The sequence below is a fragment of the Nitrospira sp. genome (genome assembly GCA_016788885.1).
Classification (GTDB): domain Bacteria; phylum Nitrospirota; class Nitrospiria; order Nitrospirales; family Nitrospiraceae; genus Nitrospira_A.
Genome location: JAEURX010000036.1, coordinates 1 through 57,671, shown reverse-complemented (window position 1 = coordinate 57,671; position 57,671 = coordinate 1). Strand labels below are relative to the sequence as shown.

The window sequence follows — 57,671 nt, the reverse complement described above, 5'->3', positions numbered from 1 at the left end:
CCGTTGGGCCGATGACGCGTCGAATAATTCACCGCTCAGGCCATATCGCCGGAGAAACGATTCTCCGGCTTTTCGCAGCAGGAACGGGGCAATGACGGCCGGGACCAGTCCGAGTCTGGTCTCGCTCAGGGCAAAGGTCGTATCCGTCGCGGCTACGACGATATCGCAGGCTGCCAACAGGCCGAGTCCGCCTCCGAAGGCGGAGCCCTGTACTCTGGCAACGACCGGACAAGGACATTCATCGACTGCGTGGAGCATGCGTGTCAGTTGGTGAGCATCTTCCGTTGCCTGGGCTTCGGAGACGGGTGACTCTGCCTGCATCCACTGAATGTCTGCCCCGGCGCAGAAGACGGAGCCGGCCGCTCCCAGCACGATTCCTCTCAGCGCCGGTACCTGTGTCACGGCCTCAAACGCCTGTTGGAGTTCGGTCACCATCGTACGGTCAAACGCATTTCGACGGTGCGGCCGGTTGAGCGTGATCCTGCCGATCATGCCCTGTGATTCAACGATGAGGGTGGTGAATTGATGCATCGCGTGCTCCTCGACCGTGAACCTTCTACATGCGGAACACCGGCGCGCGGCTGTCCTTGCTTGGCACTGTTGCCGCGATGTCGAGACACATCCCGATCACCCTGCGCGTCTCCATGGGATCGAGAATGCCGTCGTCCCACAGGCGCGCGCTGCTGAAATAGGGCGTGCCTTCCTGTTCAAATTGCCGCACGGTTGCCTCGGTGAGCCGCCGCCGTTCGTCATCCGACAACGGCGCGCTGTCCCGTGCTCGTTGTTGCTGCTTGACCGTGACCAGGACTTGGGCGGCCTGTTGTGCGCCCATGACCGAGATCCTGGCATTCGGCCAGGTAAAGAGGAATCGTGGGCCATAGGCCCGGCCGCACATCGCATAATTCCCGGCTCCGTGAGACGCGCCCACGACGAGGGTGAATTTGGGCACGTCGGCCGTCGCCACCGCCTGTACCATCTTGGCTCCATCCTTGATGATCCCTTGCTCTTCATACTCCTTGCCGACCATGAAGCCGGTGATGTTCTGGAGAAACAGCAGGGGAAGACGACGCTGCGAGCAGAGCTGGACAAAATGGGCCCCTTTCAGCGCAGACTCCGGCAGCAACACACCATTGTTGGCGACGATGCCCACCAGATGGCCCATCCAATGGGCGAACCCGCAGACCAGTGTCGACCCATACCGGGCCTTGAATTCATGCCAGCGGCTTCCATCCACGAGACGCGCGATGATCTCGCGAATCTCCCACGTCTGACGGGGATTGCAGGGAATGATGCCGTAGAGGTCGTCGGCCGGATAGAGTGGCTCCTCGACCGGCTCGCGACGTACCTTCGGCGGTCGGCGTCCCAACGTGGCGACGGAGGCGCGACACAGGTCAAGCGCGTCGAGATCGTGTTCCGCCAAATGGTCGCTGACGCCTGAAACGCGGGTGTGAAGATCGGCTCCGCCTAACTCCTCGCTGGTGACGTTCTCGCCGGTCGCCGCCTGGACGAGCGGCGGCCCGGCCAGGTAGATGGTGCCTGTTCCCTTGACGATGATGTTTTCGTCGCACATTGCCGGCACGTATGCGCCGCCGGCTGTGCACATGCCCATGACGACCGCAATTTGGGGGACTCCCGCTGCTGACATGCGGGCCTGATTGAAAAAGATCCGCCCGAACTGCTCCTTGTCGGCAAACACGTCTGCCTGCAACGGGAGAAACACGCCGCCCGAGTCGACCAGATAAATCGCCGGCAGGCGGTTCTCGAGCGCGATCTCTTGCGCCCGCAGATGCTTCTTGATGGTCATGGGGAAGTACGTGCCGCCTTTGACCGTGGCATCGTTGGCGGTGATGACACACCATCGCCCCGAAACGGAACCGATTCCGGTGATGATGCCGGCGGAGGGCACACGGTTGTCGTAGAGGCCGAGAGCGGCGAGTGGGCTCAATTCGATCCAGGGCGAGCCATGATCGAGCAACGCCGTGATCCGTTCACGCGCCGTCAGCTTGCCGCGTTGCTGGTGAAGCGCCACCGCGTCGGCCGGGCCGCCCGCCTGCGACCACGTGAGATGTTTCCGTAGGTCGGCGGCCAGCTGTTCGTAATGCGCACGGTTGCGGGTGAATTCGTCCGAATGACGCATCACGGCGGTGGGCAGCGCATGCATCGTGAGGTGCTCCTTACCGTTCGGCGTGTAGTCCCTTCACAAACTCCACGATGTCGTGCATCGGCGTCGCCGGGCGAAACAGCATCTGGACGCCGGCCGCTTTCAACCGCGGCACATCCTCATCGGGAATGATTCCTCCGCCGAACAGGGTGATGTCGCCGGCTCCCTGTTCACGCAGTAAATGCAGTACCCGGGGGAACAGTGAATTGTGGGCGCCGGAATGGATGCTGAGTCCGATGGCATGGACATCCTCCTGGATGGCGGTGGCCACGACTTGCTCCGGCGTCTGGTGAAGCCCGGTATAAATGATCTCCACCCCGGCATCGCGGAGCGCTCTCGCCACGAGTTTGACGCCCCGGTCATGTCCGTCCAGTCCGATCTTGCCGATCAAAATCCGCAAGGGGGACGCTGCTACTGCCATAGCCGCACCTCCTCCAGCACATACGTGCCTGCCGGCGTTTTTCTGACATGACCGGCCTGCACCAACGGGTCATGTTCGAAGATCAGGAGCCAATGTCCGGCGACGGCCTGCTCCAGCACCCACCGTTTGGTGTCCAGGGTGCGGACCGGGTTGAGGTCATACCCCATGATGTAGGGAAGAGGCAGATGTGAGACGGTGGGAATGAGGTCGCCGAGAAAGAAGGCGGTGTTCCCTTCGGACTCCACTTTCACGCTTTGGTGGTAACGGGTATGCCCGGCCGTGACGATCGCGGTCACGCCTGGAAGGAGTTCCGTGTCTCCACGAATGAATTCCCATTGCCCCGCGTGTGAGACGGGCGTCAGATTCTCATGGCGATAACTGGCCCTCGTCCGTTCATTGGCCTGAGCCGCGTCTTCGTATTCTCCCAGTTGGACACAGTAGGTGGCTTTGGGAAACGCCGGCTTCAGGGATTGCGGGCCGGCGGCGACGGTGTTGCCTCCGGCGTGATCAAAGTGCAGATGCGTATTCACGACCAGATGGATGTCGTCGTGGCTGAGGCCCTGCTGCGCGAGGGATTCGCTGAGCGTCGGCGTGCGTTCGACGGCAAAGATCGAATGAAATTTCGCATCCTCTTTGTCGCCCAGCCCCGTATCCACCAACACATTCTTCCCGTGTGCTTTGATCAACAGGCAGGTTAAGCTGAGGGGAATGCGGTTGTGCTCATCCGCGGGGCAACAGCGTTCCCAGAGCGTTTTGGGGACGACACCGAACATGGCTCCGCCATCGAGTCGAAATCGGCCATCCGTGACAGGATGGATGTGGAATGCTCCCAGTTTCATAACACCACCGGTTCGCGGTAGGTTCCGTACACCTCGCGCAATGCGCTGCAAATCTCGCCCACGGTCGCCTTCGCTTGGACGGCCTCAATGAGGGAGGGGATCACATTTTGATGACAGGCTGCCGCTTCCTGCACTTCTTCCAAGGCCCCGGCCATTCTGAAGGGGTCGCGTGATTTGCGCAGATCCGACAGTCGTGCCACCTGCTCCTGTTCCACCTCCGGGCCGATCCGCAAGATAGGAATCGGGCAGGGTGTCTCCTCTGCATGATCCGTGACGCCGACCAGACCCCGTGCGCCCCGCTCGAGCTGTCCCTGATACCGCTGTGACGCCTCGAGAATCTCACGCTGCGGGAAACCTTGTTCGATGGCCCTGATCATGCCTCCCATTTCGTCGAGCCGGCGAAAATAGTCCTGAGCTCCTTCTTCCAGGCGATTCGTCAGCGACTCGACGAAAAACGATCCGCCCAATGGATCGACGGTATTCACGATCTCGCTCTCAGTCGCGATGATCTGTTGGGTTCTGAGGGCGAGCTTGACCGCCTCTTCCGTCGGGAGGGCCAAGGTTTCATCCATCGAGTTGGTATGGAGCGACTGTGTGCCACCCAGCACGGCCGCCAGAGCCTGGAGGCTAGTCCGCACCACGTTGTTCATCGGCTGTTGCGCGGTGAGAGAACATCCTGCGGTCTGGGCATGACACCGGAGCTGAAGTGAGCGAGGATTCTTGGGATGATAGCGCCGTTCCATTTCACGCGCCCACAATCGTCGAGCCGCACGAAACTTGGCGATCTCCTCAAAGAAGTCATTGTGCACGTTGAAAAAGAAGGAGAGGGTCGGCGCAAACGTGTCGACATCGAGTCCGGCCTGTCTCGCGGACTCCACGTAGGTGAGCCCGTCGTACAGGGTGAAGGCGAGCTCCTGAACCGCCGTCGATCCGGCTTCCCGGATGTGGTACCCACTGATGCTGATCGGATGCCATTTGGGGAGATGCTCGGCACAGTAGGCGATCGTGTCGACGATCAAGGCCATGTGAGGCTCAGGTGGGAACAGCCACTCTTTTTGTGCGATGTACTCTTTCAACATGTCGTTCTGGATGGTGCCGCCGAGCTGCGAAAAGGGCATGCCGCGTTTGCGGGCGACCGCGAGGTACATGGCGAAGAGTACGGCCGCCGGCCCATTGATCGTCATCGAGGTTGTGACCTGATCCAGCGGAATGCCGTCGAAAAGCCGCTCCATGTCGGCCAGAGACGAAATCGCGACGCCGCAACGACCCACTTCGCCTAGGGCCCGTGGATCATCCGAGTCGAGTCCCATCAGTGTCGGCAAGTCGAAGGCGACACTCAGTCCGGTTTGACCATGATGGAGCAGGTAGTGGAAGCGGCGGTTGGTGTCGTCTGCCGAGCCGAAGCCCGCGAATTGCCGCATGGTCCAAAGGCGGCTGCGGTACATGGTCGAATGGATGCCGCGGGTGTAGGGGAATGCGCCCGGGAGGCCGAGATCCCGTTCGGCACTCCAGCCTTTGAGATGGTCGGGTGTGTAGACCGGTTCGATCTCGAGATCGGAGAGAGAGGTACGTCGAGATGTCCGCTCGCTCATGACGCGACCCTCCAGTACAGCGACGGGGAAGTCAGGGGATCTGCATCGCAGGCTGCTCTCCGTATTGATAGAACCCGTGCCCGCTTTTCCTGCCGAGCCAGCCCGCCTCCACATACTTGCGTAACAAAGGGCAAGGACGAAACTTGGGATCACCCAGATCTTGATGCAACACCTCACAGATGGCGAGTACCGTATCCAAGCCGATGCGGTCCGCCAAGGCCAGGGGACCGACGGGATGGTGCGTGCCTTCCACCATGGCGAGATCGATTTCTTCTGCCGTCGCCACGCCGTCTTCCAGCGCGAAGATGGCTTCGTTGATCATGGGGATGAGCACGCGATTGACGATGAAGCCGGGAAAATCTTTGCAGACGACCGGCGTTTTTCCGGCTCGCCGGATCAGTTCTAATGCGAGGTGCGTAGCCTGCTCGGAGGTGCCGATGGCGCGTACGACTTCAACCAGGCGCATGACCGGAACGGGATTCATGAAATGCAGGCCCAGCACGCGATCCGGTCGGCCCGACGCCATGCCTAGACTCGCGATGGAAATCGAAGAGGTGTTGCTGGCCAGCAGGGTCGACGGCTCACAGACCTGACCCAGTTGGGCGAAGAGCGCCCGCTTCATGACCGCATCTTCCGGGATCGCTTCGATGACCACCTGCGCCTCCCGCAAGCGTTGCAGGTGCCGCATGGGGTGAATGATGGCCATGGCTGCACCGGCTTGGTCGCCGCGCAGGGCTCCCTTTTCGACGGCCTTGGTCACACCCTGCCAGAGTTTCCTGGTGGCCTCCTCCAGGACTTCTTCCGCCACGTCCACCAGCAAGACATTCCACCCGGAGGTCGCCAGCACCTGCGCGATGCCGCGCCCCATCTGTCCCGCGCCTACGACACCGATGGTTTTGACGTCGTCGATGGTCATCCCGGTTCCTTCCCGCTGCGGTCCTTCCTCAACGTTCGATGAGAAGCGCCAGCGCTTCGCCACCCCCGATGCACAGCCCGGCCAGCCCGCGGCGGGCATCGCGGGCTTCCATTGCGTACAGGAGCGTGGTCAGAATTCTCGCTCCTGTTGCGCCGATGGGATGGCCCAACGCGACCGCCCCGCCGTTCACGTTCACCTTTTTCGGATCCAAGCCCAATTCCCGATTGATGGCGAGCGAGACGGCGGAAAAAGCCTCGTTGATTTCAAACAGGTCGATGTCTCCGATGGCGCATCCGGTCTGTGACAGCAGGCGGCGGATGGCCTCGATCGGGGCGATGGTGAACCATTCAGGCGCCAGCGCGGTTCCCGCATATCCGACAATCCTAGCCATTGGTGTCAGCCCCAATCGCCGGGCTTCCTCCTCCGCCATCAGGACCAGTGCCGCCGCGCCGTCGTTGCAGGAAGGGGAGTTTCCCACCGTCAAGACCCCGTCGTCCTGAAAGACGGGCTTCAGGTGCCGCAGCCTTGAGAGATCGACCCGGTTCGGCTCCTCATCGTCCGCGACGCTGAGTGGTGCGCCTTTTTTCTGGGGCACCTCGACCGGGACAATCTCTCTGGTGAATGAACCGCCGGTGATCGCTTCACGTGCGCGGCGATAACTTTCGAGGGCAAAGTCGTCCACCTCCTGCCGGGAAAACCGATAGGCGGCCGCACACCGTTCTCCGGCGTTGCCCATGTGAAACTGGTTGTACACATCCCACAGCCCGTCCTTGATGAGACTGTCGGTCAATTCACCATGGCCCAGGCGGTAGCCCTGCCTGGCCTTTTCCAACAGGAACGGGGCGCGGGTCATGTTTTCCATGCCGCCTGCCACGATGATACGTGCTTCTCCCAAGGCGATGGCCCGGCTCGCCATGATGACGCTCTGGAGACTGCTGCCGCAGACCTTATTCACGGTTACGGCTCCGACCTTGTGGGGAAGCCCCGCGCCGATGGCCGCCTGTCGCGCCGGGGCCTGACCCAGCCCGGCGCTGAGCACGCATCCCATCACGACTTCATCGACCTGCTCTCCAGGCAGGTGGATGCGGTTGACCGCTTCGGCAATGGCGAGACTGCCCAACGTAGGCGCGGGCATGGAGCTAAACGCGCCGTTGAAACTACCCATCGGGGTTCGAGCCGCACTGACGATGACAGCCCGTTGTCCGGTGCTCATAGCCGTGTGTCCCAGTGGCTGGTTTCCAGGTGCTGCTTCACGAGACTCATGAATCGATCGGCGATGGCGCCATCGATGATCCGGTGATCGAACGACAGGCTCAGGTAGCACATGGGCCGAATCGCGATGGCGTCGTTAATCACGACGGCACGCTTCTGCACGGCGCCCACGCCGAGAATGGCGCTCTGCGGCTGATTGATGATCGGTGTGCTGAACAGGCTGCCGAATCCGCCGTGATTGGTGATGGTGAACGTCCCGTCCAGTACGTCTTCCGGTGCCAGGCGCTTGCTTCTGGCGCGTTGTGCCAGATCAGCCACTTCCTTCGCGATCTGCGTCAGTCCCTTGCGATCGGCATGACGAATTACCGGCACGAGCAAGCCGTCCTCGATCGCCACCGCGATGCCGATGTGCAGGGCCTTGTTGAGCACGATGCCGTGGTCGCGCCAGCTGGCATTCACCATCGGCAGTGCTCTCAGGGCAGTACTGACGGCGCTGATGACAAACGAGAGGTAGGTCAATGAACGACCGGCGCGGAACTGCTCGATACCGGAGCAATCGGCTTCGAAAAACGTTGCGACGTGAGCCGACGTACGGCGACTGGAGACCATCCGCTCCGCGATGGTTTTTCGCATGTGATTGAACGGGACCAGCTCCTCCTCCGCGTTTGGTAGCGTTGGGGCGGCAGAAGGGGGGGGCGTGGAGGTGCCTCGTTTGGCGACGGCGTCCAGGACGTCTTTTTTGGTGATCCGTCCCCCCTCGCCGCTGCCTGTGACCTCCGACAGTTGGATGTCGTGCTCACGGGCCACCTGTTTCACCGCCGGAGAATAGTGTGGCGCTCCCTCTGCAGCCGAGCTGCGAGCACGTACCCCTATGCCTCCCACCCGACTCATCACGGTTTCCACCGGTTCATGCTCAAGCCTGGCTAACACAGTCCCGACCGGCACGGTCGCTCCTTCCTGCACGAGGACCTCGCGGAGAACGCCGGTGGCGGGAGCGGGAATATCGAGTGCCACCTTTTCGGTTTCGACCTCCAACAGGGGCTGGTCCTTTTCGACCATGCCGCCAGGCGGGATCAGCCATTTGATGACGGTCCCTTCGGCGATGCTTTCCCCCAGTTGAGGCATGACGATATCGGTTGCCACGTGAACCTCAGGCTCTCAGCGTTGGGCGGTCAGCTGATCACGGCTTCGTTTGCAGCTCAATAGGCCGCCAGCTTCCTGGCTCCTGCGACGATGTCGCTCACTTTGGGTAAAAAGAATTCTTCCAATGGCGTACTAAACGGCACCGGCGTGTCGGGCGGGGCGATGCGGAGAATGGGCCCGTCCAGACAGTCGAAGCAGTCTTCCGCCAGGAGCGCGGCGATCTCTGCCCCGATGCCGCCGGTTTTATTGTCCTCATGCAGCAGGATGGCTTTGCTGGTCTTGCGGACCGATTCGTATACTGTCTCCTTGTCGAGCGGGATGAGTGTGCGAAGATCCACGACTTCAAGCTCGAGGCTTTCCTTGCTCAACAGGTCCGCCGCCTCCAACGCCAGATGCACCATCGCCCCATACGTGATGACCGAAATGTCGCGGCCGTTGCGTTTGACCTCGGCTTTCCCGAGCGGCACGACGAATTCCTCCTGCGGCAAGACGGCCTTGATACGCCGATAGAGAAACTTGTGCTCGAAGTATAGGACCGGGTTGGGATCACGAATCGCGGCCTTGAGAAGCCCCTTGGCATCATAGGGGGTGGACGGGGCCACGATCTTGAGCCCTGGCGAATGGAAGAACCAGCCCTCGGGACATTCCGAGTGGAACGGGCCGCCGTGGACCCCGCCGCCGAACGGTGCTCGGATGACCAGAGGCACCGCCGCGCCCCATCGGTAGTGATTCTTTGCGGCGACTTCGGTGATCTGATCGAAGGCGCAGGAAATAAAATCCGCAAACTGCATCTCGACCACCGGACGCAACCCCATCATGGCTGCGCCGATCGCCGCGCCGACGAAGCCTGATTCCGAAAGCGGGGTATCCAGCACCCGCCATTCGCCATATTTTTTCAGGAAGCCGTCCGTCACCTTGAACGCCCCTCCGTAGAGGCCGATGTCTTCCCCCATGAGGAAGACCCGTTCATCCTGGCTCATTTCTTCGTCCAAGGCCTGGGAAATTGCGTCGACGTAGGTGACTTCCTGGGTGGTGGGTATGGTGATCATGCCGACACCTCATCGAGTGACGCAAACACGCCGACAAGGGTCTCGCGCCCTTCCGGAAGCGGACTCTGTTCCGCGAACTCCGCCCCTGCGTCGACGTCTTTCTTGGCGCGTTCGCCCACATCGCGGAAATAGGATTCGTCCGCGTAGCCCAGTGTCATCAGTAACCGTTCTGCCCGGAGAATAGGATCTTTGGCTTTCCATTCCTCCAATAATTCTCGCGGGACATACTTCGCCGCATCATGTTCGGAATGCCCGTGCATGCGCATCGTCTTAAACTCGAGAAACGTCGGGCCCGCGCCGGTCCTGGCCTGAGCGACGGCGCGACGGCAGGCAAGGTAGACAGCGGCGACGTCGTTGCCATCCACAATTTCCCCCGGCATGCCATAGGCTTTCGCTCGTTCGACCACATCCGTGATCGCCATTTGATAGCAGACCGGCGTCGAGTAGGCGTATTGATTGTTCGTGCAGAAATACACGACGGGGAGTTTTCGGACCGCTGCGAAGTTCATGGCCTCATGGAAATCCCCGCGGCTCGTTCCGCCGTCGCCGGTTCCGGCAAAGGCCACGCGCGCCTCTCCCCGGATCTTGAATGCGAGTGCGGCGCCGGCTGCGACCGGCAGGTTGTCGGCCAAGTGGCTGACGAATCCGATCATCCCCCGTTTCAGATCACCCATGTGCACGTTGCCGTCTTTGCCTTTGGTGGGACCGGTCTGTTTGCCGAGATATTGGGCGATGATTTCACCGGGCGTGAACCCGCGAATCAGAAAGGCTCCCATATCGCGATGAAAGGGAGCGATGACATCGTCGGGCTGCAACGCCGAGGCGTAGCCGACCGCGATGGCTTCCATGCCGTGACTGGTGTAGACGCCGCCGACGATACGTCCCTGGCGGTACAGGGCGCTGATCCGGTCTTCCAGGCTTCTCGTCAGCCGGAGATAGAAGTACATGTTCAGGAGGTCGCTGCGAGGGATGTCTTTCGATACGGCGGCCTGGTCCATAGCCCCTCCTTGTGCCCCGGTTGTTCGCGGTCCTGTTTACAGCTCGGGCAGATCCCTCCAGAGGAATAGCGGTTTGTTGTCGCTGCATAGATGACAGGCGGATGGTTCCCACTGGGGCATCTCGAGATCGACGCCGACATAAAACGGGTAGGTGCTGGTCAGTTCGGCTATCAGCGGGAACTGGCCGCTGTCGCGTCTGGCAAAAACCATCATGCCCGCCACCTGTCCGCCGCGATCGGTGACCACGGTTCCCAGTTTATTGACGCACAGGCCTCGTGTCGTCACATCATTCAACGCCAGGAATCGTTCTCCGGTGTCGATCGTGCCTTGGACCAGATCGGTGCCGATTTTGCCCGTCTGTCGATTGAACGGCGTCAGGACCACCCGCAGCGGCAATCGCCCCGCGAGGAGTTCGCTGGTGCGTTGGGCCAATAGCCGAGCATCCGATGACGTGGTGATAATTCCTGTCGGAGGAGTATGCCCGAAGGTCTCCACGATCCACTCCGCCATGTCGGACGCGAGACGCGTGATCAGATCTGGAAATCGAGCCACGGCCTCGAAGCGAAGGTAGACACCCGTATGGTGGCCTGAGACCACCTCGACATGACTGTCGAAATACACGGCGCGCGAACGGCGCAGGAGTTGCTGAATATCCCAGGCAGACAACGTGGGACGGGGGGTGTCGCGAATGAGGTGCGCGAGTGTGGTGTCGATCTCCGGCCCCTCATAGAGCGCTCGATGTCGTTCCACCAGCTCCAGGTTGGCGGCGTCCGGCGATTTGTCGAGGGATGACAGCATGATGGTCACGCGCTCCTCTCATCTGGTGTGGCGATGGTGGTGCGAAGGATGCCGATCGGCTGAATTTCCAATTCCACGACATCTCCCGGTTTGAGGTAGCGATCAAGCTCTAATCCGCAGCCGCCGCCGACGGTACCGGAGCCCAGGAGGTCGCCGGGATACATGGCCTCATCTCGGGAGACATGCTCGATCATCTGCGGGAAGGACCAGTGAATCGAACCGAATCGTCCCCGCGACCAGACCTCTCCATTGATGCGGGCGATCATCTCCAGGGCAGCAAGATCAGGAATGTCGTCAGGCGTCATGATGCAGGGACCGATTGCCGTGGCGAAGTCTTTCCCCTTCGCGGGACCGAGGCGGCAGGCCATTTCCTGAAATTGGATATCCCTCGCGCTGAAGTCATTCATGATGGTGTAGCCGGCAATGTATGCGGGTGCGTCACGTTCAGTGATGTTGATGCCTTGGCGCCCGATGATGCAGGCCAACTCGAGTTCGTAATCCAACTTGTGCGTGTTCAACGGCCAACGAAGTCGGTGGTCCGGTCCGATGATCGTCCGATGGTTCCCCTTGTAGTAGACCGGGGCCTTGTACCATTCAGGCGGAATCGGTTGCCCGCGCCGCTTGGAGGTGGCGGCGATGTGGGCCTCGAACGCGATGAAGTCGCGCAGGGACGAGGGGGTGGGGAGCGGCGCCCTTAGGGAGACGGAGCCGGGATCGTACGCCATCGTTTCACCGGCCGGGCCTGTTGCGGAGGTACCGAGGGCGACCGCGTGATTCAACGCATGCCGCGCCGCCTCCATTGCGGAGGTGCCGCCAGCCAGAAACTCCGACATGGTGGACGGGAGCTGTGCATCCGCCAGCCGGCGCGGCTGCGGTTCTCCTTGGTCGGCCAGCCGGCGGGCATAGGCCATGTTGAGATCAATGATGCAATGCTCCCGGTGTGCGCCGATTCTCGTGAAGGTGCCGACCGGAGTGTGGATGTCGAAGCTCACCAGTTTCATGGCCGACTCCAGCTCATGGCGTAATCTTTGAACTCCGCCGTTTCAAATTCTGCCGTCACCCGAAACGGGTGTCGCGACTCAATCATGACGGCCACTTCACTGGTCTGGTCCTTCGATTTGCTGGCGGCTACCGCCTGAGGATGGGGCCCGTGATGGATACCCTGTGGGTGCACCGTCAACATGCCGGCGCGAATGCCCGCGCGGCTGAAGAACTCTCCCTGGTGGTAGAACAGGACTTCGTCGTAATCCATGTTGCGGTGATAGAACGGGACGCGCAGCGCTTGTGGATCGGTCTCCAAAGGCCGTGGTGCAAAGGTGGAGATCAGAAGCCCCCCGGCGTGAAAGGTGGCGTGGACACTGGGGGGGAGGTGGTACCGGGGGCTGGTGACGGGGCGAAAGTCACGCACGTTCAACTTTGCCGCCCACAGATCACCCTTCCAGCCTTCGACATCCATGGGATAGTAGGGATAGTAGACGCGAGTTTCTTCCCCGGCGCGTCTGATGCGCACTTCCCATTCGCGCTGGAGTGTCGCATCCTCAGGGGAGGGGCCGAGTTCCGGTGCCACGATCACGCCCGGATCAAACAAGGCATGCCGGCCGAGCGGACCCCGTTCCGGAAGGGTGAGCGGAGCCTGAGTTTCAACGATCAGAAAGAGGCCGTCGTCCTGCGCGGGGTCGACATGTACACGATACGTCGTTCCCTTCGGAATGGCGAGGTAATCGCCGGGCTCATACGGCAGCAGGCCGTAGTCGGTTTCAAGCCGTCCTTGTCCCTGGTGTACGAAGATCATTTCGTCACCGTCGGCGTTGCGCACGAAATGCGTCATCGTCGCGTGTCGGCGTGAAATACAGACTCGCGCATCAGGACTTTGGAGAATCATGACCGGCCCCCCATCGGGGATGCGTTGGTCGGGAGTGGGTAATTCCGTGCAGGTACAGGCTCGCGGCCGTAGAGGGCCTTCGATCCGGCTCCACTCGGTCGGAGGCCGACGGTGATAGAGGTGTGAGGAAGGGCCCGAGAATCCCTGGCGACCGTGCTCGTCTTCGTACAGGCCCTCGGGAATGCCGACGTGAGCCTGATTGGGGGCGGTGCCTTGTTTCCGCAGATACATCGCACACCTCCTGACCGGTCAGGTGCGGCTCGATGTCTCAGGATGCATGTTGAAGGGAGGCGGCCTCAGCCGTTTCAAAGGGAAGCGGCAAGGTCTCATAGTCGACGATCGTTCGTGTGATGCCTCTGTGTTGATCCCGCTCGATGTCTCGATACAACGCCTCGACGGTGGCGCGTACGAACGTTTTGGATTCCTCTCGACCGTGCTGCCGTTGGGTCAATTCCAGGAACAGGCCGCATTCGGGGAAGAGGGGATAGGTGAAGCGCTGTCGCAGGGGCCCGAAGCCGTCTCTGCCGTCTTTGATGTCTCCGCTGAATCTGACGCCGTGGGCTTCCCATTCACGGCAGACCGCATCGATGTCGTCCACCTCAAGTGCAATATGCTGGACACCCTCGCCGTATTTCTCGACGAACTCGCAGATCTGGGACTTCTGCTCTTTGTTTCTCCCTTGCATGAGGGCGATCTTCGCCTCGCCTCTCTGGACCACGACCGTGTCCATGGAGGACTTGTCGCTCCCGACATCTTGCGCCGCCCAGATGACATGGAATCCGAGAATCTGTGTGAAGAGAAATCGTGTGGCGGCCAGATTCTTAACGCACAAGGTGACGTGGTCAATGCCGATGGCGTCTTTCATGGCGGGTCCTCCTGCTCGGTGTGCGTGGAACCTCGCGCCGTCTCATCTGTCGTGAGAGTCCTGCATCGATCATGATCCGACTATATAACAAAGTAGTTGCATCATTCAATATAGATTCTGTATTATTTGTACGACGCAATAGAAAGTCTTGGCATGATCGTGAATGGCGGTTGTTCGAAATGCATTTCTCCTTTATCGCATTGCGTCGAATGACTATCAGGGCGAGGTGATATGAAAATCGCATTAATGGAGGAGGCACGATCCTCTGATGGGCGAGGAGGTGCGCCATGCCGTTTTACGACGACGTTCGCGCCGAAGTGCTCCAACACGGAGCGATCCACAATTCATTTCTGACACGCTTTCAGGCCGGCCATATCAGTGACGAAGAGTTTGATGAGTTTGCCATCCAGTTCTACAGCTTCGCGCGGTGTTTCCCGCGCATCCTTGCCGCCCAGCTGGTCAACACTGAAGATGAAGCCGTCGCCGATGAATTGACCCGGGTGCTCTATTCGGAGCTCGGCGACGGACTCGTCAAGAATCGGCACGAGTTGTTGTATCGGCGGTTTTTGCGTTCCATCGGCATGTCCGTTCATGCAGCCATGACGACGCCGATGCGCACCTCCACGCGTGCCTACATTGAAGGCATGGAAGCGTTGTACAGCAGTCGAAACCATACGACGGCACTGGGCGCATCGTTTGGTCTCGAAAACATGGCTATTACGATGTGGGACCAACTCATTCCCGGGCTCTCAATCGTGCAGGCTACCCGGTACCCTCACATGGACATGACCTACTTTACGTTTCACCGACAGCTTGAGGCTGGGCATGAGCAGGCCATGGCGCAAGCCATGGAGGCGATTGACGGTGCAGCATCCGTCTCACCGTCCGGCATGTCGGAGAGTGAGAAAAGTGATTTTCGCTTCGGGATGAACGCGGTGCTCGACTATCTCGAAGGATTTTGGATGGGCCTCGAACGGGTGCCCGCTGGTTCCGCGCAGGCAGGGAGCCACGCAATGCCACAGCGTGGGAGCGAGTTGCGGGGATAATCCCGTCACCGGTCCAGGGGGAGGCGTGTATGCCTCGGTCATGGATCAACCGGTATGATCCCGGCGTGCCTGCCACCTCCGGCTATCCGGAATGGACCGTTCCGGACCTGCTCCGGCGCTCTGCCTCACGCTTCCCCGACTCGCCGGCACTCCATTTCTACGGTACGACCCTCAGCTACCGTGAACTCAATGACCTCACCACTCGCTTTGCCCTGGCGCTACGCGGGCTTGGTGTGCAGGCGGGTGATCGTGTGGCGCTCATGCTGCCGAACATCCCCCAGGCAGTCATTGCGTACTATGGTGCGATGAAGGCCGGTGCCGTTGTCGTGCCCATGAACCCGCTGTATGTCGAGCGCGAAATTCAGACTCAGCTCGCGGACTCGGGTAGTGAGACCATCGTCGCCTTGGATCTTCTGTATCCACGCATCCGCGTCGCTCGCGAGCGAGCAGGCCTGCCCAAGCGGATCATTGTCACCAGCCTGCGAGACTTTTTGCCGACTGCAAAAAAACTGTTGTATCCCTTACAAGCACGGTGGGCGAAGCGCTGGATCGTGGTGGAGAAGATTGCACCGGTGTATGGTTTTCTTGAACTTCTCGATCCTGTGCCTATGGCAACGGAGGCCGAGACGTCGTCCTTGCCCTCTGTGGAACCCACCAGCCTGGCCCAGATTCAGTACACCGGCGGCACGACCGGTATCCCCAAGGGGGTCATGCTCACGCATCGGAACGTGGTGGTCAGCGCCTTGCAAGGCCGCCGCTGGTGTTCGAATTTCCGTGAGGGGCAGGAGGTCTTTCTGGGCGCGGTCCCGCTGTTTCATTGTTACGGGTTGAGCACGTGCCAAAATCTTGCGGTGGCGACCGGTTCTCGAATCGTGTTGCTCCCCCGCTTCCAAGCCGACGAGGTGATGACGGCGATTCAGAAACATGGGGTCAGCATCATGTCCGGTGTGCCGATGATGTTCTCGATGATGACTGAGTGTGCCAAGGCGCGCCGGCACGACCTGCGTTCGATTCGGGTCTGTCTCTGCGGGGCCAGCCCGCTGTCGGCCGATGTGCAGGATGCATTTGAACGGTTGAGCGGGGTCACCATTTCAGAGGGGTATGGGTTGACCGAAGCCGGCCCGACGACTCACTGCAATCCGATTCAGGGTCCGCATCCGCATGGTTCAATGGGGGTGCCGTTTCCAGATACGGACGCACGGATTGTCGATGTAGAGACCGGGCATCGGGATGTGTCGATCGGCGAAGCAGGAGAACTTGTCGTCCGCGGGCCGCAGGTGATGCAGGGCTATTGGAACAACGAGGCGGAGACGCGGGCCGTCTTGCGAGACGGCTGGTTGTATACCGGTGACATCGTGAGGCGGGATGAAGACGGGTTTTTCTTTTTCATGGATCGAAAGAAGGACGTGATCAAGCCGTGGGGAGAGACGGTTTATCCACGAGAGGTGGAAGAGATCCTGTCTCAGCATCCTGCCGTGCAGGAGGCGGTGGTGGTCGGCACTCCGGATCACCATTACGGAGAAGCGGTGAAAGCGTATGTCGTGCCGATCTCTGGCACGTCAGTGACCGAACAGGATCTGATCGACCACTGTCGCACCTCGCTGGCGCGATTCAAGGTGCCGACGGTGATTGAATTTCGGAGCGAATTGCCGCGGACCATTATCGGCAAGGTGTTGCGAAGAGCGCTGCGGGATGGTGCGGAGAGGCCTGTCACGGATGCGCAGCCGACGCGATAAGCAAGGTGACGGCCACAAGGAGGCGCTGTGAAAGAAGTCGTCGTGACGACCGGTGCACGAACCCCCATCGGCAACTTCGGCGGCGCTCTGAAGGATCTGACACCCCACAAGATGGGTGAGTTGGCCGTGCGGGAAGTGATCCTGCGTGCCCAAGTGGATCCGCACCTCATCGACGAGGTCATCATCGGTTCCGTCGGGCATACGAGCGATGCGTATAACGTCGCGCGTGTCATCGCTCTTCTGGCAGGTCTTCCCGTTCGCACGCCCGCGTATTCGGTCCAACGCAATTGTTCGTCAGGCCTCCAACCGTTCGTCAACGCCTACCAAAATATTCAGAGCGAGGATGCGGACGTGCAGATCGTCGGCGGAGTCGAGAGCATGAGTCGCGCCCCGTTTGTTTCGCGGGAGATGCGATGGGGCAAACGTCTCCGCCACGCGGAATTCATCGACAGCATTTGGGAGGGATTGACGGATGCGTTTTGTGGTCAGCTGATGGGGCGGACGGCGGAAACCCTGGCTGAGGAGTTTGGCATCGGTCATGAGGAACAGGATCGGTTTGCCGTGGAGAGCCACCGGCGTGCGTTCAAAGCGATTCGCGAGGGGCGGCTCAAGGAGGAGGTGTTTCCGGTCGTGATCCCGAAATCGGTGGCGGGGCGGGATGTCGCCCCGGTCACGATGACCCAGGATGAAGGGCCGAATGTCGGATTGACCGAACAGCAACTGGCACTCTACCCGCCGCTGTTTAAGGACGGCGGCACCGTCACTGCGGGAAATAGTTGCCCGCTCAATGATGGGGCGGCGGCGGCGATGGTCATGTCCGCCGCGCGTGCGCGTGAGTTGAACTGTCGACCGCTCGGACGCATCAAGAGTTACGCCTTTGTCGGCGTGGATCCCACCCGCATGGGTATCGGTCCGGCGGAGGCGCTGCCGTTGGCTCTCAAACGTGCCGGGGTGAGTCTTGCCGATTTGGCGTTGCTCGAAGTAAACGAAGCATTTGCCGCGCAATACCTCGCGGTGGAGCGTGTGTTGGGGTTAAAGCGGGACCTCGTCAATGTGAACGGCGGGGCGATCGCTCTGGGACATCCGGTCGGTATGACCGGGACACGTCTGGTGATCACCTTGCTCTATGAAATGCGGCGGCGGGGGGCTTCGCTCGGCGCGGTCGCCATGTGTGTCGGCGGCGGACAGGGCGCCGCAATGGTGCTTGAGCAGGTGTGAGAAGGAGGCGGCGCCGGGCTGCCTGGTGAGTCGATGTATATCTACACCGTCGGAGTGCTGGGGGCTGGAACCATGGGCGCGCAGATCGCAGAAGTGGTGAGTTATGCCGGTCTGCCGGTGGTGGTGGCGGATCGACAGGAGGCTCTTGCCGTGCAAGGCGTCGCCGGGGTGCGGAGGATTTACGAGGCTCGTGTGGACAAGGGGAAGATGACGCCTGAACAGCTGGAGGAAAAAATGCTGTTAGTCACCGCCTCCCCGAACCTCGAAGGCCTGAAAGGGGTCGATCTGGTCATCGAGGCTGTGCCTGAAGATCTGGCGCTGAAGCGGCAAGTCTTCCAGGAACTTGACCGCATCTGCGCGCGGAGTGCCATCCTGGCGACCAATACCTCTGCGTTATCCATTTCAGCACTCGGGGCTGGAACCACTCGTCCCGGCAACGTGATCGGATTGCATTTTTTCAATCCGGCCTATGCCATGCCGCTGGTGGAAGTCATTCCCGGGTTGGCGACGGATGCCCACACAGTCGAGGATGTCGTCGGTTTTGCGGAAGGTCTCCGCAAGACGCCGGTCGTCGTGAAGGAATGCGCGGGTTTTCTCGTCAATCGGCTGCTCTCTCCCTATTTGAACGAGGCCGTCTGGTGTCTCCAAGACAGTGGCGTGTCCCTCAACGAGATCGAGCAGGACATGGTCTCGTTCGGGATGCCTGTCGGCCCCTTTGCCCTGTTGGATTCCGTCGGGCTGGATATCGCGCTCGAGGTTGCACGGATTCTTCACCGGTCGTACGGGCCGCGAATGGCTCCGGCGCCGTTGCTGGAGGCGATGGTGAAAGCGGGACGGATGGGAGTCAAAGCCGGACAGGGATTCTATCGGTATGGAAGCGCGGAGACGGGAGGCGTGGATCACGGTCTCGAAGATCTCATGCAGCAAGCTCGGCAGCACAGCGGGGGCTTTCGGCGTCAGTGGACGAGGGCACGGCCGCTGTTGGCTATGGTGAATGAGGCGGTCATTGCGCTGCAGGAAGGTGTGGCCTCGGCGCGTGATATCGATCTCGCGGTGGTGGCGGGCACGGGCTTTCCGAATGAAAAGGGAGGGCCATTGCACCTTGCCGACCAACTTGGCATCGATGAAGTCCTCCGGCAGTTGGACAAGTTCACAGAGAGTGTGGGAATTCGCTTCTGGCCCGCTCCGATGTTGCGAAGACTGGTGGATGCCGGTTTTACCGGGCAACTGGCCGGCAGGGGGTTTTTTCCCTATTGACGGTCGCCACCGCCATGTGGGCGGGCAGTGCGCCGCTCGTTACGTCAATCGTTGAACCGATGAACCAGGTGAGGTTCGTATGACCACAACAACCGGCTCAATGGTCTCTTGCACGGTGGATGGTGCAGTGGCCACGCTCGTGATCAATCGTCCTCCGGCGAATGCGCTCACCCCTGACCTTCTCGCTGAGCTGAGCCTGGCGATTGGCCAGTGCGACGAGGATGAGGCCGTTAAGTCGGTTGTCCTGACCGGGACTGGCCGATTCTTTGTTGCAGGGGCCGACATTCGCGTGTTGGCTGCGGTGGCTTCGTCGCAGGAGGGCGTAACGATTGCGCAACAAGGTCAGGCCATTCTGAATCGCATCGAGACGTTGGATAAACCTGTTATTGCTGCCATCAATGGTGCCTGCCTTGGCGGAGGGCTGGAACTGGCCATGTGTTGCCACATCCGTCTCGCGGCGGAGGGCAGTCGGTTGGGCCAGCCGGAAATCAATCTGGGCATCATGCCGGGTTTCGGCGGCACTCAGCGTCTACCCAGGATCGTCGGGCAATCCAAGGCCATGGAGCTGATCCTGACGGGCGACTCGATTTCCGCGCAGGAGGCCAGGGCGCTCGGGTTGGTCTCTGAGGTCATCGCGCCGGAAGATCTGCTGCGTCAGGCTCAGGGGATGGCACGGAACATCGCAGCGAAGAGTCTGACGGCACTGCGCGGGTCGCTGCGAGCGATTCGTGAGGGGAGGGAGCTGACTCTGCAGGAGGGCCTGGCATTGGAGGCGCGTCTGTTCGGCGGGCTCTGTGAGACAGAGGACAAACGAGAAGGCGTGGCCGCCTTCCTGGAGAAGCGGCAACCACACTTCGTCGATCGATGAACGTCTGTGCAGGCGATGCGGTCGATCCTATGCTGAGGGCGAGATGGCACGGGCATGCGGCAAACGGGCGTTGGCATTGGGCGGAGGAGGCTTCACGGGCTATCTCTTCGAGGTCGGTGCGTTGACCGCGCTGGACGATTTGTTCGAGGACGGGGGCAGTATGAATGACCTTGATCTCTATGTCGGGGTCAGTGCGGGAGCCGCTGCGGCGTCGTTGGTCGCCAATGGTGTGACACCGCGAGAGATTCTGGAGACCAATCTGTCCGGAACCAGGCCCTACTATTTCGACCACCGCAACGTCTTTTCACCCGCTATCGGAGAGGGACTCAAGACCGTCTGGCGCGTCACCCGCCAGATGGTTCCATTACTCAAGCTCTATGTACGTCATTATCGAGAAATGACGCTCATCGATCTGCTCGACAAGGCTCAAGATGCGCTGCCCAGCGGCATTTACACGCTCGAGCCTTTTGCTGCGTACCTGGCGGCGATCTTTCGGACGAGAAAGTTGAGCGACACCTTTGCCGGGCTCTCGAAGGAGCTCTATATTCCAGCGATCGATTTGGAAACCGGCGATGGGGTGATGTTCGGCGATGAAGGTTGGCGGGAGGTGCCGATCTCCCGTGCCGTCACCGCTTCATCTGCCGTGCCCATTTATTTCTGCCCCGTGCGTATCCAGGGGCGTGATTACATTGATGCAGGGATCGGTCGCATGGCCTTCTTCGACATCGCAGTTCGGAAACACGTCGACTTCATGATCATGATCAATCCCATGGCGCGGGCTCCCCAGCGCCGGTCGTCGATGGGGCCGTTGCTCGGCGGGACTGAGAAGCGAATGCGGGAGCGTGGGTTTTTGTCCATCGGGGAACAGGCCTCCAGGATCAACTTCGATGCTCGTTTTTCACAGGCGTTGGAACGTTTCGAGCATGATTACCCGGAGAAGGAAATGTTGGTCATCTCCCCGGTGGAGGAGGATGCCTTGTTGTTCGAGCGGAGTTTTTTGAGTTATCGCGACCGCATCCACCTCCTTCGAGCCGGATACATGTCAGTGGTGACGATGGCGCGGGATCGGTTCGAGGAGCTGTCCGTACAATTTGCTCGCTACGGTCTTGCCGTGTCGCGCGTCAGATTCGAGGAGCGGGCCCGAAGTCGCCTTGCCGGGCTCGACCCGACTGGGGCGGTGACCGTTCCGCGCGCGCCTCAGGCCGCGGCGGCGCCCGCTTGCATCGGAGCAGTCGGCGTGGCCTGGCGCAAGGCGAAGTAGTGGAAGGGAGGGAGTACACCGATGGCGACAAGGGGGCCTCTCTTCAAAGGATCCCTCGCGGCTGCCGAGGCCGCTCGCGATACGCGAGCCTATTCAGGATTCATCGCAGGCCTGTTCGAGGGAAAGGTTCGCCGACAGCTGTTTGCTGAGGCGGTGATTCAGGCAGGCAGCCCTCCTGCCTGTGCGTTTCTGGACAGCCTCAGGCACCTGCTGCTCGATCGGGTGGATCCGGAAGCCATCGACAAAGCGGGCGCCATCGGCGAAGACGTGTTTGTTGCGCTGAAACAGATCGGGGCGTTCGGCATGAAGATCCCTTCTCGCTATGGCGGGCTTGGCCTCTCTCAGTCGGAATACCACAGGGTGGCGACGCTTTTGGGCAGTCACGATGCGGCGACCACCGTCCTTCTGTCGGCTCACAATTCGATCGGGGCGGCAGAACCTGTGAAGTTAGTCGGAAATCCTGAACAACAGGCGCGACTATTGCCGCGTCTGGCGAGCGGGGAGATTTCGGGGTTTGCGCTGACGGAGAAGGACGCCGGATGCGACATCTGGGATCTGCACACCTATGCGATTCCCATTCGTGAAGCGGGGGTGGTGGTCGGGTATCGGCTGACAGGTGACAAGCTCTATACGACGAATGCGCCCCGCGGACATGAGACCTTCCTCGCGTCCCTGCTGGTGGTCATTGCACAAATCGTGGAGGCGCCCGACCAGGTGCATCGTCCCAAGGAAGAGCGGAAGTTCGGGGCGTTCGTCGTCGATACACACTCGAGGGGATGCCGTTGTACGCGGCTCAGTTTTTTGGGCGTGCGCGGTATCTATAACGGGCAGGTGCATCTGCGCGAGGTGTTCGTGCCGGTGGCCGATCGGTTGGGCGCCGAGGGCGACGGTCTACGACGTGCCCTTGAGAGTTTGACTGTAGGGCGGCTTACGCTTCCTGCCGCCTGTTTGGGCAATCTCAAACAATGTTTGTGGTTGGCCCGTGCGCGGGCACAACAACGTGTGCAGTATGACCGTCCGATCGGCGAACACACGGACATTGGAGCCAAGATTGTCCTGATGGCCTCACGGGTCTTGGCCCTGGAGGCCATCGTGAACATCACGGGGATCTGGGCCGATACGAAACACGATGTGCGGCTGGAGTCCGCAGCCGCCAAGATTCTCTCCACAGAATGGCTGCTGGAATCTTTGCTGGACCTGTTCCGGATCTATGGCGGGCGCGCATTTGAGACACCGGATTCGCTCCGTCTCCACGGGGACGTGCCGGTGCCGGTCGAACGGATGATCCGCGATGCGCTGATCAATGTGATCTGGGAAGGCAGCAACGGCATCCTGACTCTCTGGATCGGCCGGGAAGGGTTGGCCAAATATTTTACGCACGGGCAGGCGTTCCTTTCCAATCAGGTTGCCGACATGCTGCGAGCCGCGCCGTTCTTTCTTACGACTGCAGCCAGATCGGTCCATGCTGTGTCTGCCTATGAGAAGAAAGGGGGCGCCGTCGGCACGTTCGATCGGGTGTGGGAAGGCTTTGTGGAGAAAAAAAGTCGGGAACTGGCGCACACGACCTTGTGGGTTGCCATACGGGATCGCCAGGGCTTGGCTCGGAAGCAGCTGCTGATGACGCGTCTGGTGAAAGCCGCCATGCATCTCTTTGCCGTCGAATCGTTGCTGTGGTACAAGTCGCGGGAATCGCTTCGGGGTAAGGCCCATATCGAGAGCTTGGCGACGTACTTCTGCGCAAGAACGAAGGCGGAATTCAACCCCTCGCGCTTGCTTTCGCTTCGGACGTCGGGGTGGGACGACGATACGACGCTGTATCCGGTGGCCAAAGCCATTCTGTCCGGCCAGGTCGGCTGGCTGGAGGAGGGCATCATTCGTTATGGTTCGATCGAGACCCGTCTGGCGGCTGAGACGGACCGGTTGGTCGGGGTCTCCGTCTCAGCGTGAACGGGGGAATCCAGGCCGACGAGTGATCACAGTGGGAGCAACTCGACGCTGCCGGAGGCTGATCACAATGGTGTTGCGAGGGAGCTGATGGAGATTGCCCGGTATTTCGATGCGGTCAAGGAACGCTATGGCCTGAGTAGCGACTACGCTCTCGCAAAAAAACTAGGCATTGCGCAACCCGAAGCCAATCTGATGCGGCGAGGTCTGAAAATTCCCAAGCCGGAACTGTGTATCAAGATGGCCAAGCTGCTGGACAAAAATCCTGTGGAGTTGTTGCTGATCGCGCAAAAGGACAAGGCGCCGAAGCAGGCGAAGGAATACTGGACCCTCGCGTTGACCGCTGTCGACGTGATGCTGCACGTGCCGAAACATCCGCGGTACCTGCCTAAAAAAGTCGAAGCGATAGGGCGGGAATTAAAACAACTGGAGGCACAAACCCTCACGTACGAAGGCGCGGCGGCGAATGCCGAGGCGGTACGGTTGATGGAGACGGCGGAACGCTCAGTCGATGCGATGATGGAGCGATGGAATATCTGGAAAAAGGGCGAAGCTCTGTATCCCAACTACCTGCTGGCGAACCAAGCCGCGGCGAGACGGCATGTCCGTATTCGACGCCTGCTCATCCTGACGCAGGCCCAGATGGAAGATGAGGCGACGGTCGCCGATGCCATCCACGTGATGGACGATCAGCGGCGTGCGGGCATCAAGATTTTCTACGCGTTTCGCGAGGCGTTGGTCCATTCTCCGACATTCCAACGGCTGGAGGAAGACTTCAGGAAGTATGGCGCGGCGGAGGATATGAACAGCGCGATGTTCGATCGCGAAGTGTTGATCTTTTCTCAGACCTACGGCACCGTCCCGTTAGGCATGGTCGGCACGCCGACGCCGATTACGATGATCAATCGCCTGCAGATTTCCTGGAAGCCGGAGATGATCAGGGAGCTCGATCCCGCCCCGTTATTCGACATGACCCGGTTCGTCTTCGACTACCAGGGCCCTGGTCCGTTTCACGAGCAGTTGACCTACTTCAGGAGGTCGATTCGTGAACTGCCCATTCGAGCCGTATAAGATCAAGGTCGTCGAGCCGATCACCCCCACCACTCGCGAAGAGCGGTGTCGGTTGCTCCACGAGACCGGGTACAATCTCTTCCACCTTCCCGCCGACAGCGTGGCGATCGATCTGTTGACCGACAGCGGCACCTCCGCAATGAGCGATGCCCAGTGGGCCGGTCTCATGCTCGGCGACGAATCCTACGCGGGCAGCAAGAGCTTTTATCACTTCGAGTCGGTTGTGCGGTCCCTCTGCGGCTATCGCCATGTGATCCCCACGCATCAGGGGCGGGCAGCGGAGCATGTGCTCTTTGCGGCCGTCGTCAAGCCCGGCATGTGTGTCCCCAACAACATGCACTTCGACACCACGAGGGCGAACATCGAACATCGAAATGCCGAGGCGCTCGATCTGGTGATCAAGGAGGCCTACGATCCCCATTGCGACCTCCCGTTCAAGGGCAACATGGATCTAGACCGGCTGGAATCCACCATCGAACGCGTCGGGCGTGATCGGGTGCCGTTCGTGCTGCTCACGGTCACCAATAACAGCGGCGGCGGGCAGCCTGTCTCGATGGCCAATATTCGTGCGACCCGGCAGTTGCTCAACCGCTACGGCATTCCGCTGTTTTTCGATGCCTGCCGGTTTGCGGAAAATTGTTTCTTCATCAAAGAGCGCGAGCCCGGCTATGCCGATGTGCCGGTGCGGGGGATTGCGCGATCCTTGTTCAGCCTGGGCGACGGATGCCTCATGTCGGCGAAAAAAGATGGCCTGGTTAACATCGGCGGATTCGTCAGTTTGAACGATGAACACTGGGCCAGGGCGATCACCGATCTCCTGATACTGGTCGAGGGCTTTCCTACCTATGGTGGATTGGCGGGACGTGACCTGGAAGCCATGGCGAGAGGACTTGAGGAAGTGCTCGAGGAAGACTATCTGCGCTTTCGGGTCGGTCAGGTGCGATATCTGGCGGAGTTACTGGAATGCGGCGGCGTGCCGATCCTCAAGCCAGTCGGGGGGCATGCCGTGTATCTGAACGCCAGGGAGTTCCTGCCCCATCTCGGCCGACACCAGTTCCCGGCGCAGGCTTTGGCCGTCGCCCTCTATCGCGAGTATGGCATTCGCGGCATTGAGATTGGATCGGTGATGTTCGGGAAGGGCGATCCGGTGACGGGGCAGGCGACCTATCCTGAGCTGGAACTGGTCCGGCTGGCCATCCCGCGCCGCGTCTACACGAATTCGCATTTGAGCTATGTGGCGGAATCGGTTGTTGATCTCTTGCTGCATCGAGACGCCCTCGGAGGGCTGGTCATGACCTATGAAGCGTCTCACCTGCGCCATTTCACGGCGCGTTTTGAAGAGGAATCATCCACAAGGCGTCTCGTCCCGGGTGCTGGTCTTGCGGCGTTGCCCCATTAGTGGACATGCGGATATCCCACCGTTCCTGCTGTGCCAACCTGAGTCAGATTTCCCGTCGGATGAAAAAACTTCCGGGCTGTAGGAGTATTTTGATTCGAGACATGTTATAAGCACCATCACAATTACACTGATTATCAGAAGAGATACGTACGAGCAGCGTAGGATCTTAGTGGGCGGAGCCTCGATCGACTTCATGGCTGCTGGTTGGCCTGGGGCACAGGCTATCGAGTGTATCGTCACATCGCAAAACAACAGCGTTGCGGACACGGGGGTGACCGGTGACCGCCCTGTCATCAAGAAAGAGGGGAGGCCTTGATGGCTCGTGTCAGGGAGAGTAGGCAGAAAGAATCAGTAGGCAACAGCGTGCGCATGGATCCGGGCGGGAGCGCTCACTGTAGGCCCGTGCAGCGCGGAGGCGAACAGCTGGTACGAACGTGGTCCCGGAGGCTTGGTGGGAGTCTCGTGGCCTGTGTGTTCCTGCTTGGGTGGGGCATGCCGGCTCATTCACAGCTCATTCCCTTACCGCCGAAGCCGCCGCAACTTCCGACGGCGCCGCCTCCGGTGCAACCTCCCGCACTCGAGGTGCCGTCGCCACGTCCTCCCGGCACGATGGAGCAAGCCATCACCGGGCCGAAGATTCTGGTGAAGGAAGTTCGGTTGGTTGGGAATACCGCCTTCACCTCTCAGCAGTTGTCTGAGATCACCGCACCGTACACGAATCGCGAGCTCACGGCTGAAGATCTCGAAGGGCTTCGGCTCGCATTGACCCACCACTACATCAATCACGGATATGTCACGTCGGGCGCGGTGATTCCGGAGCAGGACGTCGCGGACGGCACCCTGACGATGCAGATCATCGAGGGCAAACTCACGGAAATACACGTCGACGACACCAAGTGGTTCCGTTCGTCCTATTTCCAGAACCGGATCAATTTGGCAGCGGGACCGCCGTTGAATGTCGGACGGTTGCAGGAACGCTTGCAATTGCTGCAAGCCAACCCTCGAGTCGAACGAATTAATGCCGAGCTCCTGCCCGGTACGAACATTGGTGAAAGCACGCTCAACGTGCGGGTGAAGGAAGCCAATCCCTTAAAGGCCTGGTTGGAATTCAACAACTACCAGTCTCCGGTCGTCGGGGGGGAACAGGGGTTTGTCACTCTCGCTCATCGAAATCTGCTCGGATTCGGGGATACCTTAAGCCTTCAGTATGGTCGATCCTCGGGTGTCAATCCCATGCTGAATTTTAAATATGAGATTCCCGTCAGTCCGCGCGATACCACGGTGTCGTTCCAATACCGGCGTTTTGATTTTGCGGTGAAGGAAGCGCCGTTCGATGTCTTGGATATTAAGAACAAGGCTCAAATCTTGGGCGTCTCGGTGCGGCATCCTGTGTACCGCACCGCTGAGCAGGAACTCGCCGTTTCTTTCACGGGCGAGCATGAGCGTAACGAAAGTCTTTTGGGTGGGGATCCTTTCGAGCTGATCGCCGGATCTCCGAACGGAAAATTCCGAGTCACGGCATTCCGGTTCGGCCAGGAATATTCTCGACGCTCAACGGAGCAGGTGGTGTCAGTCCTGTCCCGCTTTTCCGTAGGCGTCGGTGCGATGGGTGCTACGGCCAATGGTGATCCCAACTTGCCGGATGCTCGCTTCTTTTCGTGGTTGGGCGAGGCGCAATGGATTCGGCAACTTCCCCTATGGCGGACCCAGTTGGTTAGCCGTGGAGTTGTACAACTTTCAAATGACCATCTGTTCCCTCTCGAACAAATTGCCGTTGGTGGTCGTTATAGCGTCCGTGGGTATCGCGAGTTCACCTTGATCCGGGATAACGCCGCCATGGGATCGATCGAGGCCCGGGTGCCGGTCTATACGACGAAGGCCGGGGTCGATTCGGTCTTTTTGGCGCCCTTCTTTGATTTCGGCCATGGCTGGCAAACCAGTGTTCAGACGCCTGGTACCCCTCCCAAAACGCTGGCCAGTGTCGGCATCGGAGCGATCTGGAATTTTTGGCGGGGTAGTCATTTTGAGGTCTACTACGGCAAGCAGTTGAAACGCTATGATACTGATCGAGACAACCTACAGGACCATGGCATTCATCTTCAGTTAGTGGTGGAGGCGTTCTAGGGATGAATGGCCCGGGCCGATTTTTCCCCACGGCTAACCTTGTGGATGTGTTTCACGCCTCGACAGTTGAAGTTGTATACGGATTGAGGTAAGACACAATTCCGTCCTCTCATAATCTTCATGAGGAGAATTGCCATGCGGTGTCACATTGCGAGGTTGTTTATCGTGGCCTGTGCAGTAGTCTGCTCAGCCTTTACTGGGGAGGGCCATGTTGCCCTTGTTTTTGCACAGAGCACTCACATCGTTGCAACCCCTCCGGGCCTCGGAGGTCTTGGCACTTCAGTGGCTACCTCAGGCAATACCACAAGTATTACGGGTGGGACGAGGCCGGGTGGTGGGCCAAATCTTTTTCATAGCTTTAATCAATTCTCGGTGGCCACGGGAGATGTTGCTTCTTTTGTAAACCCTGGCGGAGTGTCGAATGTCATTACTCGAGTAATGGCTGGCGGCTTTCAATCCAATATCTTCGGCACCATTCAGGTGTTGAACGCAAATTTGTTTTTCATCAACCCGAATGGAATCGTGTTCGGCCCAGCCGCTCATTTAAATGTATCGGGAGCTGCTTATTTCAGCACTGCGGCTCAAGTGCGTCTTGCAGGGGGCGGCATTTTCTCTGCCACGACTCCCGCTTTGGACTCGACCCTCTCCGTTGGCTCGCCAGTAACATTTGGCTTCCTGGGGCCCGGGCCCTACAATCCTATCGTGCTTTCTTCTGGCAGTACCCTGCAAGGTAATACGGCGATTGGACTTATGGGCGGTACTATTCAGATTAATGGGAGCAGAATTATTGCGCAGCGGGTCATTGTCGGTAGTACCGCCTCTCCTGGAGAAATTAGTGTCCAGCCTACGGTTGGGGACCCGTTCTCTGGGGCTTCTGGTAACGGAGAAGTACAGGCTTCCGCGGGTACCTTTTTGTTAGCCACCGGTGGTGCCGGCGTCCCTGCATCCGTAGATATTCTCCCTAGCACAATCACCACGCCGGCGGGGGCTCAAGTAAACAGGATTGTAAATCCTTCAACGAATCAGGTCAGTCAACTGACCGTTGTGGGATCTGCAGGGAGTAGCCTACCACCGCTCTCGTTCGTGACGCAGACAATCACAACTCCTAATTTCATCGACCCAGTGGCATTTCTCAATCGTGCAGTCGTTCAAATTGCGCAGCAACCACCCTCATCACCCGCTCCTCTCCTGACCAGCCGTTGCGCCTCTCGGCAGGATGGCCAGTTCAGCAGCTTTGTTCAGGCCCCACGGGATGTCACACCAACACAGCCCGGAGTCGCCATGGCGACTCCGGTCTTGCTCCAGGAGGTTGGGACAGAGGCAGAGATGGGGACTGTCCCAGTGCAAGCAGCGTCGGGTCGTGACAGTGTGATTTCTCAAACGATCGGAACGTGGCAGGGATGCTAGGCAGTGGAGGAGACTATCATGCCTATGAAGAGCAAGAATAAGATTCGCGGCGGCATGGATCGACGACGGATGTCTGCTTGGACGGCAACCCTCCGTAGTGCTCACGCCAGCCTCGGACTGGCGGCTGGTGGCCTGCTGGTCATGGCATCGGTTGCCTCCGTCACGCTAGTGGGTGCCGAGGACCTGCCGTTATTGCGAGGCGGATCGGCAATTTCACCTGCACAGGAGATGAAGCAAGGTGCGGAACTGTTTCAGCAAGGCAGCTATGCCCAAGCAGCGACGCACTGGATTGCTGCTGCGCAGGTGTATGAGGAGCGAGGGCAGTCCAAGGAGCAATGCCAGGCTCTGATCAATCTTTCACACGCGTTGCAACAAGAGGGACAAATGCGGCGGGCGCAGGGAACGCTGCAAGCCGCACTCAAGTTGTCGGAGTCCCTGGGGGATCGTGTGCTGACGGCGACCATTCTTGCGCAACTTGGTACGACATCGCATGCATTAGGAAAAGAGGGGCCGGCGACAGAACATTTGACGAAAGCCCTGACGATTGCGCGGGAGGAGCAAAAGCCGGTGCTGGTGGCCGGAGTATTGAACGATCTTGGCAACGTGCTCACGGCACGTCGCCAGTTTGCCGAAGCGATCGATGTGTACGCCGAGAGTCGAAGCCTTGCCGCAGAGACGAAGCAGCCTGCTCTCGCGACGACGGCTCAGGTGAATGGTGCGATGGCCTTACTCTTGAATCAGCAGATGGATGAAGCACGACGGCATCTGGATCAGGCGTGGTCGGATGTGCAAGCCTTGGGTGACAGCCGGGCCAAAACCGCCGGACTCCTGAATATCGGATTGGGGTATCAAGATCTGCATGCTGCGATGACTGCCAAGCACGCTTCGGCCAAGAAGGCGGATGGGGGCAAAGTACGGGTTACAGACGCATCCCAACCAGGTGGCCTTGGCACTGGGTTATTGCGTCAGGCCGCTGACGCGTTCACTGCTGCCGGTGAGACCGCCGGGCGGACAGGAGACCCTCGGGGGCAATCGTATGCCTGGGGCTATCTCGGTGGCTTGTTTGAAAAGGCACATCGCAACCCAGAGGCACTAGAGTTGTCTCGCAAAGCGGCCTTTGCGGCACAGAAGGTCAATGCGCCGGAATCCTTATATCGTTGGCAATGGCAAAGCGCGAGGTTGTTGAGGGCTGAGGGGAAAGAGGATGAGGCGTTGGCTGCGTATCAGCGGGCGGTAGGCCTGGTGAAACCGATTCGCTTTGAATATTCGGTGGGATATCAGGGACGCCATCATTCTTTCTACGACTCCGTGGCCCCGTTGTTCGTGGAGTATGAGGACGTCTTGTTACGGCGTGCCGCAACTGCCAAGACGCCTGATCAGAGCGAACGGTGGCTCGTTCAGGTCAAAGAGACGATCGAAACGTCTCATGCAGCTGAGTTGCAGGACTATTTTCAGGACGATTGTGTGGGAAAAGTGGTGGCGCAACACAAGGGCGGCGCGTTGCCATCGGGCACCATGGTGGTCTATCCCATTTCGTTCCCGGATCGGCTCGAATTGCTGGTGGAGACCCCTACTGGGTTGAAGCAAATTCAAGTCCCGGTGAGCGGGGAAAAGCTGACCAAAGAGATTCGTACCTTTAGGCGCCTCATTCAGGATTCGCGATCTCAAAATTATATGGCCTCGGCGCAGATGCTGCATGGGTGGCTCGTGGCACCCCTGCAGCAGGATTTTCAGTCGACTGGAATCTCTACGTTGGTTGTGGTCGCAGAAGGGGCGCTTCGGACCATTCCGATGGGAGCGTTGCATGACGGTCGCCAATTTCTTGTGGACACGGTGGCGGTGGCCGTCACTCCCAGCCTGGAAATGACGGATTTAATGTCGTCTCAGCGTCGCAAGGGAAAGCTGTTGTCGGTTGGATTAACCGAATCCGTTGAGGGAGTTCCGGCTCCCCGGCATGCAGAAGCGGAAGTTCAAGCCATCAGAACACTCTACGGTGGAAAGCTGCTGATGAACAAGCAGTTCTCAGCCCCTTCACTCGAGGAAGAAATTAAGGATCAGGGGCTAGGAATTGTGCATGTCGCATCCCAAACGATCGTCGGCGGGGAGGCGAATGAATCGTTCGTGCTCGCCCATGACGGGAAGATTTCAATGGATCGGTTGGCGCAACTCGTCGGTATGCAGCATTATCGGCAGCAGCCCTTGGATCTCTTGACGCTCAGTTCGTGCGAGATCGCTGCAGAGGATGACCGTGCTGCGTTGGGGCTGACGGGCGTGGCGGTAAAAACGGGTGCACGAACGGCTCTCGCGAGTCTTTGGGCAACTGAAGAAACAACCACCACTGAGCTTGTCGAAGAGTTCTATCGGCAGCTCCAGGATCCAACCGTGTCCAAGGCGGTCGCCTTGCAGCGTGCCCAACAGAAGATTCTCGCGCAACGCGGGCATAGCCATCCGAGTTTCTGGTCGGCGTTCCTGCTGATCAATAACTGGATGTGACAATTGATAGGCACTCACTCGTCGAGTGGTGTGAGTGCATGAGAGTTGGGCACGAGGGGGAAAAGGTCGAGGGTGACGGGTCCGTGGGTGGGGAGTCTAGAGTTTTCTTCCGGTCATGATTTCGTAGGCTTCTTCAATCGTATCCACTTCTCGCACCATCACGCTTGATTCCAGTGCCAGGCTGACTCTATTGACGCGGGGCGTGTAGAACTGACCGCGTGGGACCAGCAAGACGTGATATCCCGCTCGCGCCGCCGCTGTCGTTTTTTCTGCCACCTGACTCACTTGTCCGATCCGACCATCAGCTTCCAGCGTTCCCGTGATCGTAATGTCCTGCTTGAGGTGGTCGCCTTTCAGCAACGCAAGAAAGCCGATGGCCAGTGCAGCTTCTGCTGTCGTTCCCTCCCCGCTGAGTGGCCCTGAAAATGTCGCATAGAGGGACACGGTTCCGGTCGGACGGAGTGATGAACCCAGCCGTTCCACGGCAAACTGGAATGCGTGCTGAACGGATTTCATCCCGGTTCCTCTGACCGGCACTTGGCTGCGGCCCCATTTCAACGCCAGCGGATCCGGCTGGTTCCCCTCATCCCATTTCATGACGAATGTCGGGAAGCCCGCCTGATTGTCTGTGTAGGTGGCGACGGAGATGGGAACGACGAGCGTGCGACCGGCAAGAGCCTGATAAGGCAAGAACACAAGACATCCGACCAACGCGAACATCGCGAAGGTCCATCGGTGAGTGAATGTGCCGCTTCTGGAGGATGTGGTGTATGTAGGCATGAGTCAAGTCTAGATCAGGATAGTCGATTGTCAAATCAGCTCCCTCGCGCTCGTGTTATCTGTTCTGATGCGTGCGAGAGTCTCTCGTGATGAGCAGGACAAGCAGCCGGAAACATTGAATTCTTTTTCTGCTCCGGGAATCCCTTACTGAATTGCGTGAAGGGATGAGCTGTCGCAGAGGATGGTGCCTCTTGCCTCGCGTGCATGATAATCTGGAGCGCTATCCGTGGATGTTGTGCAGGAGACGCCTGTATTCAGGATGGTCGTATCGATTCCATCCGTTGGCTTGTGAAGGGGGGGCAGGGAGTGCGGGGAGCGGTCGTGATCACGGGTGCATCATCAGGAATCGGGGCCGCATGCGCGAGGTATCTGGATCAACAGGGATTTACGGTCTGGGCTGGTGTGCGCAGCAAGGCGGATGGAGAGAGATTGGTTCGTGCGGCATCTGCGCGGCTTCGTGTCGTGACGCTGGATGTCACCGATCCGACGTCCGTGGCCGAGGCAGGACGAGCGATTTGCGAAGGCACATCCGAATCCGGCCTGGCCGGGCTTGTGAATAACGCGGGAATTTCAGTCGCTGGGCCGCTGGAACTGTTGCCTCTTGCCGAGGTGCGCACGCAATTCGAGGTCAATGTCATCGGCGCGCTGGCCGTCACTCAAGTGTTGCTTCCGTCGTTGCGACTGGCGCAGGGTCGCATCGTGAACATCAGTTCGATTGCAGGCGTGGCGGCCACGCCGTTTCTTGGAGCCTATTGCGGATCGAAATTTGCGCTGGAGGCGATGAGTGATGCGTTGCGGCTGGAGTTGGCACCGTGGGGTATTGCGGTCTCGCTGGTCGAACCCGGTGCGATTCAGTCGCAAATCTGGCAACGGGCCACGATGTCGGCCACGCGTACGCTCGGTGGAGTTGCGCCGGAGTCACTCGCGCTCTATGCGCAGCCGCTGCGTCGTATGCAGGAGGTGATGGCCGGGGCAGCCGCACGAGCGATTCCTGCAGACGCAGTGGCGCAGGTTGTCGCTCGTGCGTTGACGGCGTCGCGGCCGCGGTCACGATATCTGGTCGGCAAGGACGCGCGGCTCAGAGCCTTCTTGAAACACATATTGCCTGATCGCGTGCAGGATCGGCTCCTGGCGTGGTTCATGGGGATTCCGCACCGCGCATGAGTGCATCATAGTGCACGGGTGAGAAGGAGCTGAGATGCCCGAAGCAGGGTGGATTCGATCGGCTGGTGGAGTGGTCTTGCGACCACAGGAGGTCCTCTTGATCCGGGTGTCTGACATCAAGGGTCGGCCTGTCTGGTCCTTTCCGAAGGGCCGGCTGGATGCCGGAGAAACTCCCGCACAAGCGGCAGTGCGTGAGGTTATGGAAGAGACCGGTTGGTGTTGTCGGATCGAAGCAGATCTTTCGACGACAGAGTATTGGTTTCAACGGGAAGGACGGCGATTCCGTAAGACGGTCGTCTGGTTCAAGATGGTTCCGTTGGAGCGCGGTGGTGTGCCTGACGGGGAAGTTGAGGAAGTGGAATGGGTCGAACGTGAGGAGGCGTTGCGGCGACTGACGTATCCATCCGATGTGCAGCTCCTGTCGCAGGCCCTCGCGCAGAAGGCGTCATCGCGGTCGTGATCTGGTCCCTTGCCGCATTGGCTAGGGGGCACCATCAGCCTCAGATGCCTGTGTCGAGCCGGATTCTGCCCGAGTGCACGGCTTGACAAGGTCCTCTCCCTTCACTAGACTCGCCGCAAGTCTCGTGTCACGCCTCGCGTTGCAAGGCATTGTGCTGCAGGTACGCGCCTTCCCTCTCGACCCGGCATCTCCCGACGCGCGTCACCCAGTAGCGCGTTGATCGCATCATCCCCCATCGTTCACCTGAGGGCTCGCCTGTGTATAGTCTGGCTCGCTTCTCGCTGTTGGAAGTGACTGAATGCTCGGCTGTTTTGCGTCAGCTGGGTGAACAATCGAATTCCCTGCAGCAGGCGGCCTCCCGCGCTGTGGACTACCTTTTCACCCACCTGGGCAACGAAGAGACGGGGGCGCGCGAGTGCGTGCTGGTCCGTTGCTTTAAAACCATCTCCTACAGCCGGCTTGAACCGGCGATGCAGCAACTGGCGCGTGAAAAACTTGGTGGGATTGTCCCCTCCCCCGACATGAAGTGTTTTACATTGGTAGCCTCGGCCGGTGAAGAAGCCACGTGGAATCACGTGGAGCGGTCACACCGGTATCGAGTGATTCCGATGGTCAGCGCAGATTTCGTCAAACAGTTCCCGATGTTTTCCCAGTTGCTGCATCAGTTCGGCGTTTCGACGGCGTTCGATGTCACGCCGGAGGGGGAGTGGCTCGTCGATCTGGAAGAGAAGACGTACAACGTGTTCTATGTCCCCGATGCGGTGGGCAGTCCCTATGTGCCGGTGCAGGAAGGTTTCGTCGTGAAGTACGGCGTCAAATCCGTCTTGTGTTTTGGCGGCATGTTGCCGTCACATGATTTATTCGCGGTCATTTTGTTCTCGAAAATTCCAGTCCCTCGTGAGACGGCCTCTCTCTGCAAATCCCTTGCACTCAGTCTCAAAACCTCCTTGCTGGCATTCGACGAGGCCTCCCCAGGTGAGGCTGGCACGGAGGGGACCGTGATGTCGCCGGCGATGGGGCCATCCGAACGCGCTGCTGGGTTGCGCCATCAGTCGAGACTGGCCGTGGCCGAACAGTTGCTGCACGTCTATGAAGATGCCGTCCGGACGCAGTCGGCTGGAATCGCGGAGGCGGAGCGGGCGTTGCGGGAACGGGCCGAGGCGCTGGAACGGTCGGAACAGGCCCTGAACGAGCAGACCAGAATCGTCAACTCGGTTCTGCGAAGCATGGGGGACGGCGTGGTGGTGACGGATGCCGAAGGGCAACTCCTGGTCGCGAACCCGGCCGTGGAAAGTATTCTCGGGTTCGCGCCAGGCCTGCTCCCTCCGACCGAGTGGGCGGAACGGTATGAATTTTTTCATGGGGACACGGTGACTCCGTTTTCGCGGAATGAATGGCCGTTGGCGCGCGCGATGCGCGGGGAGAAGGTCGATTGGTTGGAGGCCTATTTGCGGGCTTCGCAAGGCGTGCCCGGTCGCTGGATCAGCATCAATGCCAGGCCGATCAGAGACGATGCGGGGGTGTTGCGCGGGACCGTGCTGGTCTTCCATGACATTACGTGGTTGAAGCGCGCTCAGGATGCGCTCTTTGAATCGGAGTATCGGTTTCGTAGTCTGGTGGAAGGTGCACGCGATATTATTTTCACCCTCTCGACCGAGGCGACCATGACCTCCCTGAACCCGGCGTTTGAAACGGTCACGAACTGGTCGCGTTCGCAATGGATCGGCGAACCGCTTGTCGCGTTGCTCCACCCCGACGACGCAGGGTTTTGTCAGGATGTGCTGCAGGCGATCGTCGAGCGTGGAACACCCTTGACCTGCTCGATGCAAATCAGCACGAAGCAGGGTGGGTACGTAACCGGAGAATTCGTGGGCACGCCGCAGATGCGTCAGGGCCGCGTCGTCGGCGTGTTGGGAATTATTCGAGATGTCACCGAGCGTCGCCGAATTGAAGACGCACTTCGCGTCAGTGAAGAGCGATTGCGCTCGATTGTGCAATCGACCACGGACGCCATTGTCTTGGTCAATGCGCTGATGAAGGTGGCATTCTGGAACAAAGGCGCCGAGGCGACCTTCGGATATTCAGCCGAAGAAATCATCGGTCAACCGGTCACGGTGATTATTCCAGAGCGGTATCACGAGGAACTGGAGCGCAACGTGCAGCGCGTTCGATTATTGGAGCGCGTGCACTCGACGAGCAAAACGCTGGAACTCGTCGGCCTCCGGAAAGCGGGAGCGGAGTTTCCCCTGGAGTTGAGCGTGACATCGTGGAAAGGGAAGTCCGACCTGTTTTTCACCATGATCCTGCGCGATATCAGCGAACGACGGTCCGCGGAGGAGCAACTCGACCGGCTTCACTATCACAATCAAGTTGTCTTGAATTCCGCCGGAGAAGGGATCTACGGTGTGGATCGGAGCGGGTGTTTTACCTTTGTTAACCCGGCGGCGGCGAAAATGTTTGGAGTCGAAGCAGAGGACTTGATCGGCCGCTCCATGGACTCGTATGTGTTTCCTCCAGATACCGGTGCGCGTCCGTTGAGGGACTTACGCTGTCCGATTCTGGAAACGGTTACGGCAGGGGAGATTCGAGAGCAGGTGGACGGCATGTTTTGGCGGAAAGACGGCACGAGTTTTCCTGTGGAATATGTCAGTACGCCCATGTGGGAACGCCGGGAGATTGTTGGTGCGGTGGTGGTCTTCAAGGATACGACGGATCGCAAGCGGGCGGAAGCGCAGTTGCAGGATTCCCTGCGGCGGTTGCGGAAACTCTCAGGACGGATGGAGGGCATCCGTGAAGAAGAGCGCGGACGAATCGCGCGCGAGTTGCATGATGAATTAGGCGTGGGCCTGACGTGTCTCAAGATTGATTTGTCACGCCTTGGCGGGTTGTTGGGGGAGCGCCTCATTCCCGGCGATCGCGCCAGAGTCGATGAAAAAATTCGCGGGATGAAGGAGCAGGTCGATAGCACCATCACCTCGGTGCAACGGATTGTGGCCGAATTGCGTCCGGGCGTGTTAGACGATTTGGGGTTGGTCGCGGCGATCGAATGGCAATGCCGGGATTTTCAGCGACGCACGGGCATCGTCTGTCACTGCACGGTCAGTCACGAAGATCTGCGAGTTGATCCTGAACAGGCGACGGCCGTCTTCCGGATTTGTCAGGAGGCGCTGACCAACGTGACCCGGCATGCGCAGGCGACCGAGGTGCAGGTGTGCCTGGAAGACCAGGGAGCGGGGTTAGTCTTGCGGGTGCGTGACAATGGACGAGGAATTCCCCAGGATCGCCTGACCGACGCCAGATCGTTTGGTCTCTTGGGCATGCGGGAGCGCGCCGGGCTTCTCGGTGGAGACGTACAGATCGAAACACAGGAAGGCAACGGGACGACGATCGTCCTGCAATTGCCTCGATAGGGAAGGATGGTGACATGATGGAAGGTACGATGCGAACAGCAGCGACCGTACGAATTTTGGTCGTCGATGATCACCCCTCGTTTCGGCGCGGAGTGAAGGACATTCTTGAAGAAGGATTTGAGGGGGCCAGCATGGCCGAGTGCGGCAATGCTCAAGAAATGCTGGATCACGTACGCGAACAGCCCTACGATCTCGTCGTGATGGACATCAGTATGCCGGGGCGGAGTGGTCCAGAAGTGTTGAAGGAGCTGAAGCAGTTGGCGCCGACGCTCCCGGTTCTGATTCTGAGCATGCACCCCGAAGATCAATATGCGATTCGCATGTTCAAGGCCGGTGCCGCCGGGTATCTTACCAAGGCAAGTGCCCCGGAGGAATTGGTGCATGCGGCGAAAAAGGTCATGGCAGGGGGACAATATGTCAGCGCGTCGGTGGGAGAAGCCCTTGCATTGACGGTCAGAACCGGTGTGGATAAGCTGCCTCACGAGCGCCTGTCGGATCGGGAATATGAGGTGCTCTGCCTGATTGCGTCTGGCCAGACCGTCAGTGATATCGCCGAAAGCATTCATCTCAGCGTCACCACGATCAGCACCTATCGGGCGAGAATTCTGGACAAGATGAGTCTGAAGAACAATGCCGAATTGACCCGCTATGCCCTGCAACATGGCCTGGTCGTGTGACCGTTCGGGAAGTCTACGAATCTGTCGTACCAACCATGACGATGAGCGTTGTAGTTTTGTGACACAGAAATAGGTCCCGCAGCGATAGCCTCCCACTCCGTTCAAGCCTATTCTCACCTCCATGTCGAAGCCCTGGGTCACAGGTGCCTCTACCTTGTTGGCAGTGTACGAGGCAGTGCGTGAACGCCATGTGCATGAACGATCATGCGTGGACCCGCGCACCGGCGACTTTCGCCGGGGATGGCTGGAAATCCTGGCTCAGCTGAGTCCTCTCGAAGCCGCCATGCTACAGGATGTGGCCTGGTGGGGGCCGCAGATGGAGCGTCGATTGACGCAACTCACAGATGTTCGAAATGTTACGTAAATCGATCACAATGTGGGGGGACATATGGTGCAACCGAACGGGAGACCGAACGCACGCGTAGGGAAACGGCCTACGGTCGCAGTCGTGTATGATGATGTGAGCAAAGGGTATCGGTGTGCGGACTGGTTCGCACTCCATGGCTACCAGGCCACCATGACCTCGACGGTTCATCCGTTGGAACAGAATCTGAAGGAACTCCGTCCTGATCTCATCGTCGTCGGCTTCTCCTCGACTCCCGCGCCGCTCCACACCACGGTTCCGCGTCTCAAGACGACCTGCCCGCAGGTGCCCATTATCGCGATCATGGAACCGTCGATTGTCCGATCCGCCGGATCCGCACCGAGATTTGCGACGGCTTTCGGCGCAGACGTGTTCATGTGTGACTCGCTCGATCCACCGGCGACGCTCCCGTAGCGTACCGTCAAGTCACACCGTATTGAACCACCAGATCGAAGGCAGTGCGTAGAGGGCCCCAAGAGCCGGCGTCCTCCGTCCCACCTTCTGAAAGGAGCCGAATCGTGGCGAAACCTACGGTATTTGTCGTGGAGCATGATGAGTTGATTGCGTCTGCCTTGCGAGCCCTGTTGGAGGAGGAGTTTGAGGTATGCCTGTCCGGGTGGAATGCGCAGACCATCCGGCACGTTCATGAGCGGGCACCGATGGTCATTTTGCTGGACCTGGATACGTCGTCGACCTCGCCAAGCGAGGATGGCGTCGTGATGCTGCAACAACTTCGGCAGGCCGGGCATACTGGAAAAATTATCGTGTATACAGCGACAACGGAGCGAAGTCTTGCCGTCCAAGCGATTCAACACGGCGCGTGCGAGATCTTGACCAAGCCGCTCGATTTGACCGTGCTGAAGCCACTCGTGTGTCGTGTGGCCAGAATTGCCGATTTGGAGCAGGACGCGCGTGGCGCGATCACGGGAACCGGGCATGAGGAGTTCAGTGGCATGCTCGGGACCAGTCCCAGCATTCATCGCATCTATGAAGCGATTCGGAAGGTCTCGACGAACGATGCGCCGATTCTCATCACCGGCGAAAGCGGGACGGGAAAAGAGCTGACCGCGCGCGCAATCCATGAGCGGGGGCTTCGTCGTCAGGGACCGTTTGTCCCGATCAATTGCGGGGCGATTCCGGAAAGTCTGCTCGAGTCGGAATTGTTCGGGTATGAGCGGGGTGCATTGACGGGCGCGGTGGGACAGAAGAAGGGCAAGGTCGAATTTGCTCAAGGCGGCACGCTATTTCTCGATGAAGTTGGTGAGTTGCCCAATACCTTGCAAGTCAAATTGCTGCGGTTTCTCCAGGATCATACCTTCGAGCGGGTCGGCGGACACCAGCCGATCGAGATGAACGTGCGCATTATTGCCGCGACGAATGTGAACCTCAAAGAAGCGATCGAGAAGGGCACCTTTCGAGAAGATCTCTATTACCGGCTTGGGGTCGTGCATATCAATCTTCCCCCGTTGCGTGAGCGTGGCGAGGATGTCTCGCTCATTGCCATGTCGTTTCTGCGCCAAGCGGCGGCACGCTATAACAAGCGGATCTACGGCTTTACGCGCGAGGCGCTGGACACGCTGCAGGCCTATTCCTGGCCTGGCAATGTGCGGGAATTATCCAATCGAGTTGGTCGTGCAGTCGTGATGGCGGAGGGGACCCATGTCGCCCCGGCAGACCTGGATTTGCCGCGCCAGGCACCGCGTCAGGATGACGGCTCAATCTCCTTGAAGGTCAACCAGCAACGGATCGAGACGGATTTGATTCTGAAGGCCTTTACGCTGTCGCAGGGCAATTTGAGTCGAGCCGCACAGGAGTTGGGGATCAGTCGCTCCACGCTCTATCGACGGTTGCGTCAATACGGAATGGAACGAAGTCTCGAAGCGCGTCGGTTTCCCAGCTTGTCGACTCGCGCGTCGATGACGGAGCACTGACGGCGTTCGGCGATGGTGAACCATCGGGCGGCGTTGCGATGGGGGCGACGAAACACTGTCCATGCGGTGGTCTCAAGCGTAAATGGGTTGACCACTGCCGCGGTATTTGTTAAGTAGTAGAGACTTCCAGTATCTGCTGACTCGGTCCTTCCGAGGTCTCGTCAGTTCGTTAAGCGTCGGCCCGTCCTGTTACGTAGTCCGCGTGAGCCATCTGTGACACGCACGATGTAGGCGTTGGCCGAAAGATTTGCCCAGTGATGTGCGTGCGAATGCCCCTAGGCACGTACAGTAGTTCCCTCAAGGAGTGTATTGATGTCAGTGCATACACCGTCTCTCTGGACTCGGCGGAGTCTATTTCGTACGGTGGCCGCTGGCGCGGCGTTGGCGGTGGCAAAACTGGCGTTGCCCTCCGGTGCGTGGGCGTCACGACTTCCTGATGGACGTCTCAGTCTGTACAACCTGCATACTGACGAACGGCTGTCGGTGAGGTATCGGGATGAGAATGGTGTGTACGATCAAGAGGCACTCCGCGATCTGAATCACCTTCTGCGGTGTCACCACACGAACGAATCCAGAACAATGGATGTCCAGCTTATCGAGTTCGTGAATTTGGTGCAGCAGCGGATCGGCGGACGACGCGATGTGTATATCGTCTCAGGATACCGTTCTCCCGAATACAATGAACAGCTCATCAAAATGGGCACCCGCGCCGCGCGCCATAGTTACCACGTGTCCGGCCAAGCCATGGATGTACAAATCCCGGGTGTGTCGTTGAGGACCCTGCGCGAGGTTGCGTTACGCCTTGGTTGTGGCGGGGTCGGTTACTATCCGCGCGGCAAGTTCGTGCATCTTGACTCCGGTCCTTTTCGCCACTGGTAGACCCCGTTCTCTTCTCCTCCGTGTCTTGTCACACTCTGCAACGATTCTGAGACCCTGGGGATCTGTCGTCGTGCTCTGTTCTTCTGACTTACCTCAGCAGCCATTCGAGGGCATGGCACTAAATTGTCCTCGCGAGATCCTCACGAGGAATTCGGCGATGCGGTACGCAGTCGGACCGAGGGAACCGATGTTCCTGAGGAAGACAGTGTGGCTGCAAGCGGATGACTGGCGATGAGCAACGAGTGAGGCGTATCGATCTGCGGAATGACGGAGCGAAGTAACGAAGGGGAGGCTGACGAGTGGTTAGCCGACCAGATCCGGATTCATCTTGGCCATGGACTGCACAGAAGTGGCTTTGATTTCATTATAGACGATAGCTCTACCAGCCTGGCGCAGGCGGCTGAAAATTCCTTCTACGACCACGTAGTCGCCTTCCCGCACATCCGCTTTTCCGAGGCCGACTACTTTTACCGTGCCGGCCGTGTCTTGCAGCAAGAAACCAAATGCCGGTTGCCCATCACGATTGGTCGCGAGCTGAAAATTCGTCACGCGCCCGCTGACGGTGACCACTTGATGATCGTAATGGTCTGGATGGGCGAGCAATTCGGTGACTTCGACGAGAGCGGACGCGAAGAGGGGGACGGGTGCCATAGTCACGAGCACGCAGGCCAATGTTCCAGCTAAGAGGCCCAGCATTCCTACTCGTGACCGGAATGCCTGTGGTCGGTGAGGAGCATGCATATGTGATGAATTATACAAAATTGACCTCGAGCTGAGAAGGCGGCCGCAAAATAAATGTCTGGCAATCCCTGGAACCGTCCTCTTGCGCTCCGAGTCGACCAGCCGGAGGGCCGTTGATGGTCGCCCGTCACCGTTGCAGGTCGTTGTGTAACTCCCCGATGAAACTATTCAGCACATGTTGCTGCATTTGTCCCATTTCTTCGGGCGTGGGCTGTGCCGTTTCATCGGTCAGTTCAGGAATATCCTTGGGAACTGGAGCCGTTCGGGCCAGCAGTTCTTCTTCAAGTGCATCAAGGCTAGAGTCAATTTCCGAGAGCACAGCCAGCAGCCGTTGCAGACCGAAGACGGACCGGGTGTTTTCCGAGTGCACGGCATTGGAGCTGGCCCCATGAACAAGCGACAGCCAGAATTTTGCTTCCAGATCTTCCCCCAGAGTGCCCCAGGCGAAGGTCCGGAGTTTTTCCACCAACGCTTCCTCGGTCCGCTCGAGCCCGTCATAGTGGGCGATTGAGCGTTCAACCGGTCGTTCGCTTAAGACGGCCAGCGTTTCTTTCCAGAGGTCAAGCGTGCCGGTTGTCGGGACTGCTTGGGCTGAGGCCTTCTGCAGGTTGGTTTGAATGGCGTGCAGGTATTGATGGAGATGTTTCACCTTTCGGCCGGCGAGGCTTCCCGCCGGGATCCCCCAAATGTGCCCGATCTCATGATCCTGCATGGGAGCGGCATTGATCGATTTCCATTCCCGTTCCGAAACCTCAAGGCGTTTCTTGTACTTTTCGATCAGGCGGAGCTGTGCCTGGATTTCCAGGCCCAGCCTGGCTTCTTGATAGGCTTCAGCGGAAATATCATCTTCGTCCCATCGTCGGTTCAATAAACGGATTGCCGGCTTGGGAACGGCGGCGCGTGCGCCCTGTTTGATGGCATCGAGAGCGTCAGCAGTCAGCTTGTAGCGCGTGCGCAGCAGGTCCGTGGCTACCCGCACCATGCCTTCGGCCAAGGTAATCATGCCCTTCATGGCTTCCATTTGCAGCCAGAGACGTTCCCGCCGCAGCCGTACTCGACGGCGATATTCATCTCTCCGGTTCGTGACGTCCTTCAGTGCGTCTTGTTTGACCATCTGGTGGATCGGTTTCGAGCCGGCCACGCAGCGAGGATCGGGGCGATCGGCCGCGATATGACTAATCTCCTCGGGCGTGATGTCAAAGTGCTGCAAGAGCAACAGTTTGAGCATGATCCTGCCCTGGATCGGGGCTTGTTCAATGGTGGAGGCAATGAGTTCAGGGGTGAGTAAAGCGGACATGGTGTGGCCCCTCGTGCGAGGTAAAAGGTTCGCTCAGGCCGTGCCTTGATGGCTGTTTTCAAGGTAGACCGCGACGTATTCGCGGATTTGCTGGATGCTGCCGCTGACAAATAATTCACGCGGGATTTCGATCCGCACCAGCTTGGCCGGATCTACGCCACGATCAGTGGCATATTCTTCGTCGATATACAGGGTGACAGACCCGTCAGGATGGCGAATTGCATAGACCGCATTGTTTTCGGCCATAGGCGCTGCTCCGTCTGAGGATGTGGACCAACCGGCTACTACTGGTAACACAGGCTCGAGCTGAGTGTCAAAATGTGAACCCTTCGTCTCCATGACCGGCAGTCAGCGTTGAAACATCCGGCGGCGCCAGAGGATGTAACTGGTGAAAGCGATCAAAGCGATCAAGAGCGTGTTCCGGATTCGACCGGGTCCGAAACAGGTGAGGTTGACGAGTGCGTTGGTGGTGCCGTAGGCAGCATACACTAGATACACCAGGAGCGACCATTTCTTGAGGCGCAAAAACCCGTACCCGACCCAGGTATGGAGGAATGGTGAGAGGGCTTTGGTCACGAAGCCCGCCGCACCGTCCAACTTTGTACAGAAAAACGGTAAGAGATACTCGGGGTTTTGAGCGATGATGATGGCGTCGTTTGCGGCACTGATCAAAAAGAGCAGGCCGAGAAATCGGATATCATGCCCTTCCGCCCATGCCTGGCGGCCGGTTCTCATGAAGTCGAAGCCGGACGCGGCCGGTCCGAGTGCGGCGTCGTAACTCTGCAGTGCCCACCAGGGAAGCGCCAACAGCATGAAAAAAAACACTTCCGCGGCTCGACCGGAAACTCGTCCCAGAGCCACACTCAGGATGATGAGCAGAACTGTGATGAGGCCATAAAAAGCGGCGGCTGCAATCCTTCCGCGAAGCAGTTGGCCCAGTCCGGGGAGCATGACTGAGTAAAAGGCGGCGCGGCGATCAGAGGCCGGGTGAGTCTGAGCGTCAACTGACATGGATGTGAGGATGCGGTGGTCCGATGGATTACCGGGCGAAACGCACACGGCCCTCGATCACTGGATCGAAGGCCGTGTATACCGTTCGGGCTGTGAGACGATCTCAGCCACCCAGCGTATCTAGCGTTTCCTTCAGGCTCTTGCGGATGCAGGTGAAGATCGGGGTATCTCGCAAGGTGTACCGGCTACCTTCGGTTTCCCGCAGTGCCATGACCAGGTCCAGGAAGTCTTCCGGCTTGTCGGTCTCGAACGCCACGACCCATTCTTGATCGTCGAGACCAAACGAGTAGGTCGTATTCAATTTCACCGAGGGGAAGCGGTGCCCCACCTCGATGTGTTCATCCATCATGCCCTGACGCGCAGCCTTGGTGAGCAGGAACCATTCGCGGGTCTTCACGAACGGGTAGACGAAAATGTATTTGGCCTTGCCGGGGACCACGGTCAGCCGCTTACTTTCCTGGTTCTCGTGGGTGTGGTTATCGACGTAAATGGAGCGTTTGGTAATCGCCAGGTACGAATAGGGGTTGAGCAGATACTTGCCCAATCCGGACGCCAGGATCTTCGTGCTCATTTCCTGGAACAGTTCAAGTTCGTAGCTGATACGCCAGAGCATCAAATCGCAGTCGCCGCGAATGCCGACCGTCGTGTAGGCAATGACGAGTACTTTGCCCTGGTATTCCTCCACGGCGCGGAGGAATTCCTGCTTTCCGCGTGTGCGCTCATCTTCGGGCAGGCGGCGCCACGCCGGATCAACCTTATAGAATGTGAAATTGACGTACTGGCGGCGGGCCGCTTGTTCGGGGCTGGACATGAGGAACCCTCCAGGCAACTTCTTGATAATGTAAAAGAATAAGAGCTAGCTCTTTAGCATTTCGTCTCCAGGGCTGTCAACAGAGTCCACCGTGCCTTGGGCGAGAATTGACAGGCCGGCATTGATCTGTTACTGCCTGCACAGGATGAGCTGCATTCGGAAATGGGTGGCCGAGTTCCCGTTTCTGTGGAGCCTGCTGATTGCGGCAGGCGTCAGTGCGCCCACGCCGTTGCATGGCATCGAGATCCAGCCGACTCCTGGACAGATTTCTGCCACGGTCGAACGTGGACGAGCCGCCGCCGCTCAGGGCATTGCGCCCGATCAACTCCACGTCTGGTTCGGTTCTGAAAAGGATCTGGCTCCCCGTGGTTTCATCATGACCAAGCTCGGGAGTTTGCTCGTGATGGCCAATCATTTGCGCTTACGGGCCTTGTCCCCAACGGAACAGGACATCGCCCAGGTGATGGCGAACGAGAACCTGCTCGTCAATGTAGTGCTCTATGGGGACCGGATCAATTTCGCCGCTGACAGTTATGTGGTTCTGGAACAGGCCGGCCGGACCGTGAAGCCTTCTACGGTTCGATTTGATGCGAGGGGAGATCGCACGGCGGTGTGGCCCCAACAGCCTGCCTATCGGGCAAAGGTGATTGCGCAATTCCCCTATGCAGAGTTGGACCCGCGCGCGAAGACGACGCTCACCGTGTTTCCATCCGGCGGCGGCCAAGTCAGCTTCGAACTCGATTTCGCCCATATCGAATAATGTGACGATCCCGCCAACGCTCTTCACAAAGGTTGACCTTGCATGACCAAGCCCAAAGCCTGGACGGCTGAAACCATCGCCATCGGCTCCGAGCTGTTGCTTGGCGGCCGGGTGGATACCAATTCTCTGTATATTGCGGATTGCCTCGCCACATGCGGGGTTGAGCTCCGATACAAGACGGTTGTCGGCGATGACTTGCCGGACATGGTGGCCGTCCTGAAAACCGCGGCCCGCCGCGCCAGGGTGGTGATCATTACGGGCGGGTTGGGGCCGACCGTCGATGATCTGACGCGTGAAGCGGTTGCGGAGGCCACCGGCCATCGCTTGGTCCGGCGAAAAGCCGCACTGGACGAGATGACCGCTCGATTGGCTCAGTGGGGCAGGACTCCGACGAAGTCGCAATTCCGACAGGCCATGATTCCGTCCGGAGCGGATATTGTGTCCAATCCGGTCGGCACCGCGCCGGGATTCGTCCTCGTGTGGAACGGGACGTTCTTTGCCGCCCTTCCGGGTGTCCCGCGTGAAATGGAGCCGATGCTTCGAGATGGGGTCGTGCCGCGCCTGCAGGCCTGGATGCCCACGCAGAAGGTGCGACCGGCGACACCGATGATGCGGCGGGTGTTGCATACGGCGGGGGTGCCGGAATCGGTCGTGGATCAACAGCTTGAAGGATTGCTGCCACCAGGCAGTCCGGTCCAGTTGGGAATCTACGCGTCGCCGATGGAAGTGATGGTGTCGCTGACAGGACCGGCCGGTGCGGAGGGAACTGCTGCGCTTGAGCGGTCGTTTGATGAGGCCAAGAGCAGGCTCGGCGATATCGTGTATGGACAAGAAGCGGACACGATGGAATCGGTGGTCGGCGAGTTGCTCACCACGCAGCGGATGACGCTGGCAGCGGCCGAGTCCTGCACTGGAGGATTGATCGGCCATCGCTTGACGCAGGTACCGGGCTCCTCCTCCTATGTGGATCGGGTCGTGGTCTGCTACAGCAATCGCGCGAAGGTGGACTTGTTGGGGGTACCATCGGAACTGATTGATCGTCATGGAGCGGTCAGTGCCGAAGTGGCGGCAGCCATGGCTCGTGGTATCCGTGAGCGCAGCGGCGTGTCTGTCGGACTGAGTGTGACCGGCATTGCCGGGCCGGGCGGGGCCACGGACACGAAGCCCGTGGGGTTGGTGTATGTAGGGCTCGACGGTGGGGCTGGGCAGGTGATGACGAAGGAGTTCCGGTTTCACGGGGGAGATCGCAACGTCATCAAACAACGCTCGTCGCAGGCAGCGCTGGATCTGTTGCGTCGCTGGTTGACCAAGAACAGACTCACATGATCAGAGCCTTTCTCGCCATTGAGATATCACCCGAACTCCGCGCGGCCCTGTCGGTGATCCAGCAGGATCTGAGACGACGGCTCGAGCGAACGGTCGATCGGCGCACGCGGATCAGTTGGGTGCAGCCTGCCTCGATGCATTTGACGTTGAGGTTTCTTGGTGAGACGCCGGAAGCAGTGATCGAGTCGCTCCATGCAACGGTGGCGCAGGTGGTGGCTAGGCATCGAACCATCCAGGTTCCCTTCTCACGACTGGGGACGTTTCCCCGACTTCAGCAGCCGAGAGTGCTGTGGGCAGGGCCGCCTGAGAGTTGGGAGCAGGGGCTTGAGGGAGAACGGTTGCAGGCGTTGTATCGAGACATCGAAGAAGTCTGTAGAGCAGTGAATCTGGCGGCGGAAGTGCGGCCGTTCAGTCCGCATCTGACGTTGGCACGAATCAAGGAAGGGGAGCGGCAGGTTGGGCAGCTTTTGGCGGAGAGCAGGGCGCTGGATCAGTCGTTGGCGAACAGCGGGTTGGCGATCAAGACGGTGATCATGATGCAAAGTCGGTTGCGGCAGGCCGGCTCGGTCTATACGAAGCTGTGGGAGTGTCCACTGAGCTCGATGAGCTAGCCCTACCACCGGAGGTCGCGGCTACCTTCAGGTCAAGCCGGTGGGGTGACGGGCGCCGGTCTTCCTTTACCGTGTGAGGCATTCCTCGGCGACAGGAATGGCTTCCATATCAGTCAACGCGGCCACCTGCATGCGACACATCGCCGAGACGATGCCTTCATACACGGCTGCCGCAGCGACGGACCAGGCGGGGTTGAAGGGCTCGCCCCGAAAGGCTGCCTCGGCGGCTTTCTTTTCGTCATAGGTCAGGTCGCGTGGCGCGCGTACGATGGGCTCCTGGGGGTGAGAGGCAGACTGTCCGGATCGGTCATCCATGTGCTGTTGTGGCATGGGGGCCTCCTGCATCAAGTGTGAGATGATCAACCACTGCAGCGTAGGAGCAATCTTGGTGCCAAACGCATTGTCTCTCACCAAGAATGTCGGTTTGTACGCGCTGCGACTTTAGCCGACCATCCTTGTGCCGAATTGCGTCAGTCTCAGCAGTGTTTTCATAGACTTACGTGTCAGGTCTCGGCTAGGTGTCCACGCGGAAAGACACCAGCCTGGTGATGTCCCCTCTCGTCGTTGCCGTGGCGGCTATGACGGAACGCTGCGGGATTTTTGACGTCAGTGGCGGAGACAGGCATGCGGCGCGGTGATTTTTCTCCACGTGTCTCGCACGATTCACAACGGAACAGGACCTGGGTCTGTTGTCTCTCGAGATTGGTAGCGGACCCTTGCGGGCTAGGCTTCTTCCGTCTAAGTCCGGTATACTCCAATGTTCTGTCTGCTTTTCTGGTCTGAGTCTGGTCCGGTTGGCGCCTAGTCAACTCATGGTCGGCTGGTGCGTTGTCTCGACGACATGTGAGACCAGCCCACTTCACGAGTCATGTTGCGAGGAGGAGTGTCGAATGAGTGAAAAAGACGAGAAGAAGCGCGCGTTGGACCTGGCCCTGGCTCAGATTGAAAAACAATACGGCAAGGGCGCGGTGATGAAGTTGGGAACCGAGGGTCGACCGGCGGACGTGCCGGCGATTTCGAGCGGTTCCCTGGGATTGGATATTGCGCTCGGCGTGGGCGGATTCCCGCGCGGACGGGTTGTCGAAATTTTTGGTCCGGAGTCGTCCGGGAAAACAACCCTCACCTTGCATGCGATCGCCGAGGCGCAGAAGGCCGGCGGGGTCGCCGCCTTCATCGATGCCGAACATGCGCTGGATTTAACCTATGCCAAGAAGTTGGGTGTGCATACCGACGACTTGCTCGTGTCTCAACCGGATACCGGCGAGCAGGCCCTCGAAATTGCGGAAACCCTCGTGCGCAGCGGGGCGATCGATGTCATCGTCGTCGACTCCGTAGCGGCGTTGGTACCCAGGGCTGAAATCGAAGGCGAGATGGGTGATGCCCACATGGGCTTGCAGGCGCGGTTGATGTCGCAGGCGTTGCGCAAATTGACGGCGGCGATCGCGAAGTCCCAGACGACCCTGATCTTCATCAATCAAATCCGCATGAAAATCGGCGTGATGTTCGGCAATCCGGAAACCACAACGGGCGGCAACGCGTTGAAGTTCTATTCGTCTGTGCGGCTGGATATTCGCCGTATCGAGTCGATCAAGGATGGACAGGATGTCACCGGGAGCCGTGTGCGGGTGAAGGTGGTCAAGAATAAAATGGCCCCGCCGTTCCGGCAGGCGGAATTCGACATCATGTTTTCCGAGGGGATTTCCAAGTCGGGCGAGATCGTCGATATGGGAGTGGAGAAGCGCGTGGTGGAAAAGGCCGGCGCCTGGTACTCCTATAAAGGGGAACGGTTGGGACAGGGGCGCGAAGCCGTGCGCGATTTTCTGAAGACCAACCCAGCCATTGCCAAGGAAATCGAAGGAAAAGTGCGCGAACTCGCCGGGCTGCCACTGCGGGGGGCCGACAAGAAGGTTGATGCCAAGGACGAGAAGCCTGAGCGAAAGATTGAGAGCCGCCAGGACGACAAGCGCGGCCAGAGTGCGAGAGCGACGACATAGGGATCGGTATGCCGGCCGGCCGCGGTGAACGACGACATGGGGAGTCGCAGCCGGATTTCCTGACCATGGCGATCCGGTATCTTGCCCGTGCCGAAAGGACCGCATCGCAGGTTGATCAATACCTTGAGGGAAAAGGGGCAGGCCCGGCGCAGAGGCGCGAGGTTGTACGCGAGCTGGAGCGCCGTGGCTATCTCAATGACCAGGCCTTTGCCACGCGCTGGGCAGAAGCCAGGCTCTTGCGACGTCCGATGGGGCGTGAGCGGTTGAAGTTGGAACTCCTCGGTCGAGGCTTCGAAGAACCGGTGGCGGAGCGGGCCTTACAGAGTGCCTTCCGGTCGATTTCCGAGCAGGAATTGGCCTGCCGGGCGCTGGAAGGGCGTGCGGCGAGTACACGCCCTCTACAATGGGTGAGATTGTTGCGGCAACGTGGGTTTGATGACGACACCATTCAGCAAGTCACGCAAGTCGACTGGGAGACGGGGTTAGACGAGTTATGAGCCAACCTGTAAATGATCTGCGGCGGGCCTTCATCCAGTATTTTGAACAGCAGGGCCATCGGGCGGTGCCGAGCGCGCCCTTGATTCCCCAGGCCGACCCGACGCTACTGTTTACCAACGCCGGGATGAATCAATTCAAGCGGGTGTTTCTGGGTGAAGAAACGCGCGCCTATCAGCGAGCCGTGAGCGTGCAGAAGTGTCTGCGTGCCGGTGGAAAGCACAACGACCTCGAAAATGTCGGCTACACCAGACGCCATCACACCTTCTTCGAAATGCTGGGGAACTTTTCCTTCGGCGATTACTTCAAGGAGGAGGCCATCCGATTCGGCTGGGAGTTCCTCACGTCGGTGGTCGGACTTTCGAAAGACCGGATGTGGATCACGATCTTCCGCGAAGACGATGAAGCCGATCGTTTGTGGCGGAAGATCGGCGTCTCCCCGAGCCGCATCGTGCGTTGTGGCGAGAAGGACAACTTCTGGCAGATGGCCGACACGGGCCCCTGCGGGCCTTGCTCGGAACTGCACTTCGACCAGGGACCATCGGTCCCCGGCGACGACACGCCGAACGGTGAAGGGGACCGGGTCATTGAGATCTGGAACCTGGTGTTCATGCAGTTCAACCGCGACAGCGCAGGCACGCTCAATCCGCTCCCGAAGCCGAGCATCGATACCGGCATGGGACTCGAACGTCTCACGGCGGTGGCCCAGGGCCGGCTCAGCAATTACGACAGCGATTTGTTCACACCATTGTTGGCGGCGATCGGACGTCGCGCCGGGGCTGAATACGGAGCAGCGGAGCAGGCGGATCGTTCCATGCGTGTGATTGCCGATCACCTCCGGGCGATTACCTTCCTGATGGCCGATGGTGTGTTGCCCTCGAATGAAGGGCGGGGTTACGTGCTCCGGCGAATTCTTCGGCGCGCGGCCCGTCACGGTCGGTTGCTGGGCATCACCGAGCCATTCCTGCATGAGCTGACAGCGACGGTCGTGGATCAGATGGGCGAGGCCTATCACGAGTTGCGGCACGCGGCCGGTACGGTGGCAGAAGCCACGCGCGGCGAAGAGGAGCGCTTTATCGCCACACTCGATCAAGGATTACCGATCCTGAACGACATGATCTCGAAGGTGAAAGCGTCGGGGCAGCAGGTGCTGCAGGGGACGGAGATTTTCAAATTGTACGACACGTACGGGTTCCCGATGGACCTCATTGCGGAAGCCTGCCGTGAGCAAGGGATCACCCTCGACGAAACCGGCTTTGAAGCCGCCATCGAAGAGCAGCGGACACGCGCCAGAAAAACGGGAGGCTTCGAGCATGAAACGGCGAGGCCGGTCCTCAGCGACGTGGCGACTCGTGTCGGAACCACAGCCTTTGTCGGGTATGAACGGTTGGATTCCGAAGGCGTGGTGCAGGCGCTTCTTCAGGGTGATCGCCTGATCAAGGAAGCCCGAGAGGGCGATGAAATCGAACTCGTGCTCGATGTCACGCCATTTTATGCGGAAGGCGGCGGGCAGGCCGGCGATCAGGGCGTGTTGACCGGTACCGATGGTCGCGTGGAGATTCGTGAAACCACCAGGCCGGTGCCGACATTGATCGTGCATAAGGGCGTGGTGACGTCGGGTTCCATTCGTGCGGGCGAGCGGTTGCAGCTTTCGGTGAATTCTCGCACGAGGCAGGATGCCGCGCGTAACCATACCGCCACCCATCTAGTGCATGCCGCGTTACGTGATCTGCTGGGGCCGCACGTCAAACAGTACGGCTCGTTGGTAGCGCCGAATCGCCTGCGGTTCGACTTTGCCCACTTCCGGCCCATGTCGTCTCGTGACATCGACGAGATCGAAGCGATCGTCAATGAGCAGGTCCGCCAGGATCAACCGGTGCAAACGGCCGTGATGGGGGTGCAGGATGCCGTGGCCGGCGGAGCGTTGGCCTTTTTCGGCGACAAGTATGGCGACCAGGTACGGGTGGTGCAGATCGACACCTTCAGCAAGGAATTGTGCGGCGGCACCCATTGCCGGCGCACGGGCGAAATCGGATTGTTCCGGATCGTGTCTGAATCCGGAGTGGCGGCGGGAGTGCGCCGGATCGAATGTTTGACCGGCAGCGGAGCGTTGGATTCCTTGAAGCGGCTGGAGGCGGACGTGCGGGAGCTCTCCGATCTCCTGAAAGTCGCTCCGGCTGAAGTCGTGGCCCGCACCCGGAAGTTAAGCGAGCAGTTGAAGGATAAGGAGCGGGAACTGGCGGACGTGAAGCTCAAGATGGCGAGCACGTCGTCGACCCAGGCCCAGGCTCGCGAGATCAACGGCGTGAATGTTCACGCGCAACGCACGGACGGCCTCGACGTGAACGGCATGCGGGCACTTGCCGATCAACTGCGTGACAAACTCCGGAGCGGCGTCGTGGCGCTCGGTGCGGCCAACGACGGTAAGGTGTCGTTGCTCGTGGTGGTGACCAAGGATCTGGTGGGGCGCTTGAAGGCAGGTGAATTGATCAAGGAGATGGCGATCGAAGTCGGCGGCACCGGAGGTGGGCGTCCAGAGATGGCACAGGCCGGCGGAAAAAATCCCGACGGGCTGAATCCGGCGCTGGAAAAAGTTTTTGGGTTGGTCCAAAAGGCCTTGGAAGGGTAGACTGATGAAGGGCCAGCGGATTCTTGCGATCGATCACGGCTCCAAACGGATCGGCTTTGCCTTGAGCGATGAGCTCGGGTGGACCGCCCAGCCGTTGGAGACGTTTTACCGGCGCAATCCCGAGGCCGACATCCGGCATATCCAGGAGTTAGTGCGCGAACACGAGGTCGGCAAGGTGCTCGTCGGCCTGCCGCTCCGGTTGGACGGGGAGAGCGGTCCCGCTGCCAAGGTGGTCGAGGAATTCATCCAGTTGCTCGAACCGGCCTTGTCGGTCCCCGTGGTGACCTGGGACGAACGGATGACGACCTGCGCGGCGGAGGACCTATTGATCGCCGCTGATGTCGGGCGACGGAAGCGGAAAGGCATCGTCGATCGAATCGCCGCCGCCATTCTGCTTCAGAGTTACCTTGCGAGCTTAGAGAAGCCGTCGTCCGGCCAGGAGCAGGCCCTGAACCAATCCGAGGACGACGATCGCTGGTCTTTTGACGAACCACGAGTCGAGAATGCAGAAGAGATTGATTGCAGGACTGGTGCTGGCGGCGATGATACTCCTGACCATCTCGGGGTTTCTCACGCTACGCTGGGCTCAAAGTCCCGTCGTCAGCGGGCTTCCTAAACCTCCCTCGAAAATCGTCGTCATTCCCGACGGCAGTACGTTTCAACAGGTCGCGGCGATTTTAAAAAGCGAGCAACTGATTCGCAGCCGCTGGGCATTTCTCCTGCTCGGCAAAAGCCGGGATGTCGATCGAAAAATTCGCCCGGGTGAATACGAGTTAGACGGGAGTATGGCGTCGCAAGCCATCTTGGAGAAGCTGCGGGCTGGGCGAGTCGTGTTGCATCCGGTCACAATCCCTGAAGGGTACAACCTGGTGCAAATCGCCGAGGTACTGGCGGGACAGCAGGTGACCGATGTCAAGGAATTCTCGAAGCTGGTCCGTGATCGCCCATTCATCACGACGCTTGGAATTGAGGCCGATTCACTGGAAGGGTATTTATTTCCGGAGACCTATTCCTTTCCTCGCCAGGCCAAAGCCCGTGATGTCATCAAAGCGATGGTCGACGGCCTGCATCGGGTGTGGAGCGCCGACCTGCAGGAACAAGCGGTGCGCATGAAGTTGTCTCTGCACCAAGTGTTAACGCTGGCGTCGGTGATTGAGAAGGAAACCGGCTCCAAGGAAGAGCGCGAATTGATCGCGGCGGTGTTTCACAATCGGCTGCGAAAGAAGATCCCCTTACAAAGCGATCCGACGGTCATCTACGGGCTCCCGGCGTTTGACGGCAACATTCACAAACGCGATTTATCCGTCATGAGCCCTTACAACACGTATCGCGTGCAGGGACTGCCGCCGGGACCGATTGCCAGCCCCGGAGCCCATTCGCTCCGTGCGGCCTTGTTCCCGGCGCAGGCGTCCTATCTGTACTTCGTGTCGCGCAACGATGGAACCCATCAGTTCTCCTCCACGCTGGCCGAACACAATCAAGCCGTGGAAAAATATCAGAAGCAGCCGTTCCGTAAGCGCGCGCGAGGCAGCCTTGTCACCCACGGCGCGTGATCTTTCGCATCTGCTTCGGCACGACGCATCGCCTCACTACACCATTCGCACCATCGAGATTCACCATCTGAAAGGAAGAGGGATATGGGACTTGTGTCGTGGAACGAGAATTTGCCTGGCCTGCTGGATCACACCGTGTTGCGGCCGGAGGCGACCAAGGCCGACGTATTGCGGCTTTGTGCCGAGGCGAAGGAGCAAGGGTTTGTCGTGATCTTTGTGCCGCCCTGTTATGTCGATGAGGCAGTCGCGGCTGTCGCCGGCACGGCGGTGCAGGTCGGCATTCCGATCGGATTTCCGCTCGGCGGGCATTCGACCCATGCGAAGGTCACGGAGGCAATCGAGGCGGTGGCGCATGGCGCGCGAGTGCTGGACATGGTCATCAACATCAGCCGCCTGAAATCCGGCGACTATGATTTCGTGCGGCAGGATATGGCGGCGGTCGTGCGAGCCACGCCGGGCGTCAACCATAAGGTCATTCTGGAAACCTGCTTGCTCACCCGCGAAGAGAAACTGACAGCATGTCGTCTGGCCGTCGAGGCGGGCATGGACTATGTGAAGACCTCGACGGGATTCAATCAGGCCGGCGCCACGGTGGAGGATGTGCGGCTGATGAAAGAGGCCGTGGCGGGGAGGGCAAAGGTCAAGGCATCGGGCGGCATTCGAGACTGGAAGTCGACCAGGGCGTTGCTGGAAGCGGGAGCAGATCGCATCGGCACGAGCGCAAGTCTGAAGATCCTGGCCGAATGGCGGGCGGAACAGTCCGGCAATCGATGAGCCGCAGCGCGCTGTGTGCAGTCAAGAAACCGGGCCATGCCGGACGGTGAGATTGGCTTGCTCGTTCCGCCGGATTTGATATAGTGCCTCGATGATGACGCGAATCGTACTGTTAGTGTTGGATGGGTTTGGCATCGGCTCCCTGCCCGATGCTGAATCATATGGCGATGCCGGCTGTAATACGCTGCAGCGGCTGGCCGCGATCTCCAAGGGACTGACTCTCCCAAATCTCGAACAACTCGGCCTCGGTCTCCTGGGCCAGTTTCAAGGCATCCGCCCCATGGCTCAGCCCGAGGGCTGCTACGGCATGTTGGGGTTTACGACGAAGGGCAAACACTCGCTGGCCGGACATTGGGAATTGGCCGGCTATGTGATCGAAGACGGCCCGCGTCCCTCTGAGACCTTTACGAGTGAATTGGCCTCCGGGCTCGAAGCCGCGTTGGGACAAAAGACGCTGGGGAATTGTCGCACGGTTCATCTGGAGCCGATTGCGGAATTCGGCGCCGAGCATCAAAAATCCGGTATGCCCATCGCGTGGATCGATACGGCGGGGACCATCATGCTGGCTGCCCACGAGCAGGTCGTTCCGCCGGAGGAATTGTATCGACTGGCGCGCGAAGCCAGACGGCGGCTCAAGGCGACGATGCCGGTCGTTCGCGTGGTGGCCTGTCCGTTTGTCGGGCAACCGGGGCGGTTTGCCGTCACCGAACGTCGCCGGGATTTTGCCGTGGAACCGGCGGGGCTGACCCTGCTGGATCATTTGAGTCAAGCCAGCCAACTGGTGTTCGGGGTAGGAAAAGTCGGCGATCTCTTCAGCGGGCGCGGCGTCACCAGATCGGTGCCTCTGTTTCAGACCCCTGCCGTCATGGACGAAGTCATCGGCATGTTCAGCAAGGCGCCTCGCGGTTTGATCTACGCAAACCTGCCTATCATGAGCCCCGATCTGCAGGACACCGTGTCGACGCTGCAACACGTCGATCGGCGGTTGCGCGACCTGCAAGAACATCTCAAGGTCGGCGATGTGCTCATCATCACGGGCGATCACGGATTCGACTGTGCCAGGCCGAATCCCGGGCATTCGCGCGAGTACGTGCCCTGCCTGGTGACCGGTCCGCGTCTCGCCCGCGGCGTCAACCTGGGGACGAGAAGCACTGCTGCCGATCTCGCTCAGACGATCGGTGAAGCGTTGGGAGCGGCGAGGTTACCCTGGGGTGACAGCTTCCTGGATGCCCTGCAGTCTCGCTAGTGCGATCTGGCGACTTCTTCCTGCGTAGCGTTACTAGCCTCGGGCCGCACGTCGAATCCGGTCGGTCAGTTCTTCATACACAGTTCGACGGTGGCCGACGGCCATCAGACGGATGACGCGTCTTTTTTGCTCAACGGCATACACGATGCGAAAGCGGCGCACGCGATATTTTCGTAACCCGTTCAGTTCGCGTTGGAGCGGCTCGCAGCATTCGGGATTGGCGGCAATGGCGCGAATGGCTGACTTGATCGATTGTTTAAGATCGGGATGAAGCGTCCGGATCACCGCTGCAATATGCGGGGGAATGCTTGGCGTAAACGGAGTCATGCAGTACGCCGCTTTTTAACGGGCATGAGTGGTTCGCCAAATACGTCTTCAAACGAGAGCCCGTGGTGTTTGGTTTTGTAAAAGGCCCGGCTCTCGGCAATCTGGCTCATGAGTCCGGGATCGCTCAGGACATCCAAGGTTTCTTTGAGCCGGGTATATTCATCGACATTGATCAAGATGGCAGCCGGCCGCCCATTTTTCGTGACGATGACTTCCTCTTCGCGCTCTTGCACGCCAGCCACCAATTCAGGCAAGCGCGTTTTGACCTCCGACAACGACAGGGTTTTTGCCAGGGTAGCCCTCCAGGGTAAAAGACCAGAATTCTAGTCATGAGACTAGCGTATGGAGTGGGGAACGGTCAATGTGCAGATCTGAGATCAGGTCTCGCTTCGACAATGGGAACCATATCAAGAAGACCCTGCTTGCCACTGGCAACTACACCCAATACACGTGTGACCATGACAGACCTGACCTCATCAGAGCTCGGCGCATCAGCAGATTCCCAACGAGTTTAATGCTTTAGAAATGGTGGTACGGTGCTCCTAGGTGGGCAAAAGCTGGTGAAGGATCCTTTGCTGGAGGTGTCGCTGTGGCCTGCTGCCGGTTTCGTTGACACCCTTCTACGCTTCTGTCGCTTGTCGTTCGAACTCCATTGGACTGAGATATCCTAACGTGGAGTGCCGCCGTCGCGGATTATAAAAGCGCTCGATGTAATCAAACACATCGGCCCT

54 protein-coding genes (1 of these 54 running past the window's edge) are annotated in these 57,671 nt (G+C 59.4%); 30 read left to right on the top strand and 24 right to left on the bottom strand.

The window, feature by feature from the left end; all coding sequences use genetic code 11:
* The 14 genes in view from JNL86_09055 to JNL86_08990 are tightly spaced (at most 56 nt apart) and all read right to left on the bottom strand, a layout consistent with a single transcriptional unit that may run on beyond the window.
* On the bottom strand, positions 1-531 hold the 5' portion of the coding sequence (locus JNL86_09055) for an enoyl-CoA hydratase/isomerase family protein (GenBank protein ID MBL8043051.1). 318 nt of this gene lie to the left of the window's left edge; 531 of the gene's 849 nt are visible here — the first part of the coding sequence; its start codon is at positions 529-531; its stop codon lies beyond the left edge, outside the window.
* 25 nt (positions 532-556) lie between these two features.
* Entirely contained in the window at positions 557-2,161 is a 1,605-nt protein-coding gene (locus tag JNL86_09050; GenBank protein ID MBL8043050.1) for a methylcrotonoyl-CoA carboxylase, read from the bottom strand.
* A gap of 13 nt (positions 2,162-2,174) precedes the next feature.
* The gene (locus JNL86_09045) at positions 2,175-2,582 is read right to left on the bottom strand and encodes a cobalamin B12-binding domain-containing protein (GenBank protein ID MBL8043049.1); all 408 of its coding nucleotides are present in this window, start codon (positions 2,580-2,582) and stop codon (positions 2,175-2,177) included.
* Positions 2,573-3,421 carry an MBL fold metallo-hydrolase gene (locus JNL86_09040; GenBank protein ID MBL8043048.1) on the bottom strand — a complete coding sequence of 283 codons (849 nt, stop codon included), beginning with the start codon at positions 3,419-3,421 and terminating at the stop codon, positions 2,573-2,575. The genes JNL86_09045 and JNL86_09040 overlap by 10 nt, the downstream gene beginning before the upstream one ends.
* Entirely contained in the window at positions 3,418-5,013 is a 1,596-nt protein-coding gene (locus JNL86_09035; GenBank protein MBL8043047.1) for a methylmalonyl-CoA mutase family protein, read from the bottom strand. The genes JNL86_09040 and JNL86_09035 overlap by 4 nt, the downstream gene beginning before the upstream one ends.
* Before the next feature lie 31 nt (positions 5,014-5,044).
* On the bottom strand, positions 5,045-5,929 hold the full coding sequence (locus JNL86_09030; GenBank protein MBL8043046.1) for an NAD-binding protein: 885 nt from the start codon (positions 5,927-5,929) through the stop codon (positions 5,045-5,047).
* Positions 5,930-5,957: 28 nt separating this feature from the next.
* Complete coding sequence (locus JNL86_09025) at positions 5,958-7,142, bottom strand: thiolase family protein (protein ID MBL8043045.1); 1,185 nt, start codon at positions 7,140-7,142, stop codon at positions 5,958-5,960.
* Positions 7,139-8,284 (bottom strand): 2-oxo acid dehydrogenase subunit E2, encoded by a 1,146-nt coding sequence (locus tag JNL86_09020; GenBank protein ID MBL8043044.1) that lies wholly within the window; start codon positions 8,282-8,284, stop codon positions 7,139-7,141. Before JNL86_09020 ends, JNL86_09025 begins: the two co-directional genes overlap by 4 nt.
* A 56-nt stretch (positions 8,285-8,340) precedes the next feature.
* On the bottom strand, positions 8,341-9,333 hold the full coding sequence (locus JNL86_09015; protein ID MBL8043043.1) for an alpha-ketoacid dehydrogenase subunit beta: 993 nt from the start codon (positions 9,331-9,333) through the stop codon (positions 8,341-8,343).
* Positions 9,330-10,331, bottom strand: a complete 1,002-nt coding sequence (locus JNL86_09010; GenBank protein ID MBL8043042.1) for a thiamine pyrophosphate-dependent dehydrogenase E1 component subunit alpha — start codon at positions 10,329-10,331, stop codon at positions 9,330-9,332. Before JNL86_09010 ends, JNL86_09015 begins: the two co-directional genes overlap by 4 nt.
* A 36-nt stretch (positions 10,332-10,367) precedes the next feature.
* Positions 10,368-11,129: a hypothetical protein gene (locus JNL86_09005; protein MBL8043041.1), complete on the bottom strand. Its 762-nt coding sequence runs from the start codon at positions 11,127-11,129 to the stop codon at positions 10,368-10,370.
* A 5-nt stretch (positions 11,130-11,134) separates the two neighbouring features.
* Positions 11,135-12,130 (bottom strand): fumarylacetoacetate hydrolase family protein, encoded by a 996-nt coding sequence (locus JNL86_09000; GenBank protein MBL8043040.1) that lies wholly within the window; start codon positions 12,128-12,130, stop codon positions 11,135-11,137.
* Positions 12,127-13,242 (bottom strand): homogentisate 1,2-dioxygenase, encoded by a 1,116-nt coding sequence (locus tag JNL86_08995; protein ID MBL8043039.1) that lies wholly within the window; start codon positions 13,240-13,242, stop codon positions 12,127-12,129. The genes JNL86_09000 and JNL86_08995 overlap by 4 nt, the downstream gene beginning before the upstream one ends.
* Before the next feature lie 37 nt (positions 13,243-13,279).
* On the bottom strand, positions 13,280-13,876 hold the full coding sequence (locus JNL86_08990; protein ID MBL8043038.1) for a VOC family protein: 597 nt from the start codon (positions 13,874-13,876) through the stop codon (positions 13,280-13,282).
* A gap of 287 nt (positions 13,877-14,163) precedes the next feature.
* On the opposite strand from JNL86_08990, the gene JNL86_08985 reads away from it, so the two are divergent.
* The 12 genes from JNL86_08985 to JNL86_08930 all read left to right on the top strand — a co-directional run bounded on the left by JNL86_08985 (position 14,164) and on the right by JNL86_08930 (position 31,700).
* A complete protein-coding gene (locus JNL86_08985; protein MBL8043037.1) occupies positions 14,164-14,922 on the top strand; it encodes an iron-containing redox enzyme family protein in 759 nt (252 codons plus the stop codon).
* A gap of 29 nt (positions 14,923-14,951) precedes the next feature.
* Entirely contained in the window at positions 14,952-16,658 is a 1,707-nt protein-coding gene (locus JNL86_08980) for a long-chain fatty acid--CoA ligase (GenBank protein ID MBL8043036.1), read from the top strand.
* Positions 16,659-16,685: 27 nt separating this feature from the next.
* On the top strand, positions 16,686-17,876 hold the full coding sequence (locus JNL86_08975) for a thiolase family protein (GenBank protein ID MBL8043035.1): 1,191 nt from the start codon (positions 16,686-16,688) through the stop codon (positions 17,874-17,876).
* Positions 17,877-17,909: 33 nt separating this feature from the next.
* On the top strand, positions 17,910-19,133 hold the full coding sequence (locus JNL86_08970; protein MBL8043034.1) for a hypothetical protein: 1,224 nt from the start codon (positions 17,910-17,912) through the stop codon (positions 19,131-19,133).
* A gap of 79 nt (positions 19,134-19,212) precedes the next feature.
* Positions 19,213-20,001: an enoyl-CoA hydratase gene (locus JNL86_08965; protein ID MBL8043033.1), complete on the top strand. Its 789-nt coding sequence runs from the start codon at positions 19,213-19,215 to the stop codon at positions 19,999-20,001.
* A 43-nt stretch (positions 20,002-20,044) separates the two neighbouring features.
* Complete coding sequence (locus tag JNL86_08960) at positions 20,045-21,262, top strand: patatin-like phospholipase family protein (protein ID MBL8043032.1); 1,218 nt, start codon at positions 20,045-20,047, stop codon at positions 21,260-21,262.
* Positions 21,263-21,283: 21 nt separating this feature from the next.
* Positions 21,284-23,209: an acyl-CoA dehydrogenase family protein gene (locus JNL86_08955; GenBank protein ID MBL8043031.1), complete on the top strand. Its 1,926-nt coding sequence runs from the start codon at positions 21,284-21,286 to the stop codon at positions 23,207-23,209.
* 87 nt (positions 23,210-23,296) lie between these two features.
* Positions 23,297-24,277, top strand: a complete 981-nt coding sequence (locus JNL86_08950) for a helix-turn-helix transcriptional regulator (GenBank protein MBL8043030.1) — start codon at positions 23,297-23,299, stop codon at positions 24,275-24,277.
* Positions 24,252-25,676, top strand: a complete 1,425-nt coding sequence (locus tag JNL86_08945) for a tryptophanase (GenBank protein ID MBL8043029.1) — start codon at positions 24,252-24,254, stop codon at positions 25,674-25,676. Before JNL86_08950 ends, JNL86_08945 begins: the two co-directional genes overlap by 26 nt.
* Positions 25,677-26,045: 369 nt before the next feature.
* On the top strand, positions 26,046-27,800 hold the full coding sequence (locus tag JNL86_08940) for a ShlB/FhaC/HecB family hemolysin secretion/activation protein (GenBank protein ID MBL8043028.1): 1,755 nt from the start codon (positions 26,046-26,048) through the stop codon (positions 27,798-27,800).
* Between the two features lie 135 nt (positions 27,801-27,935).
* A complete protein-coding gene (locus tag JNL86_08935) occupies positions 27,936-29,207 on the top strand; it encodes a filamentous hemagglutinin N-terminal domain-containing protein (protein ID MBL8043027.1) in 1,272 nt (423 codons plus the stop codon).
* Positions 29,208-29,231: 24 nt separating this feature from the next.
* Positions 29,232-31,700 (top strand): CHAT domain-containing protein, encoded by a 2,469-nt coding sequence (locus JNL86_08930; GenBank protein ID MBL8043026.1) that lies wholly within the window; start codon positions 29,232-29,234, stop codon positions 31,698-31,700.
* Positions 31,701-31,796: 96 nt separating this feature from the next.
* Here the strand turns inward: JNL86_08930 and JNL86_08925 are convergent, their stop codons facing one another.
* The gene (locus JNL86_08925) at positions 31,797-32,420 is read right to left on the bottom strand and encodes a hypothetical protein (protein ID MBL8043025.1); all 624 of its coding nucleotides are present in this window, start codon (positions 32,418-32,420) and stop codon (positions 31,797-31,799) included.
* Between the two features lie 264 nt (positions 32,421-32,684).
* On the opposite strand from JNL86_08925, the gene JNL86_08920 reads away from it, so the two are divergent.
* The 8 genes from JNL86_08920 to JNL86_08885 all read left to right on the top strand — a co-directional run bounded on the left by JNL86_08920 (position 32,685) and on the right by JNL86_08885 (position 41,365).
* Entirely contained in the window at positions 32,685-33,644 is a 960-nt protein-coding gene (locus JNL86_08920; protein MBL8043024.1) for an SDR family oxidoreductase, read from the top strand.
* A gap of 34 nt (positions 33,645-33,678) precedes the next feature.
* Complete coding sequence (locus JNL86_08915) at positions 33,679-34,104, top strand: NUDIX domain-containing protein (GenBank protein MBL8043023.1); 426 nt, start codon at positions 33,679-33,681, stop codon at positions 34,102-34,104.
* Between the two features lie 257 nt (positions 34,105-34,361).
* Entirely contained in the window at positions 34,362-37,514 is a 3,153-nt protein-coding gene (locus JNL86_08910) for a PAS domain S-box protein (GenBank protein ID MBL8043022.1), read from the top strand.
* A 29-nt stretch (positions 37,515-37,543) separates the two neighbouring features.
* On the top strand, positions 37,544-38,191 hold the full coding sequence (locus tag JNL86_08905; GenBank protein ID MBL8043021.1) for a response regulator transcription factor: 648 nt from the start codon (positions 37,544-37,546) through the stop codon (positions 38,189-38,191).
* A 208-nt stretch (positions 38,192-38,399) separates the two neighbouring features.
* Positions 38,400-38,555: a hypothetical protein gene (locus JNL86_08900; GenBank protein MBL8043020.1), complete on the top strand. Its 156-nt coding sequence runs from the start codon at positions 38,400-38,402 to the stop codon at positions 38,553-38,555.
* Between the two features lie 24 nt (positions 38,556-38,579).
* On the top strand, positions 38,580-38,969 hold the full coding sequence (locus JNL86_08895; protein MBL8043019.1) for a hypothetical protein: 390 nt from the start codon (positions 38,580-38,582) through the stop codon (positions 38,967-38,969).
* Positions 38,970-39,073: 104 nt separating this feature from the next.
* Complete coding sequence (locus tag JNL86_08890; GenBank protein MBL8043018.1) at positions 39,074-40,486, top strand: sigma-54-dependent Fis family transcriptional regulator; 1,413 nt, start codon at positions 39,074-39,076, stop codon at positions 40,484-40,486.
* 312 nt (positions 40,487-40,798) lie between these two features.
* A complete protein-coding gene (locus JNL86_08885) occupies positions 40,799-41,365 on the top strand; it encodes a DUF882 domain-containing protein (GenBank protein ID MBL8043017.1) in 567 nt (188 codons plus the stop codon).
* A 303-nt stretch (positions 41,366-41,668) separates the two neighbouring features.
* On the opposite strand, the gene JNL86_08880 is transcribed toward JNL86_08885, so the two are convergent.
* The 5 genes from JNL86_08880 to JNL86_08860 all read right to left on the bottom strand — a co-directional run bounded on the left by JNL86_08880 (position 41,669) and on the right by JNL86_08860 (position 45,225).
* A complete protein-coding gene (locus JNL86_08880) occupies positions 41,669-42,061 on the bottom strand; it encodes a hypothetical protein (protein MBL8043016.1) in 393 nt (130 codons plus the stop codon).
* Between the two features lie 172 nt (positions 42,062-42,233).
* A complete protein-coding gene (locus JNL86_08875) occupies positions 42,234-43,403 on the bottom strand; it encodes a hypothetical protein (protein MBL8043015.1) in 1,170 nt (389 codons plus the stop codon).
* 33 nt (positions 43,404-43,436) lie between these two features.
* On the bottom strand, positions 43,437-43,649 hold the full coding sequence (locus JNL86_08870) for a hypothetical protein (protein MBL8043014.1): 213 nt from the start codon (positions 43,647-43,649) through the stop codon (positions 43,437-43,439).
* A 102-nt stretch (positions 43,650-43,751) separates the two neighbouring features.
* Positions 43,752-44,414: a hypothetical protein gene (locus tag JNL86_08865; GenBank protein MBL8043013.1), complete on the bottom strand. Its 663-nt coding sequence runs from the start codon at positions 44,412-44,414 to the stop codon at positions 43,752-43,754.
* A 103-nt stretch (positions 44,415-44,517) separates the two neighbouring features.
* Positions 44,518-45,225: a chlorite dismutase family protein gene (locus JNL86_08860; protein MBL8043012.1), complete on the bottom strand. Its 708-nt coding sequence runs from the start codon at positions 45,223-45,225 to the stop codon at positions 44,518-44,520.
* A 145-nt stretch (positions 45,226-45,370) separates the two neighbouring features.
* Between JNL86_08860 and JNL86_08855 the strand changes: the two genes are divergently transcribed.
* Genes JNL86_08855 through thpR form a run of 3 tightly spaced genes read left to right on the top strand, consistent with a single transcriptional unit; the run spans position 45,371 to position 47,922 of the window.
* A complete protein-coding gene (locus JNL86_08855; protein ID MBL8043011.1) occupies positions 45,371-45,985 on the top strand; it encodes a hypothetical protein in 615 nt (204 codons plus the stop codon).
* A 42-nt stretch (positions 45,986-46,027) separates the two neighbouring features.
* Positions 46,028-47,311 (top strand): competence/damage-inducible protein A, encoded by a 1,284-nt coding sequence (locus JNL86_08850; GenBank protein MBL8043010.1) that lies wholly within the window; start codon positions 46,028-46,030, stop codon positions 47,309-47,311.
* Positions 47,308-47,922, top strand: a complete 615-nt coding sequence (gene thpR / locus JNL86_08845; protein MBL8043009.1) for an RNA 2',3'-cyclic phosphodiesterase — start codon at positions 47,308-47,310, stop codon at positions 47,920-47,922. The genes JNL86_08850 and thpR overlap by 4 nt, the downstream gene beginning before the upstream one ends.
* A gap of 66 nt (positions 47,923-47,988) precedes the next feature.
* Here thpR and JNL86_08840 read toward each other — a convergent pair whose 3' ends face one another.
* Positions 47,989-48,252, bottom strand: a complete 264-nt coding sequence (locus JNL86_08840) for a hypothetical protein (protein MBL8043008.1) — start codon at positions 48,250-48,252, stop codon at positions 47,989-47,991.
* A gap of 560 nt (positions 48,253-48,812) precedes the next feature.
* Between JNL86_08840 and recA the strand changes: the two genes are divergently transcribed.
* The 7 genes from recA to JNL86_08805 all read left to right on the top strand — a co-directional run bounded on the left by recA (position 48,813) and on the right by JNL86_08805 (position 56,613).
* On the top strand, positions 48,813-49,916 hold the full coding sequence (gene recA / locus JNL86_08835; protein MBL8043007.1) for a recombinase RecA: 1,104 nt from the start codon (positions 48,813-48,815) through the stop codon (positions 49,914-49,916).
* A gap of 8 nt (positions 49,917-49,924) precedes the next feature.
* Entirely contained in the window at positions 49,925-50,413 is a 489-nt protein-coding gene (locus tag JNL86_08830) for a regulatory protein RecX (GenBank protein MBL8043006.1), read from the top strand.
* Positions 50,410-53,040 (top strand): alanine--tRNA ligase, encoded by a 2,631-nt coding sequence (gene alaS / locus JNL86_08825; GenBank protein MBL8043005.1) that lies wholly within the window; start codon positions 50,410-50,412, stop codon positions 53,038-53,040. Before JNL86_08830 ends, alaS begins: the two co-directional genes overlap by 4 nt.
* 4 nt (positions 53,041-53,044) lie before the next feature.
* Complete coding sequence (gene ruvX / locus JNL86_08820; protein ID MBL8043004.1) at positions 53,045-53,656, top strand: Holliday junction resolvase RuvX; 612 nt, start codon at positions 53,045-53,047, stop codon at positions 53,654-53,656.
* Entirely contained in the window at positions 53,544-54,593 is a 1,050-nt protein-coding gene (gene mltG, locus JNL86_08815) for an endolytic transglycosylase MltG (protein MBL8043003.1), read from the top strand. Before ruvX ends, mltG begins: the two co-directional genes overlap by 113 nt.
* A gap of 84 nt (positions 54,594-54,677) precedes the next feature.
* A complete protein-coding gene (gene deoC / locus JNL86_08810; protein MBL8043002.1) occupies positions 54,678-55,367 on the top strand; it encodes a deoxyribose-phosphate aldolase in 690 nt (229 codons plus the stop codon).
* Between the two features lie 91 nt (positions 55,368-55,458).
* Positions 55,459-56,613 carry a phosphopentomutase gene (locus tag JNL86_08805; protein ID MBL8043001.1) on the top strand — a complete coding sequence of 385 codons (1,155 nt, stop codon included), beginning with the start codon at positions 55,459-55,461 and terminating at the stop codon, positions 56,611-56,613.
* Positions 56,614-56,646: 33 nt separating this feature from the next.
* Here the strand turns inward: JNL86_08805 and JNL86_08800 are convergent, their stop codons facing one another.
* The 3 genes from JNL86_08800 to JNL86_08790 form a co-directional block, all read right to left on the bottom strand.
* Entirely contained in the window at positions 56,647-56,940 is a 294-nt protein-coding gene (locus JNL86_08800; GenBank protein ID MBL8043000.1) for a type II toxin-antitoxin system RelE/ParE family toxin, read from the bottom strand.
* Positions 56,937-57,233 carry a type II toxin-antitoxin system Phd/YefM family antitoxin gene (locus JNL86_08795; protein ID MBL8042999.1) on the bottom strand — a complete coding sequence of 99 codons (297 nt, stop codon included), beginning with the start codon at positions 57,231-57,233 and terminating at the stop codon, positions 56,937-56,939. Before JNL86_08795 ends, JNL86_08800 begins: the two co-directional genes overlap by 4 nt.
* A gap of 327 nt (positions 57,234-57,560) precedes the next feature.
* Positions 57,561-57,671 (bottom strand): IS3 family transposase (locus JNL86_08790; protein MBL8042998.1); only part of this gene is annotated, 111 nt, incomplete at its 5' end.

Excerpts from the sequence above, each read along its gene's own strand:
- JNL86_08940 (MBL8043028.1), top strand. The coding sequence starts at position 26,046 with ATGGATCCGGGCGGGAGCGCTCACTGTAGGCCCGTGCAGCGCGGAGGC.
- JNL86_09030 (MBL8043046.1), bottom strand. The coding sequence starts at position 5,929 with ATGACCATCGACGACGTCAAAACCATCGGTGTCGTAGGCGCGGGACAG.
- JNL86_08915 (MBL8043023.1), top strand. The coding sequence starts at position 33,679 with ATGCCCGAAGCAGGGTGGATTCGATCGGCTGGTGGAGTGGTCTTGCGA.
- JNL86_08875 (MBL8043015.1), bottom strand. The coding sequence starts at position 43,403 with ATGTCCGCTTTACTCACCCCTGAACTCATTGCCTCCACCATTGAACAA.
- JNL86_08885 (MBL8043017.1), top strand. The coding sequence starts at position 40,799 with ATGTCAGTGCATACACCGTCTCTCTGGACTCGGCGGAGTCTATTTCGT.
- ruvX (MBL8043004.1), top strand. The coding sequence starts at position 53,045 with ATGAAGGGCCAGCGGATTCTTGCGATCGATCACGGCTCCAAACGGATC.
- JNL86_09040 (MBL8043048.1), bottom strand. The coding sequence starts at position 3,421 with ATGAAACTGGGAGCATTCCACATCCATCCTGTCACGGATGGCCGATTT.
- JNL86_09045 (MBL8043049.1), bottom strand. The coding sequence starts at position 2,582 with ATGGCAGTAGCAGCGTCCCCCTTGCGGATTTTGATCGGCAAGATCGGA.
- JNL86_08865 (MBL8043013.1), bottom strand. The coding sequence starts at position 44,414 with ATGTCAGTTGACGCTCAGACTCACCCGGCCTCTGATCGCCGCGCCGCC.
- recA (MBL8043007.1), top strand. The coding sequence starts at position 48,813 with ATGAGTGAAAAAGACGAGAAGAAGCGCGCGTTGGACCTGGCCCTGGCT.
- JNL86_08920 (MBL8043024.1), top strand. The coding sequence starts at position 32,685 with ATGATAATCTGGAGCGCTATCCGTGGATGTTGTGCAGGAGACGCCTGT.
- JNL86_08870 (MBL8043014.1), bottom strand. The coding sequence starts at position 43,649 with ATGGCCGAAAACAATGCGGTCTATGCAATTCGCCATCCTGACGGGTCT.
- alaS (MBL8043005.1), top strand. The coding sequence starts at position 50,410 with ATGAGCCAACCTGTAAATGATCTGCGGCGGGCCTTCATCCAGTATTTT.
- JNL86_09025 (MBL8043045.1), bottom strand. The coding sequence starts at position 7,142 with ATGAGCACCGGACAACGGGCTGTCATCGTCAGTGCGGCTCGAACCCCG.
- mltG (MBL8043003.1), top strand. The coding sequence starts at position 53,544 with ATGCAGAAGAGATTGATTGCAGGACTGGTGCTGGCGGCGATGATACTC.
- JNL86_08925 (MBL8043025.1), bottom strand. The coding sequence starts at position 32,420 with ATGTTCGCGTTGGTCGGATGTCTTGTGTTCTTGCCTTATCAGGCTCTT.
- JNL86_09005 (MBL8043041.1), bottom strand. The coding sequence starts at position 11,129 with ATGCTGTCATCCCTCGACAAATCGCCGGACGCCGCCAACCTGGAGCTG.
- JNL86_09015 (MBL8043043.1), bottom strand. The coding sequence starts at position 9,333 with ATGATCACCATACCCACCACCCAGGAAGTCACCTACGTCGACGCAATT.
- JNL86_08985 (MBL8043037.1), top strand. The coding sequence starts at position 14,164 with ATGCCGTTTTACGACGACGTTCGCGCCGAAGTGCTCCAACACGGAGCG.
- JNL86_08800 (MBL8043000.1), bottom strand. The coding sequence starts at position 56,940 with ATGACTCCGTTTACGCCAAGCATTCCCCCGCATATTGCAGCGGTGATC.
- JNL86_08880 (MBL8043016.1), bottom strand. The coding sequence starts at position 42,061 with ATGCTGGGCCTCTTAGCTGGAACATTGGCCTGCGTGCTCGTGACTATG.
- deoC (MBL8043002.1), top strand. The coding sequence starts at position 54,678 with ATGGGACTTGTGTCGTGGAACGAGAATTTGCCTGGCCTGCTGGATCAC.
- JNL86_09000 (MBL8043040.1), bottom strand. The coding sequence starts at position 12,130 with ATGAAACTGGTGAGCTTCGACATCCACACTCCGGTCGGCACCTTCACG.
- JNL86_08855 (MBL8043011.1), top strand. The coding sequence starts at position 45,371 with ATGAGCTGCATTCGGAAATGGGTGGCCGAGTTCCCGTTTCTGTGGAGC.
- JNL86_08990 (MBL8043038.1), bottom strand. The coding sequence starts at position 13,876 with ATGAAAGACGCCATCGGCATTGACCACGTCACCTTGTGCGTTAAGAAT.
- JNL86_08850 (MBL8043010.1), top strand. The coding sequence starts at position 46,028 with ATGACCAAGCCCAAAGCCTGGACGGCTGAAACCATCGCCATCGGCTCC.
- JNL86_08965 (MBL8043033.1), top strand. The coding sequence starts at position 19,213 with ATGACCACAACAACCGGCTCAATGGTCTCTTGCACGGTGGATGGTGCA.
- JNL86_08860 (MBL8043012.1), bottom strand. The coding sequence starts at position 45,225 with ATGTCCAGCCCCGAACAAGCGGCCCGCCGCCAGTACGTCAATTTCACA.
- JNL86_08995 (MBL8043039.1), bottom strand. The coding sequence starts at position 13,242 with ATGTATCTGCGGAAACAAGGCACCGCCCCCAATCAGGCTCACGTCGGC.
- JNL86_08895 (MBL8043019.1), top strand. The coding sequence starts at position 38,580 with ATGGTGCAACCGAACGGGAGACCGAACGCACGCGTAGGGAAACGGCCT.
- JNL86_08935 (MBL8043027.1), top strand. The coding sequence starts at position 27,936 with ATGCGGTGTCACATTGCGAGGTTGTTTATCGTGGCCTGTGCAGTAGTC.
- JNL86_08950 (MBL8043030.1), top strand. The coding sequence starts at position 23,297 with ATGGAGATTGCCCGGTATTTCGATGCGGTCAAGGAACGCTATGGCCTG.
- thpR (MBL8043009.1), top strand. The coding sequence starts at position 47,308 with ATGATCAGAGCCTTTCTCGCCATTGAGATATCACCCGAACTCCGCGCG.
- JNL86_08980 (MBL8043036.1), top strand. The coding sequence starts at position 14,952 with ATGCCTCGGTCATGGATCAACCGGTATGATCCCGGCGTGCCTGCCACC.
- JNL86_08905 (MBL8043021.1), top strand. The coding sequence starts at position 37,544 with ATGCGAACAGCAGCGACCGTACGAATTTTGGTCGTCGATGATCACCCC.
- JNL86_08960 (MBL8043032.1), top strand. The coding sequence starts at position 20,045 with ATGGCACGGGCATGCGGCAAACGGGCGTTGGCATTGGGCGGAGGAGGC.
- JNL86_09010 (MBL8043042.1), bottom strand. The coding sequence starts at position 10,331 with ATGGACCAGGCCGCCGTATCGAAAGACATCCCTCGCAGCGACCTCCTG.
- JNL86_08955 (MBL8043031.1), top strand. The coding sequence starts at position 21,284 with ATGGCGACAAGGGGGCCTCTCTTCAAAGGATCCCTCGCGGCTGCCGAG.
- JNL86_09050 (MBL8043050.1), bottom strand. The coding sequence starts at position 2,161 with ATGCATGCGCTGCCCACCGCCGTGATGCGTCATTCGGACGAATTCACC.
- JNL86_09035 (MBL8043047.1), bottom strand. The coding sequence starts at position 5,013 with ATGAGCGAGCGGACATCTCGACGTACCTCTCTCTCCGATCTCGAGATC.
- JNL86_08840 (MBL8043008.1), bottom strand. The coding sequence starts at position 48,252 with ATGCCACAACAGCACATGGATGACCGATCCGGACAGTCTGCCTCTCAC.
- JNL86_08970 (MBL8043034.1), top strand. The coding sequence starts at position 17,910 with ATGTATATCTACACCGTCGGAGTGCTGGGGGCTGGAACCATGGGCGCG.
- JNL86_08805 (MBL8043001.1), top strand. The coding sequence starts at position 55,459 with ATGATGACGCGAATCGTACTGTTAGTGTTGGATGGGTTTGGCATCGGC.
- JNL86_08830 (MBL8043006.1), top strand. The coding sequence starts at position 49,925 with ATGCCGGCCGGCCGCGGTGAACGACGACATGGGGAGTCGCAGCCGGAT.
- JNL86_08930 (MBL8043026.1), top strand. The coding sequence starts at position 29,232 with ATGAAGAGCAAGAATAAGATTCGCGGCGGCATGGATCGACGACGGATG.